The 56,211-nt window shown below is 67.6% G+C and carries 52 protein-coding genes, 1 tRNA gene, 5 pseudogenes and 1 riboswitch (2 of these 59 only partly in view); of the genes and pseudogenes, 45 read left to right on the forward strand and 13 right to left on the reverse strand.

The genetic code is table 11. The features are described from left to right. Positions 1-622, reverse strand: the 5' portion of a protein-coding gene (locus tag R0D99_RS07845) for a substrate-binding domain-containing protein (RefSeq protein WP_317750840.1). Its footprint begins 62 nt before the window's first position; 622 of the gene's 684 nt are visible here — the first part of the coding sequence; it begins with the start codon at positions 620-622; its stop codon lies beyond the left edge, outside the window. 246 nt (positions 623-868) lie between these two features. Here R0D99_RS07845 and R0D99_RS07850 point away from each other — a divergent pair, with 246 nt between their 5' ends. After that, positions 869-1,309, forward strand: a complete 441-nt coding sequence (locus R0D99_RS07850) for a CBS domain-containing protein (protein WP_317750841.1) — start codon at positions 869-871, stop codon at positions 1,307-1,309. A 39-nt stretch (positions 1,310-1,348) separates the two neighbouring features. Further along, the gene (gene tsaD, locus R0D99_RS07855) at positions 1,349-2,464 is read left to right on the forward strand and encodes a tRNA (adenosine(37)-N6)-threonylcarbamoyltransferase complex transferase subunit TsaD (protein ID WP_416365980.1); all 1,116 of its coding nucleotides are present in this window, start codon (positions 1,349-1,351) and stop codon (positions 2,462-2,464) included. Between the two features lie 106 nt (positions 2,465-2,570). Here the strand turns inward: tsaD and R0D99_RS07860 are convergent, their stop codons facing one another. Continuing rightward, a complete protein-coding gene (locus R0D99_RS07860; RefSeq protein ID WP_317750842.1) occupies positions 2,571-2,951 on the reverse strand; it encodes an Hsp20/alpha crystallin family protein in 381 nt (126 codons plus the stop codon). 216 nt (positions 2,952-3,167) lie between these two features. Between R0D99_RS07860 and R0D99_RS07865 the strand changes: the two genes are divergently transcribed. Together R0D99_RS07865 and R0D99_RS07870 are read left to right on the forward strand one after the other, a co-directional pair. Then, the gene (locus R0D99_RS07865; protein ID WP_317750844.1) at positions 3,168-3,746 is read left to right on the forward strand and encodes a DUF2242 domain-containing protein; all 579 of its coding nucleotides are present in this window, start codon (positions 3,168-3,170) and stop codon (positions 3,744-3,746) included. Between the two features lie 84 nt (positions 3,747-3,830). Next, entirely contained in the window at positions 3,831-5,108 is a 1,278-nt protein-coding gene (locus tag R0D99_RS07870) for a branched-chain amino acid ABC transporter substrate-binding protein (protein ID WP_416365981.1), read from the forward strand. Positions 5,109-5,174: 66 nt separating this feature from the next. On the opposite strand, the gene R0D99_RS07875 is transcribed toward R0D99_RS07870, so the two are convergent. From R0D99_RS07875 to R0D99_RS07900, 6 genes and pseudogenes are all read right to left on the reverse strand, one after another. Next, positions 5,175-5,552, reverse strand: coding sequence for a Na+/H+ antiporter subunit G (locus tag R0D99_RS07875; protein WP_317750845.1), 378 nt, complete (start codon positions 5,550-5,552; stop codon positions 5,175-5,177). 112 nt (positions 5,553-5,664) lie between these two features. Next, a complete protein-coding gene (locus tag R0D99_RS07880) occupies positions 5,665-5,943 on the reverse strand; it encodes a K+/H+ antiporter subunit F (RefSeq protein WP_317750846.1) in 279 nt (92 codons plus the stop codon). Further along, positions 5,940-6,434: a Na+/H+ antiporter subunit E gene (locus R0D99_RS07885; protein ID WP_317750848.1), complete on the reverse strand. Its 495-nt coding sequence runs from the start codon at positions 6,432-6,434 to the stop codon at positions 5,940-5,942. The genes R0D99_RS07880 and R0D99_RS07885 overlap by 4 nt, the downstream gene beginning before the upstream one ends. Beyond that, a complete protein-coding gene (locus R0D99_RS07890; protein ID WP_317750850.1) occupies positions 6,431-8,137 on the reverse strand; it encodes a monovalent cation/H+ antiporter subunit D in 1,707 nt (568 codons plus the stop codon). Before R0D99_RS07890 ends, R0D99_RS07885 begins: the two co-directional genes overlap by 4 nt. Positions 8,138-8,208: 71 nt before the next feature. Next, a pseudogene (locus R0D99_RS07895) lies at positions 8,209-8,550 on the reverse strand (Na+/H+ antiporter subunit C); the annotation flags it as partial. Then, positions 8,550-11,471 (reverse strand): monovalent cation/H+ antiporter subunit A, encoded by a 2,922-nt coding sequence (locus R0D99_RS07900; RefSeq protein WP_317750852.1) that lies wholly within the window; start codon positions 11,469-11,471, stop codon positions 8,550-8,552. The gene R0D99_RS07900 and the pseudogene R0D99_RS07895, both read right to left, overlap by 1 nt. 261 nt (positions 11,472-11,732) lie before the next feature. Here R0D99_RS07900 and R0D99_RS07905 point away from each other — a divergent pair, with 261 nt between their 5' ends. The 3 genes from R0D99_RS07905 (at position 11,733) to R0D99_RS07915 (ending at position 16,176) form a co-directional block, all read left to right on the forward strand. After that, a complete protein-coding gene (locus R0D99_RS07905) occupies positions 11,733-12,401 on the forward strand; it encodes a response regulator transcription factor (RefSeq protein WP_317750853.1) in 669 nt (222 codons plus the stop codon). A 356-nt stretch (positions 12,402-12,757) separates the two neighbouring features. After that, positions 12,758-14,125: an ATP-binding protein gene (locus R0D99_RS07910; protein WP_317750854.1), complete on the forward strand. Its 1,368-nt coding sequence runs from the start codon at positions 12,758-12,760 to the stop codon at positions 14,123-14,125. 515 nt (positions 14,126-14,640) lie between these two features. Continuing rightward, on the forward strand, positions 14,641-16,176 hold the full coding sequence (locus tag R0D99_RS07915; protein WP_317750855.1) for a Do family serine endopeptidase: 1,536 nt from the start codon (positions 14,641-14,643) through the stop codon (positions 16,174-16,176). A gap of 205 nt (positions 16,177-16,381) precedes the next feature. On the opposite strand, the gene R0D99_RS07920 is transcribed toward R0D99_RS07915, so the two are convergent. Then, entirely contained in the window at positions 16,382-16,657 is a 276-nt protein-coding gene (locus R0D99_RS07920; RefSeq protein WP_317750856.1) for a hypothetical protein, read from the reverse strand. Positions 16,658-16,702: 45 nt separating this feature from the next. Here R0D99_RS07920 and R0D99_RS07925 point away from each other — a divergent pair. From R0D99_RS07925 to R0D99_RS08040, 24 genes and pseudogenes are all read left to right on the forward strand, one after another. Continuing rightward, a pseudogene (locus R0D99_RS07925) lies at positions 16,703-17,864 on the forward strand (pyridoxal phosphate-dependent aminotransferase). A gap of 131 nt (positions 17,865-17,995) precedes the next feature. Further along, positions 17,996-18,263, forward strand: a pseudogene (rpsO, locus tag R0D99_RS07930) (30S ribosomal protein S15). A 218-nt stretch (positions 18,264-18,481) separates the two neighbouring features. Further along, entirely contained in the window at positions 18,482-20,794 is a 2,313-nt protein-coding gene (gene pnp / locus R0D99_RS07935; protein WP_317750857.1) for a polyribonucleotide nucleotidyltransferase, read from the forward strand. A 66-nt stretch (positions 20,795-20,860) separates the two neighbouring features. After that, a complete protein-coding gene (locus R0D99_RS07940) occupies positions 20,861-21,874 on the forward strand; it encodes an NAD(P)H-quinone oxidoreductase (protein ID WP_317750858.1) in 1,014 nt (337 codons plus the stop codon). A gap of 170 nt (positions 21,875-22,044) precedes the next feature. Further along, positions 22,045-22,794 carry a triose-phosphate isomerase gene (gene tpiA, locus R0D99_RS07945; RefSeq protein ID WP_317750859.1) on the forward strand — a complete coding sequence of 250 codons (750 nt, stop codon included), beginning with the start codon at positions 22,045-22,047 and terminating at the stop codon, positions 22,792-22,794. Positions 22,795-22,833: 39 nt separating this feature from the next. Then, complete coding sequence (secG, locus tag R0D99_RS07950; protein WP_317750860.1) at positions 22,834-23,283, forward strand: preprotein translocase subunit SecG; 450 nt, start codon at positions 22,834-22,836, stop codon at positions 23,281-23,283. Positions 23,284-23,411: 128 nt separating this feature from the next. Next, positions 23,412-23,496, forward strand: a tRNA-Leu gene (locus R0D99_RS07955). Positions 23,497-23,552: 56 nt separating this feature from the next. Beyond that, positions 23,553-23,912 carry an NADH-quinone oxidoreductase subunit A gene (locus R0D99_RS07960; RefSeq protein WP_317750861.1) on the forward strand — a complete coding sequence of 120 codons (360 nt, stop codon included), beginning with the start codon at positions 23,553-23,555 and terminating at the stop codon, positions 23,910-23,912. 39 nt (positions 23,913-23,951) lie between these two features. Beyond that, positions 23,952-24,431, forward strand: coding sequence for an NADH-quinone oxidoreductase subunit B family protein (locus tag R0D99_RS07965; protein WP_317750862.1), 480 nt, complete (start codon positions 23,952-23,954; stop codon positions 24,429-24,431). A 2-nt stretch (positions 24,432-24,433) separates the two neighbouring features. Then, positions 24,434-25,042, forward strand: a complete 609-nt coding sequence (locus R0D99_RS07970; RefSeq protein ID WP_317750863.1) for an NADH-quinone oxidoreductase subunit C — start codon at positions 24,434-24,436, stop codon at positions 25,040-25,042. 30 nt (positions 25,043-25,072) lie between these two features. Continuing rightward, the gene (locus R0D99_RS07975) at positions 25,073-26,326 is read left to right on the forward strand and encodes an NADH-quinone oxidoreductase subunit D (protein ID WP_317750864.1); all 1,254 of its coding nucleotides are present in this window, start codon (positions 25,073-25,075) and stop codon (positions 26,324-26,326) included. Then, a complete protein-coding gene (gene nuoE / locus R0D99_RS07980; RefSeq protein WP_317750865.1) occupies positions 26,323-26,841 on the forward strand; it encodes an NADH-quinone oxidoreductase subunit NuoE in 519 nt (172 codons plus the stop codon). The genes R0D99_RS07975 and nuoE overlap by 4 nt, the downstream gene beginning before the upstream one ends. A 4-nt stretch (positions 26,842-26,845) precedes the next feature. Further along, on the forward strand, positions 26,846-28,192 hold the full coding sequence (nuoF, locus tag R0D99_RS07985; RefSeq protein ID WP_317750866.1) for an NADH-quinone oxidoreductase subunit NuoF: 1,347 nt from the start codon (positions 26,846-26,848) through the stop codon (positions 28,190-28,192). Positions 28,193-28,219: 27 nt separating this feature from the next. Continuing rightward, entirely contained in the window at positions 28,220-30,334 is a 2,115-nt protein-coding gene (gene nuoG, locus R0D99_RS07990; protein ID WP_317750867.1) for an NADH-quinone oxidoreductase subunit NuoG, read from the forward strand. Beyond that, entirely contained in the window at positions 30,331-31,407 is a 1,077-nt protein-coding gene (gene nuoH / locus R0D99_RS07995) for an NADH-quinone oxidoreductase subunit NuoH (RefSeq protein ID WP_317750868.1), read from the forward strand. Before nuoG ends, nuoH begins: the two co-directional genes overlap by 4 nt. Positions 31,408-31,422: 15 nt before the next feature. Next, positions 31,423-31,932 carry an NADH-quinone oxidoreductase subunit NuoI gene (nuoI, locus tag R0D99_RS08000; RefSeq protein WP_317750870.1) on the forward strand — a complete coding sequence of 170 codons (510 nt, stop codon included), beginning with the start codon at positions 31,423-31,425 and terminating at the stop codon, positions 31,930-31,932. 34 nt (positions 31,933-31,966) lie between these two features. Further along, positions 31,967-32,638 (forward strand): NADH-quinone oxidoreductase subunit J, encoded by a 672-nt coding sequence (locus tag R0D99_RS08005; RefSeq protein ID WP_317750872.1) that lies wholly within the window; start codon positions 31,967-31,969, stop codon positions 32,636-32,638. After that, complete coding sequence (gene nuoK, locus R0D99_RS08010; RefSeq protein ID WP_317750873.1) at positions 32,635-32,943, forward strand: NADH-quinone oxidoreductase subunit NuoK; 309 nt, start codon at positions 32,635-32,637, stop codon at positions 32,941-32,943. Before R0D99_RS08005 ends, nuoK begins: the two co-directional genes overlap by 4 nt. Positions 32,944-32,950: 7 nt before the next feature. Beyond that, positions 32,951-34,969, forward strand: a complete 2,019-nt coding sequence (gene nuoL, locus R0D99_RS08015) for an NADH-quinone oxidoreductase subunit L (protein WP_317750874.1) — start codon at positions 32,951-32,953, stop codon at positions 34,967-34,969. An 18-nt stretch (positions 34,970-34,987) separates the two neighbouring features. Continuing rightward, a complete protein-coding gene (locus R0D99_RS08020) occupies positions 34,988-36,463 on the forward strand; it encodes an NADH-quinone oxidoreductase subunit M (protein WP_317750875.1) in 1,476 nt (491 codons plus the stop codon). A gap of 11 nt (positions 36,464-36,474) precedes the next feature. Further along, positions 36,475-37,962, forward strand: a complete 1,488-nt coding sequence (gene nuoN, locus R0D99_RS08025; RefSeq protein ID WP_317750876.1) for an NADH-quinone oxidoreductase subunit NuoN — start codon at positions 36,475-36,477, stop codon at positions 37,960-37,962. A 2-nt stretch (positions 37,963-37,964) separates the two neighbouring features. Next, complete coding sequence (locus tag R0D99_RS08030; protein ID WP_317750877.1) at positions 37,965-38,273, forward strand: DUF2818 family protein; 309 nt, start codon at positions 37,965-37,967, stop codon at positions 38,271-38,273. Next, positions 38,270-38,860 (forward strand): NUDIX hydrolase, encoded by a 591-nt coding sequence (locus R0D99_RS08035; RefSeq protein WP_317750878.1) that lies wholly within the window; start codon positions 38,270-38,272, stop codon positions 38,858-38,860. The genes R0D99_RS08030 and R0D99_RS08035 overlap by 4 nt, the downstream gene beginning before the upstream one ends. Positions 38,861-38,864: 4 nt before the next feature. After that, positions 38,865-39,338, forward strand: a complete 474-nt coding sequence (locus R0D99_RS08040) for a DUF1178 family protein (RefSeq protein WP_317750879.1) — start codon at positions 38,865-38,867, stop codon at positions 39,336-39,338. A gap of 54 nt (positions 39,339-39,392) precedes the next feature. Here R0D99_RS08040 and fnr read toward each other — a convergent pair whose 3' ends face one another. Further along, positions 39,393-40,112, reverse strand: coding sequence for a fumarate/nitrate reduction transcriptional regulator Fnr (gene fnr, locus R0D99_RS08045; RefSeq protein WP_317750880.1), 720 nt, complete (start codon positions 40,110-40,112; stop codon positions 39,393-39,395). Between the two features lie 190 nt (positions 40,113-40,302). Between fnr and hemN the strand changes: the two genes are divergently transcribed. After that, positions 40,303-41,685, forward strand: coding sequence for an oxygen-independent coproporphyrinogen III oxidase (hemN, locus tag R0D99_RS08050; protein ID WP_317750881.1), 1,383 nt, complete (start codon positions 40,303-40,305; stop codon positions 41,683-41,685). A 92-nt stretch (positions 41,686-41,777) separates the two neighbouring features. Next, a complete protein-coding gene (locus tag R0D99_RS08055) occupies positions 41,778-42,458 on the forward strand; it encodes a sulfite exporter TauE/SafE family protein (protein WP_317750882.1) in 681 nt (226 codons plus the stop codon). 40 nt (positions 42,459-42,498) lie between these two features. Here R0D99_RS08055 and R0D99_RS08060 read toward each other — a convergent pair. The 3 genes and pseudogenes from R0D99_RS08060 to R0D99_RS08070 all read right to left on the reverse strand — a co-directional run. Beyond that, positions 42,499-43,324: pseudogene (locus R0D99_RS08060) on the reverse strand (sulfite exporter TauE/SafE family protein). A 644-nt stretch (positions 43,325-43,968) separates the two neighbouring features. Continuing rightward, a complete protein-coding gene (locus R0D99_RS08065) occupies positions 43,969-44,295 on the reverse strand; it encodes a cell division protein ZapA (RefSeq protein ID WP_317751042.1) in 327 nt (108 codons plus the stop codon). 57 nt (positions 44,296-44,352) lie between these two features. After that, a pseudogene (locus R0D99_RS08070) lies at positions 44,353-44,559 on the reverse strand (DUF904 domain-containing protein); the annotation flags it as partial. A 56-nt stretch (positions 44,560-44,615) separates the two neighbouring features. Next, positions 44,616-44,882, forward strand: a riboswitch (cobalamin riboswitch). Between the two features lie 89 nt (positions 44,883-44,971). Here R0D99_RS08070 and R0D99_RS08075 point away from each other — a divergent pair. From R0D99_RS08075 to R0D99_RS08130, 12 genes are all read left to right on the forward strand, one after another. Next, entirely contained in the window at positions 44,972-47,023 is a 2,052-nt protein-coding gene (locus R0D99_RS08075; RefSeq protein ID WP_317750884.1) for a TonB-dependent receptor domain-containing protein, read from the forward strand. Further along, positions 47,020-47,865, forward strand: a complete 846-nt coding sequence (locus R0D99_RS08080) for an ABC transporter substrate-binding protein (protein ID WP_317750885.1) — start codon at positions 47,020-47,022, stop codon at positions 47,863-47,865. Before R0D99_RS08075 ends, R0D99_RS08080 begins: the two co-directional genes overlap by 4 nt. After that, entirely contained in the window at positions 47,858-48,451 is a 594-nt protein-coding gene (locus R0D99_RS08085) for a bifunctional adenosylcobinamide kinase/adenosylcobinamide-phosphate guanylyltransferase (protein WP_317750886.1), read from the forward strand. The genes R0D99_RS08080 and R0D99_RS08085 overlap by 8 nt, the downstream gene beginning before the upstream one ends. Then, complete coding sequence (locus R0D99_RS08090) at positions 48,448-49,395, forward strand: helical backbone metal receptor (protein WP_317750887.1); 948 nt, start codon at positions 48,448-48,450, stop codon at positions 49,393-49,395. The genes R0D99_RS08085 and R0D99_RS08090 overlap by 4 nt, the downstream gene beginning before the upstream one ends. Positions 49,396-49,479: 84 nt before the next feature. Then, positions 49,480-50,535, forward strand: a complete 1,056-nt coding sequence (locus R0D99_RS08095; RefSeq protein ID WP_317750889.1) for an iron ABC transporter permease — start codon at positions 49,480-49,482, stop codon at positions 50,533-50,535. Continuing rightward, positions 50,532-51,353, forward strand: a complete 822-nt coding sequence (locus R0D99_RS08100; RefSeq protein ID WP_317750890.1) for an ABC transporter ATP-binding protein — start codon at positions 50,532-50,534, stop codon at positions 51,351-51,353. The genes R0D99_RS08095 and R0D99_RS08100 overlap by 4 nt, the downstream gene beginning before the upstream one ends. Further along, positions 51,343-51,924: a cob(I)yrinic acid a,c-diamide adenosyltransferase gene (gene cobO / locus R0D99_RS08105; protein WP_317750891.1), complete on the forward strand. Its 582-nt coding sequence runs from the start codon at positions 51,343-51,345 to the stop codon at positions 51,922-51,924. The genes R0D99_RS08100 and cobO overlap by 11 nt, the downstream gene beginning before the upstream one ends. A 4-nt stretch (positions 51,925-51,928) precedes the next feature. Beyond that, positions 51,929-52,462, forward strand: a complete 534-nt coding sequence (locus R0D99_RS08110; RefSeq protein WP_317750892.1) for a methylated-DNA--[protein]-cysteine S-methyltransferase — start codon at positions 51,929-51,931, stop codon at positions 52,460-52,462. 24 nt (positions 52,463-52,486) lie between these two features. Then, positions 52,487-53,515: a biotin synthase BioB gene (gene bioB, locus R0D99_RS08115; RefSeq protein ID WP_317750893.1), complete on the forward strand. Its 1,029-nt coding sequence runs from the start codon at positions 52,487-52,489 to the stop codon at positions 53,513-53,515. After that, a complete protein-coding gene (gene cbiB / locus R0D99_RS08120; RefSeq protein ID WP_317750894.1) occupies positions 53,512-54,489 on the forward strand; it encodes an adenosylcobinamide-phosphate synthase CbiB in 978 nt (325 codons plus the stop codon). The genes bioB and cbiB overlap by 4 nt, the downstream gene beginning before the upstream one ends. Positions 54,490-54,545: 56 nt before the next feature. Continuing rightward, complete coding sequence (locus R0D99_RS08125) at positions 54,546-55,571, forward strand: aminotransferase class I/II-fold pyridoxal phosphate-dependent enzyme (RefSeq protein ID WP_317750895.1); 1,026 nt, start codon at positions 54,546-54,548, stop codon at positions 55,569-55,571. Next, positions 55,568-56,211: the start of a cobyric acid synthase gene (locus R0D99_RS08130; RefSeq protein WP_317750896.1), read on the forward strand. 895 nt of this gene lie beyond the right edge of the window; only the first 644 of its 1,539 coding nucleotides appear in the window; it begins with the start codon at positions 55,568-55,570; the stop codon falls past the right edge of the window. Before R0D99_RS08125 ends, R0D99_RS08130 begins: the two co-directional genes overlap by 4 nt.

Genomic DNA, 56,211 nt, shown 5'->3' on the forward strand with positions numbered 1-56,211 from the left:
CCAGCAGCGCCCGCACTGCGTCGGGTTGGTGGGACGTGGCCGCCACGCCGCCTGAAAAAATGGTGGTGATCTGGATCGCGTCCGGCAGCGGGCCGAGCACGTCGATGCCCGGCAGATGCATCAGCTCACTCAGCTGCTGAAAGCCCAGTTCCACCTCGCCCGTGGCAACCAGCGCGCCCACCGGCGTGCCAGGCGGCGGCGTCACCAACTTGGCGTTGACGGCGTCGGCAATCCCCCATCGCTCGAACAGGTGCGCCAGCGCCACGCCGCTCGGCCCGGTGGAATAGCCCAGCGTGCGCGCGGCCAGCACGGCAGCCTTGACGCCGTCTTCGCTGGCAATGTCGGGCCGGGCGGCGCCCGCGCGCACGGCCACCGCCACGCCGGAGCGCACCACGTCGACGCGGCTGCCCGCCAGCACGTGGCCGCCGGCAATCAGCTTGTCGATGGCGTCCGAGCCCAGCAACACGGCGTCGAACGCCTCGCCGGCCGCCACACGCTTCGCCGCGTCCACGCCGCCGACCGATTCGAGCGCCACCGTGGCGTCGGCGTAGCTGGCCAGCAGGTCTGACAGCAGCAGCCGGGTGGCCATGGACGAGATCAGGCGAAGCGTGGGTGGGGTCATGATGGTTTGGTGGTAAAAAAGGGCTGCAGCGCCTTCTGGTATTGCGCAGGAAGCTATCAAATAAAGAGTGAATCAGCAGGCGGGCAAGACCCCATTGTGCCCAGTCATGGCGCCGCTGCGAATGGGCTGCCGCGGGTGGGGTGGCCTTTGCGCCGCAGTTCTGGCACCATGCTTTCCGTCGGCAGGCCCCGCGTTGGGGGGGCCAGCCGCGCAAGCACCAAAAAACCATTTCTGGAGGTGATCACGATGCCCACCGTCGCCGATATCCTGTACGACCGCAAGGACGCACCGCTGGCTGCGCTGCCCCCCACCGCCACGGTGCGCGAGGCACTGCAGATGATGGCCGACCGCGACATCGGCTCGGTGCTCATCATCCAGGGCGATTCGCTGCTGGGCCTGTTCACCGAGCGCGACTACGCGCGCAAGATCGCGCTCAAGGGCCTGTCGTCCAACGACGCGCTGCTGATGAACGTGATGAGCGCCAAGCTCTACGTCGTCAGCCCGCGCCAGACCGCCGAAGAGTGCATGGGCATCATGACCCACGGGCGCACGCGGCACCTGCCGGTGGTCGATGGCGGCCAGCTGCTCGGCCTGGTGTCGATCGGCGACCTGGTCAACGCCATGATGAACAAGCAGCGCTTCCTCATCTCGCAGCTCGAAAGCTACATCGCCGGCGACCTGGCCTGACCGCGGCAGGGTGATGCGCCGGCGCCGATAATCCGGCGCATGGTTTCCGCGTCGCGCCACACCCCTGCAGCCGCTGCCGCCAGCGCACCCGACGCGGGCGGGGTGCTGGTGCTCGGTATCGAATCGTCGTGCGACGAAACCGGCGTGGCGCTGGTGCGCACGCGCGCCAGCGGCGTGCCCGAATTGCTGGCCCATGCGCTGCACACGCAGGTGGCGATGCACGCCGACTACGGTGGCGTGGTGCCCGAACTGGCCAGCCGCGACCACATCCGCCGCGTCATTCCATTGGCAAATTCGGTGCTGGCGCAGGCAGGGCAATCGCTGTCAGCTATTGATATGGTAGCGTTCACGCGCGGGCCCGGCCTGGCCGGCGCGCTGCTGGTGGGCGCGGGCGTGGCCTGCGCGCTGGCGGCGGCGCTGGGCAAGCCTGTGCTGGGCGTGCACCACCTCGAAGGGCATCTGCTGTCGCCCTTTCTCAGCGCCGACCCGCCCGAATTTCCGTTCATCGCGCTGCTGGTCAGCGGCGGGCATACGCAGCTGATGCGCGTCGACGGCGTGGGCCGCTACGCCTTGCTGGGCGAAACCATCGACGACGCCGCGGGCGAAGCCTTCGACAAGTCCGCCAAGCTGCTGGGCCTGGGCTACCCCGGCGGCCCGGCGCTGGCGCGGCTGGCCGAATTTGGCGACGACAGCGCGTACAAGCTGCCGCGCCCGCTGCTGCACAGCGGCAACCTGGACTTTTCGTTTGCCGGGCTGAAGACCGCGGTGTTGACGCAGGCGCGCAAGTTCGAGGGCTCGCCCTGCGAGCAGCAGCGCGCCGACCTGGCGGCCAGCACGCAGGCGGCCATCGTCGAGGTGCTGGTGAAGAAGTCGCTGACCGCGCTGCGGGCCACGGGGCTGAAACGCATGGTGGTGGCCGGCGGTGTGGGCGCCAACCAGCGCCTGCGCGCGGCGTTGAACGCCGCCTGCGCCCAGTTGGGCGTGCGCGTGCACTACCCCGAGTTGTCGCTGTGCACCGACAACGGCGCCATGATTGCCATGGCCGCGGCGATGCGGGTGCAGGCCGGCGTCGAGGCGCCGCAGCGGCAGTACGCCTTCGACGTCAAGCCGCGCTGGCCGCTGGATCAACTGGCGAGCGCAGCGCAGGGCACGTGATTCAGACGGCCGCGGAGCAGGCCACGCGCGAACGCTGGCGGCCGGGGTCCCCCCGGCCGCCAGCGTTGTCCCCTGGGGGGAAGGCGCGTCAGCGCCTCAGGGGGGATCAATTGATTTCCAGCGTGGTCGCCTTGCTTTCCGGCAAGCGCTTGACCAGCGTCAGCGTCAGCACGCCGTTTTCCAGCCTGGCGCTGCTGGCGGCGGCGTCGATGTCCTGGTTGAACTCGTAGGCCTTGGCGTACTTGCGCGGTGCGCCTTCGACGGTGTCGATCTTCACTTGCTGCCCTTCGATGGCGATGGTCAGCTGCTCGCGGCTGACGCCGGGCAGGTCGACGCTGAGCGACCAGTGCTTGTCCTCGTCCTTGAACTGCGTGCCGGCGCTGCGCGCCGCGCTGAGTGCGTCGTTCAGAAAGCGGTCCAGCGACCGCAGCGCCGGTGCATAGACCGAGCGGCTGACGACGGGGGCAGAAGCGGTGGTGATGAACATGGGCAATTTCCTTTCAAGGGTGGTGGGCCGGTGCGGCCCTTCTGCCACCCAAGCTGCGACCACCGCGCGCCATTTCAAGCACCCGGCAAGCACAAAAATGTGAGCGCCGGGCCCTTGAAAAACGCGGGTGCGGGCCTCAGGGGGCGGCCGCACCTGTCATGGCGGTGTCGCCGTCAGGCGTTACCATTCGCCCTTGTCTGAAGTTTGTTGTACCGGATGTCTCTTTCTGCCACGCCGCGCCGCCTGCTGATGGCGCTGGGGCCGCTGGGGCTGGTGGCCTGCACGGGCCTGTCGCCGCAGCCCACGGCCCTGCTGGACTATCAACCCGAAACCTTTGACGGCAGTGCCTACGTGCACCACTTTGCCGCGGCGCCGTCGCGCACCTGCGAGGCCGCGCGCCGCGCGCTGCTGAGCCAGGGCTACGTCGTCCACCCCGCGCAGGCCGACCAGGTGTCCGGCCGCAAGTACTTCCAGCCCAGCGCGGCGCACCATGTGCAGCTCGAATTTCGCGTCGTGTGCGCCGCCGAAGCGGGTGCAGCCACCGGCACGGTTGCCTTCGTCAGCGGCCTGCAGGATCAGTACGTGGTGCGCAAGGTCAAGGAGTCGGCGTCGCTGGGCGTGGGCGGCATCGGGTCGCTGTCGCTGCCGGTCGAAGGCAGCATGGATTCGATGGTCAAGATCGCCAGCGAAACCGTGACCGACAAGGTGCTGTACCAGCGCTTCTTCGACCTGGTCGACGACTACCTGGCGCGCGCGTCGGTGCCCGAGTCGGCCGCTTCATCACCCACCACCTGACGGCCGTCGCGCTGCTTGCGCGTGCAGCGACCTTATTCATAGCGTCCTGGGCGCTGTTCCTGCTTTTTACTTTCCCACCTGACCATGCCACACCTGAACCGTCGCCACGCCGTGCTGGGCGCATCATTCGCCCTGATGGGCGCAGGCCTACCCCTCGCCGCGCACGCGCAGGCCGGCCAGCCCATCAAGCTGGCGCTGATCGAATCGTTGAGCGGCCCGTTTGCCAACACGGGCGAGGCGGTGTGGCGCAACATCGCGTGGGCCATCGAGCGCGTCAACGCGCGCGGCGGCGTGCCCACGCGGCAGGGGCGCCGGCCGCTGCAGTTGCAGCGCTTCGACAACAAGGGCCAGGCCGAGGAATCGCTGGCCATGCTGCGGGCGGCCATCGACGGTGGCGCGCAGTTCGTGCTGCAGGGCAACTCGTCCGCCGTGGCGGCGGCGCTGATCGACGCCATCCACAAGCACAACGAGCGCGATCCCAACCGGCGCGTGCTGTTCCTCAACTATTCGGCGGTCGATCCGATCCTGACCAACGAACTCTGCAGCTTCTGGCACTTCCGCTTCGACGCGCACGCCGACATGCGCATGACGGCGTTGATGCAGGTGATCCGCGACGACGCGCAGCTCAAGGGCATCTACCTGATCGGCCAGGACTACAGCTTTGGCCAGGCGGTGCTGCGCGAGGCGCGGCGCCAGATCACGGCGCAGCGGCCCGACGTGGCCATCGTGGGCGAAGAACTGCACCCGATTGGCCGCGTGAAGGACTTCCTGCCTTACGCCAGCAAGATCAAGTCATCAGGCGCGCAGGCGGTGCTGACCGGCAACTGGGGCAACGACCTGACGCTGCTGGTCAAGGCCGCGCGCGAGGCCGGCTTTGAAGGGCGCTTCTACACCTTCTACGGCAACGCCCTGGGCGCGCCGGCGGCCATCGGCGAGGCCGGCATCGGCAAGGTGGTGGCGGTGGCCGACTGGCTGCCCAACGCGCCCACGGCCGAAGGCGCGGCGTTCTACAAGGCGTTCCGCGAGCGCTTTCCGAAGGCGCCGGAAGACTACGTGCACGTGCGCATGCAGCTCATGGTCGAGGCGCTGGCGCAGGCCGTCGAGCGTGCCGGCGGCACCGACCCGCTGGCCGTGGCGCGCGCGCTGGAGTCGGCCGACGTCTCGCTGGCTGGCCAGCGCGGGCGCATGCGGGCGGCCGACCACCAGTTTCAGCAAGGGCTGATGGTGGGCATCATGGACCGCCAGGGCGCGCCCGGCGTGCCGTTCGACGTGGAAGGCTCGGGCTACGGCTTTCGCGTGGTGCGCCAGCTGGACGCCGAGCGCGCCGCGATGCCGCACACGTGCAGGATGGCGCGGCCCTGAATCCGTTGGTGCTCTTGAATCGATAGCTGCGCGCCCTGGATAGATCAGCGCCAGCAGGTTGTTTGACTACGAATCGCGAGCCGGCGGCGGCGCCGACTTGGGCTGCAGCGCGGGTGGCAGGTCCGGGTCGCCCGCCTGGCGACCGCGGAAAAGCGCGGCGCGGGCCAGCAGCACGGTGGTGATCGGCACCGTGATCGACAGCAGGATGATGATCAGCCACACGTGCAGTTCGGGCCCCTGCGCCAGCGCCGAGAAGTAGACGATGGAGGCCAGCGTGACGCACCACGACGCCCCCACGAACACCAGCGCCGGCGGGTGCAGGCGCTGGAAGAACGACTTCAGCCGCACCATGCCCCAGGCCGCGGCCAGCACGAACACGGCGCTGCCCAGCAGCAGCACGGCGACGAGGGCTTCGATCCAGAGGGGCAAGGATTCGGACGTCATCACTTGCTCCGCGGCCTCCGCAAGGCCTTGGCAGGGTTAATGGCTTGGGTGGTCGGCCGCTCGATCGAATTCGCGGCCCGATCCCCGCTGCGCGGGGCCCCTCGTGCTTCGCTCATTCGATCACCTCCCCGCGCAACAAAAACTTCGCCATCGCCGCCGAGCTGACGAAGCCGAACAGGGCGATCAGCAGCGCGGCTTCAAAGTACATGCTGCTGGTGTAGCGGATGCCGACCACCAGCGCGATCAGCATGCCGACGACGTAGATGACGTCGAGCGCCATCACCCGGTCCTGCGCCGAGGGGCCGCGCAGCAGGCGCCACGTCATCATCAGGATGGCCAGGCCGTACACCGTGAGGGTGACGGTGATGGCGCCGGACAGCAGCGGGCTCATGACTGAAAGATCTCCATCAGCGGCCTTTCGTAGGTGCGCTTGTAATGGTCGATGAAGGCGGCCTCGTCGGGTGCGTGCCACACATGCAGCAGCAGCGCGCTGTGGTCGCGCGCCAGTTCGCACCACACGGTGCCCGGCACCACGGTGGTGATCATGGCAAGCGACGCCAGCGCGCTCGGGTCGCGCAGATCGAGCGGAATGTGGACGAAGCGGCTGTGCACCGGCTCGCTGCGGTTGCGCAGCAGGGTCCAGAACACTTCCATGCTGGACTTGATCACGTCGCGCCCGACCACCCCGATCAGCCGCAGCAGCACCCACGGCCGGCGGATGCGCGGGCGCGCCGGCCGCAGCGGCGCCAGCAGCGCTGGCGCGGCCACGCCAAACAGCACGGCCAGGATGATCTGGCCGGCGCTGACCGAGCGGTTCAGCACCAGCCACATCACGATGAGCGCGGCCGTCAGCAGCGGCGCGGGCAGCAGGCGTCTTCTCATCGGCGCAATCCTCCTTCGCCGGTGGCGTGGGGCGAGGGCAGCGGCCGGGTGGACACCACCGTGCCGATGTATTCCTTGGGGTCGTGCAGCGCGCGCGCGGTGGCATTGGCGTAGCGCAGCACGGCGTCGGCCTGCCACACCAGTACGCCGACCAGCCCCAGCAGTAGGGCGATGGGCAGCGTCTCGATGATGCGCAGGCGCGGGGTGGGGCGGTCGTGCGTGGCCCAGAAATAGCGCACGCCGGCGCGCGACATGGCGATGGTGGTCAGCAGCCCGCCCACCACCAGCAGCGCCAGCAGCACCCACGCCGCCATCGACACCGGCGCCTGCTCGCCAAAGCCGGCCGGGTTGAGCAGCGCCGACAGCACCACCACCTTGCCGACAAAGCCGGCCATGGGCGGCAGCCCGGCAATGGTCAGCGCGCAGACGATGAAGGCCAGGCCCAGAAAGGCCATGGCGGCGGGAATGGCACGGCCGAACAGCGCCTGCTCGTCGTCGTCCAGGTTGACGTCGCGCGTGGGCACCAGGTCGACCGGATAGGCGAAGGCGTCCTCGGGCTCGACTTCGCTGACGTACAGCGGGTGTTCTTCGACCTCGCGCGTGCGGTCGATCAGCTCGACCAGCAGGAAGAAGGCGGCGACTGCCAGCGTGGAGCCCAGCGTGTAGTACAGCGCGCCGCCCGTCACCGCCGGCTGGCCGAAACCCAGCGCCGCCAGCAGCGTGCCCGACGACACGATGGCGCAGAACGCCGCCATGCGCCCCAGGTGTTGCGTGGCGATGACGCCGACGACGCCAAACGCCAGCGTGACCAGCCCCAGCCCCACCAGCACCGGCCCGCCGAACAGCGCCGACACGCCCGCGTCGGCTGGAAACAGCAGCGTCCACAGCCGCAGCACGGCGTACACGCCCAGCTTGGTCATGATGGCGAACAGCGCCGCCACCGGCGCCGACGCGCTCGAATACGCCATCGGCAACCAGAAGTTGAGCGGCCATGCAGCGGCCTTGACCAGGAACGCGATGGCCAGGATGGCCGCGCCCGCGTGCAGCAGGCCGCGGTCGTTTTCGGCGATGGCGGGCACCATGATGGCCATGTCGGCAAAGTTGAGCGTGCCGGTTACGCCGTACAGGATGGCCACGCCAATCAGGAACATGCACGACGCCATCAGGTTCATGGCGATGTAGTGCAGGCCCGAACGCACGCGCGCCCAGCCCGAGCCATGCAGCAGCAGCCCGTACGACGCCGTCAGCATGATCTCGAACGAGACGAACAGGTTGAACAGATCGGCCGTGAGAAAGGCGCCGTACAGCCCCATCAGCTGCAGCTGGAACAGCGGGTGAAAGTGCACCCCCGCCTTGTGCCAGCGCGCCGACGCGTACAGCACCCCGGCCAGTCCCAGCACGCTGGACAGCAGCACCATCATGGCCGACAGCCGGTCGACCACCAGCACGATGCCGTAGGGCACCGGCCAGTTGCCCGGCAGGTACACGCCCACGGCCTGCGGGCCGCCCAGCTGCTGCACCCAGTACACCAGCGCGATGGCGATGCCCACGCCCAGCACGCACGACATCACATTGATGACCGCCTTCAGCGGCCGGCGCGCATCGCCCAGCAGCAGCATGACGGCCGCGGTGACCATCGGCAGCAGGATGGGCGCCACGATCAGGTGCGGCATGGCAGCGTCGAGCAGGTGGGCCAGCGTCATGAGCGTCGGCCCTCGTCTGCTTCGCCCGGCGGCGAGGCCGCGGCGCTGGCAATCGACACATGCGCCGTGCCGTCGTCCGGCTCTTCACCGTCCACATGGTCGGTGTCCGACAGGCCCCGCGAGGCCAGCAGCACCACCAGGAACATGGCCGAGGTGGCAAAGCCGATCACGATGGCCGTCAGCACCAGCGCCTGCGGCAGCGGGTCGGTGTAATTTTCCAGGTTGGGCACCAGGCCGGTCTGCACGATGGGCTCGCGGTCGTGGAACAGGCTGCCCATGGCAAAGATGAACAGGTTGACCGCGTAGGCCAGCAGCGACAGCCCCATCAGCACCTGGAACGTGCGCGGCCGCAGCACCAGCCACACGCCGGAGCCGCCCAGCACGCCGATGGCGATGGCGATGATGACCTCCATCAGTCGATCTCCCTCGGCCCGGTGGTGGCGGTCACGGTTTTCTCGGGCAGCCGGCGGTGGCCGCGCACCGACTGGTGGGCCAGCGCCGTCAGGATCAGCAGCGTGGAGCCGACCACCACCGCGAACACGCCCAGGTCGAAGAACATGGCGCTGGCCAGGTGGATCTCGCCCAGCACCGGCAGCGTGAGGTGCGCCGTGTGCGAGGTCAGGAATGGGTAGCCAAACCACAGCGAACCCAGCCCGGTGGCCACGGCGATCAGCAGCCCCCACGCAATCCAGCGCACCACCTTGAGCTGCAGGTGTGCCTCGACCCAGTGCGTGCCGGCCACGATGTACTGCGTGAGGAAGGCGATGGACACGCACAGCCCCGCCACGAAGCCGCCGCCCGGCAGGTTGTGCCCGCGCATGAAGAAGTACATGGCGATGACCGCCGCCACCGGCAGCAGCACGCGCACCAGCACCGCCGGCACCATGGCGTAGCCCAGCGCGGTGTCCTGCGCGGTGCGCGGGTTGATCAGGTCGCTCACCAGGTCGGGCGGCACGGCGCGTTGTTGCGGCGGCAGCTTGGCCATTTCGCGCGGCGGGCGGAAGCGCCGCAGCAGCGCGTACACCGTCAGGCCAACGATGCCCAGCACGGTGATCTCGCCCATGGTGTCGAAGGCGCGGAAGTCGACCAGCATGACGTTGACCACGTTGGTGCCGCCGCCTTCGGGCACCGCGCGGTCCAGGAAGAAGGGCGAAATGCTTTGCGGCGCCGGCCGCGTCATCATGGCGTAGGCCAGCACGGCCATGCCGCCGCCCGCCACCACCGACACCAGCAGGTCGCGCCCGCGGCGCAGCCGCACGCGCGCGGCCAGCCGTGCGGATTCGGACGGCAGGCGCTTGGGCAGCCAGCGCAGGCCCAGCAGGAACAGCACCGTGGTCACCACCTCCACTGTCAGCTGCGTCAGCGCCAGGTCGGGCGCCGAGAACCACAGGAAGGTCAGGCTCACCACCAGCCCCACCGCGCCCAGCAGAATGAGCGCCACCAGCCGGTGGAACTTGGCCTGGTTGGCCAGCGCCAGGGCGCAGATGCAGCCAAACACCCACAGCAGGGCGAATTCCAGATTGGCGGGTACGCGTTCGCGAGGGCCCCAGCTGACGCCGCCCGGCCACAGCGCCGCCGTGGCCACGGCAATGGCCGCCACCACCATCAGCAGCATCTGCGGCTGCAGCCGGTGGGTCGACAGCGCGCCCAGCGCCCAGCGGCTGGCGCGGTCCAGGCCGTACAGCGCGCTCTGGAACATGCGCTGCCCGTCCAGCCGGTACAGCAGCGGCACGCGGCGGATGCGCCCGCTTTCCAGCCCGCCGCGCAGCAGCATGAACAGCGCAATGCCGCCGACCAGCGCGATCGTGCTCATGATCAGCGGCTTGTTGAAGCCATGCCAGATCGCCAGGCTGAACCGCGGCATCGGCCCGCCCACCACGGGGCGCGCCGCCAGATCGAGCGCCGGGCCGATGGACCATTGGGGAAAGATGCCGACGATCAGGCACAGCAGCACCAGCACCTCGATCGGCACGCGCATCCAGCGCACCGGCTCGTGCGGCTCGATCGGCAGGTCGCGCGCCGGTGGCCCCAAAAACACGTCGACCGCAAAGCGCAGCGAATACACCACCGCAAAGATGCCCGCCACCGTGGCCGCCACCGGCAGGCCAAAGTCCAGCCAAGGCATGGCGCTCAGGTCCACGGTTTCGGCGAAGAACATCTCCTTCGACAGAAAGCCGTTGAGCAGCGGCACGCCGGCCATGGCCGCGCTGGCGACGAAGGCCAGCGTGCCGGTGATCGGCATGGCGCGCCACAGGCCCGACAGCCGCCGCAGATCGCGCGTGCCGGTTTCGTGGTCGATGATGCCGGCGGCCATGAACAGCGACGCCTTGAAGGTCGCGTGGTTCATGATGTGGAACACCGCCGCCACCGCCGCCAGGTCGCGGTTCAGCCCCAGCAGCAGCGTGATCAGGCCCAGGTGGCTGATGGTCGAATACGCCAGCAGCCCCTTCAGGTCGGTCTGGAACATGGCGATGTACGCCCCCAGCACCAGGGTGATGACGCCCGCGCCACCGACCAGCCAGAACCACTGTTCAGTGCCCGACAGCGCCGGCCACAGCCGCGCCAGCAGAAACACGCCGGCCTTCACCATGGTGGCCGAATGCAGGTAGGCCGACACCGGCGTGGGCGCCGCCATGGCGCGCGGCAGCCAGAACTGGAAGGGGAATTGCGCGCTCTTGGTCAGCGCCCCCAGCAGCACCAGCACCAGCATGGGCGTGTACAGCGGGTGGGCGCGGATGCGGTCGCCCGCGCCCAGGATCACATCCAGCTGGTAGCTGCCGGCTATGTGCCCCAGCATCAGCATGCCCGCCAGCATGGCCAGGCCGCCGGCGCCGGTCACCGCCAGCGCCATGCGGGCGCCGCGCCGGGCGTCCTTGCGGTGGTGCCAGTAACCGATGAGCAGAAAGCTGAACAGGCTGGTCAGCTCCCAGAAGAAGGCCAGCTGCACCACGTTGCCCGACAGCACCACGCCCAGCATGGCGCCCATGAAGGCCAGGAAGAACGAGAAAAAGCGCGGCACCGGGTCGTTCTTGCTCATGTAGTAGCGCGCGTACAGCGCCACCAGGGTGCCGATGCCCGTCACCAGCATGGCAAACATCCAGGCAAAGCCGTCCATGCGCACGGCAAAGTTGATGCCGGCCGACGGAATCCAGCGGTATTCCTCGCGCAGCACCTCGCCCGCCTGCAGGGTGGGGAACAGCAGCGCCACCCACACCAGCGCCACCCCGCTGACCAGTGCTGCCCAGGCCGCCGCGGCCGTGCGCGCGTGCGTCGGCATCAGGGCGGCGACCAGGCTGCCGGCAAACGGCAGCAGGAGCAGGTAGACAAGATCCATCAAAAAGGGTGAACGGTGGGGCGGCGGCACCCACGCGGCAGCCGGCGGGTGGTCGTCAAGGCGGAATCAGCAAACGGGGGTTGAAAGGCGACGCGGGCAGCCTGTGAAGGCGCCGCTGACCGCCCGAATATACCAATACCGTCAAAAGCGCGCCGGGCCCGCGCCCATGAAGCGCCTGAAGCTATCTAATCGATAGCAAAAGACGTCGGAATGGAGGCGCCTGACGGCGCATGGGGCCGCCTGCGCGGCACAATGGGGCGCATGCGCATCCTGCTGGTGGAAGACGACACGATGATCGGCGAAGTGGTGCTGGACGCCCTGCGCGCCGAGCATTACGCCGTCGACTGGGTCAAGGACGGCGCCATGGCCCAGACCGCGCTGGCCACCACGCCCTACGACCTGATGCTGCTCGACCTGGGCCTGCCGCGGCAGGACGGCCTGTCGGTGCTGCGCTGGCTGCGGGCGCAAAAACAGCGCCTGCCGGTGCTGGTCGCTACCGCGCGCGACGCCGTGGCCGACCGCGTGGCGGGGCTGGACGCGGGGGCCGACGACTACATCGTCAAGCCCTACGACCTGGATGAGCTGCTGGCGCGCATCCGCGCGCTGCTGCGGCGCGCCGACGGCCGCGCCGAGCCGGCGTATGAGTGGGGCGACGTGCGCATCGTGCTCGCCACACGAGAAGTCACCCTGAAAGGCGAGCCGGTGCCCTTGTCGGCGCGCGAATGGGCCGTGCTGGAGCCGCTGCTGGCGCGCCCCGGCCGCGTGCTGTCGCGCCAGCAGCTGGAAGAAAAGCTGTATTCGTGGCGCGACGACGTCAGCAGCAACGCGGTGGAGGTGTACATCCATGGCGTGCGCAAAAAGCTGGGCGCGGGGCTGATCGAGAACCAGCGTGGTCTGGGTTATCGGGTGCCGAACCATGCGCCCCCCTGAGTCGCCTGCGGCGCCTTCCCCCCAGGGGGACAACGCTGGCGCTCGGGGAGACCCCGAGCGCGGCGTTCCCGTGCGGCCTGCTCCGCGGCCATTTGACGACGAGCGGGTCGTGCGGGATGTTGCGCTTGCGTTGGCGTGGCCTGCTTCGCGGCCACGGGATAGCATGCATGATGGGCTGTTTTTTGCTCATGAAATGATAGCTGATTGCGCTTATCTGGCAAGCGGTGGAGGGCGAAAACACTTGAAAAATCCATTCATGGGTACAGCCATGCCTGGCTTTCGGACCAAGCCACGCCATTTCAACGAAACCGCCTCTCCCTCTGGCAGAGGGCAGGGGTGAGGGCCGACGGCGCACCATGAACACCGAGCGGCTGCCATCCCCCGCGCCCTCGCTGCGCCGCCAGCTCACCGGCGCGCTGCTGGCTGCCGTGCTGGCCTTTGCCGCGCTGCAGGCCGCCGTCACCTACCGCACCGCGCGCGCCGAGACCGAAGCGCTGTTCGACGCCCAGATGCAGCGCATCGCCCTCACGCTGTCGGGCCGGCTGGGCGAGGGCGGTCTGGGCGACGACGACACGCCGGCCGTAGACGAGCCGGCCGCGCGCGAGATGATCATCCAGGTCTGGCGCGCCGACGGCCTGATGCTGTACCGCAGCCCGCACGGCCGGCTGCTGCAGCCGCAGGCCGTCATCGGCTTCTCTGACGTCAATGCCGGCGGCGAGCGCTACCGCGTCTACGCCCTGCGCACCGCTACCCAGGTGGTGCAGGTGGCGCAGCAGGCCGCCGCGCGCGGCCGCATGGCGGGCCAGCTGGCGTTGCGCGCCGTGCTGCCCGTGGCGCTGCTGGCGCCGGTGCTGATGCTGATCGTGTGGTGGGTTATCGGCCGCGCGCTCGGCCCCATTGAGCGCGCCCGCCGCCAGGTGGCCACGCGCCGGCCCGACGACCTGTCGCCCCTGCCCACCGCCGGCCTTCCGGCCGAGGTGCGGCCGTTGGTCGACGAGATGAACGGCCTGCTGACGCGCCTGTCCGCCGCGTGGGACGCACTGACCCACTTCACCGCCGACGCCGCGCACGAGTTGCGCTCACCCCTGGCCGCGCTGCGCCTGCAAGTGCAAGGTCTGCAGCGCGCCGACACGCCCGCCGCGCGCCAGACCGCCGAAAGCCGCCTGCTGGCCGGCATCGACCGCGCCACCCGGCTGGTCGAACAACTGCTGGCCCTGGCCCGCCAGGAAGGCGCCGCGCGCGACGCGCCCCTGATGGACGTCAACCTGGCCGCGCTGGCCCACGTCGCCGTGGCCGAAGCTGCCTCCGAAGCCGCGCGCCGCGGCATCGACCTGACCGTGGACGCCCCCGCCGCCGCGCGGGTGCCCGGCCAACCCGAGGCCCTGGCCGTGCTGCTGCGCAACCTGCTCGACAACGCCCTGCGCCACACGCCCAAAGGTGGCCACGTGCGCGTTAACGTCGAACCCGCGCAGGCGGGGCAGGGCGCGCGCCTATCGGTCGAAGACAGCGGCCCCGGCATCGCCCCCGAAGACCGCGCCCGCGTGCTGGACCGCTTCTACCGCGCTCCGGGGGCGCCGGGGCACGGCAGCGGGCTGGGGTTGGCCATTGCGCGCGCGGTGGCGGAGAGGCATGGGGCGGTGATTGAAGTGGGGGAGTCGGCGGAGTTGGGTGGGGCGCGGGTGGCAGTAATGTTTCAAGTCACCCCCCGTCGACAAAAAATGTGATCTGACCCCATTTTTAATCTGACGCCGTTTTATATTATTAAGTAGTTGAAATGAATATTAAGTCTCTCGTCAAGGGTCTATTGCTGAGGGCGATAGTCAACGAGAAAGGGAATGTCAGGGCCCGGCCGGCAATGATCGTTGCGGTCGTTGGGTTAGCGATAACAATTTTAAGTATTAATTATATGTTGCCTCATTGGTAGGGGTGGCTTGGGTTTTTATGCGGTCTGACGCTCATGTATTTTTCAGGGTTTGCTCTTCGATCAGCGTTGCTGGATTTGCGGGTATTTAATAAGGACCCTTTGGGTTGGAGAGCCGCCAAGAAAACGTATGGCGATCCAGCAGAGGAAAATGAGCAGCGGCAGAATAGCCTGTGGTCAACAATTCGATGCCGCATATACGGGAGCATGGGCTTTCAACGTCAGTCCACGGTCTGGTCCTAAGCCCCGCCTAACTCTCGCCCCCCACATTCTTCCCATACCGCCCCGTTGGGCGGACCAATGGAAAGGATGCGAGAGATGAACACCCCTGTGCAATGGACTTCGAGGAAGCTGGTGGCGGCGTTGGTGGCCGCTGGCGTGTTGGGCGGCGTGGGTGCGACGGCGGTGCGGCAGGTGCCGTTGACGCATGCGCTGGCGCAGCCGCCTGCGGTGGTGGCCGCTGCCGCGCCATCGGTGGCGCCTGCGGCGCCCGCGCTGGTCGCGGCGCCGGACTTCAGCGCCATCACCGCCCAGTACGGGCCGGCGGTGGTCAACATCAGCGTCAGCGGCACGCGCAAGGTGGCGCTGGGGGATGACGATGAGGACGGCGCGTCGGCCGCGCAGCAGGGCGGGGTGCCCGATGCGCAGATGCAGGATTTTCTGCGCCGCTTTGGCATGCCGCCCGGGATGTTCGGGCCGGGGCCGGGCCAGCGCGGCGGCGGTGCGCCGCAGATCACGCGCGGGCAGGGGTCGGGCTTCATCGTCAGCCCCGACGGGTTGATTTTGACCAACGCCCACGTGGTGCGCGGCGCCGATGAGGTGGACGTGCGGCTGACCGACCGGCGCGAGTTCCGCGCCAAGGTGCTGGGCCGCGACGACAAGACCGACATCGCCGTGCTGAAGATCGCCGCCACCGGCCTGCCCACGCTGCCGCTGGGCAGCAGCCAGGCGCTGAAGGCGGGTGAATGGGTGCTGGCCATCGGCTCGCCGTTCGGCTTCGAGAACACGGTGACGGCGGGCGTGGTCAGCGCCAAGGGCCGCTCGCTGCCCGACGACAGCGCCGTGCCCTTCATCCAGACGGACGTGGCGGTGAACCCCGGCAACTCGGGCGGGCCGCTGTTGAACGCGCGCGGCGAGGTGGTGGGCATCAACGCGCAGATCTACAGCCGCTCGGGCGGTTACCAGGGCGTGTCGTTCGCTATCCCGATCGAGCTGGCCACGCACATCAAGAACCAGATCGTGGCGCACGGCAAGGTCGAGCACGCGCGCCTGGGCGTGACGGTGCAGGAGGTGAACCAGGCGTTTGCCGATTCGTTCAAGCTGCCGCGGCCCGCGGGCGCGCTGGTGTCGAACGTCGAAGACGGCGGTCCCGCCGCGCGCGCCGGCCTGAAGGCGGGCGACGTGGTCACCGCCGTCGACGGCCAGCCCGTGGTGGCCTCGGGCGACCTGCCGGCCCGACTGGCGCTGGCGCGGCCGGGCGACAGCGTCAAGCTGGAAGTGTGGCGCAGCGGCAAGCCCGAAACCCTGACCGCCCAGCTGGGCGGCACGCCAGCCAAGGGCGCCCCGGTGGCGGCTGCCGCCGGCGAGCAGGGCAAGCTGGGCCTGGCGCTGCGCCCGCTGCAGCCCGACGAGCGGGCCGATGCCAAGGTCGACGGCGGGCTGCTGGTGCAGCAGGCCAGCGGCGCCGCGGCGCGCGCAGGCGTGCAGCCGGGCGACGTGATCGTGTCGGTCAACGGCCAGCCGGTGCGCGACGTGGCGCAGGTGCGCGGGCTGGTGGCCCAGGCCGACAAGTCGGTGGCGCTGCTGATCCAGCGCCAGGGGCAGCAGCTGTTTGTGCCGGTGCGGGTGGGCTGACGAACATCAGGGCAAAAGATGCTTCCAGCGCAGACGGGTACTGCGTTAAAAGCTATTAAAACGGAAGCAAATCGGCCTTATTCCAACTGGCGATCAAAGCCTTGACCGCCATTGCCGCGTAGTCGGTAATCCAGTGCCGACGTCCCTCGGTGCTCGATTCCCGCCTGCGCGGGAATGACGACGTTTCTTGTGTTTTGAAATCGATTCAGTTGGCGTAACCCAGGCAGGCGCCTGAATTCGGCCGGCCGCGGCATTCGCGGCGCAGGCGGGCGTCCTCGCTTTTCTGGCGCTGGGCGCCCGTCTGGCCGTCGGCATAGGTCGACTGCGGGGCCGGTTTCAGGCGCGTGCCGCGCTTGGGCTTGGCGTCGGCGGGCAGGGCGGCGACTGCCAGGCACACCGCGCAGGCGGACGCAATAAACCAGCGGGGAAGGGCGGACGGCATGACGAAGCTCCAGTGCGTGTAGGGGGCGCGGCTCGTCACGGGTTGTGCGATGCTCGCGGCTGCTATTAGATGAGCCGACATGCCATGCGTCAAGCCGTTCTAGACCTGGAGGAATCCAAAATCCGCGAAGTGGCCAACGCCGGCCTGGGCGTGGCCGATGTGCTGCCGTTCTGGTTTGGCGAAAGCGACGAAGTCACGCCCGAGGCCATTCGCGCCGCCGGCGTGGCGTCGCTGCAGGCGGGCGAGACCTTTTATTCGCACAACCTGGGTCTGCCGGAATTGCGCCAGGCCGTGTCGGCCTACGCCAGCCGGCTGCACGCCGACGTGGCGGTGGACCGCATTGCCATCACCTCGGGCGGCGTCAACGCGCTGATGGTGGCGATGCAGGCGCTGATTGACGCCGGTGACGACGTGGTGGCCGTCACGCCCGTGTGGCCCAACCTGACGGCGCAGCCGCGTATTCTGGGGGCGCGCCTGCGCACCGTGGCCTTGTCGGCCGACGCGCAGGGCGCCTGGCAGCTCGACCTGCCGGCGCTGCTGGCGGCCATCACGCCCGCCACGCGGCTGCTGGTGGTCAATTCGCCCAACAACCCCACCGGCTGGACGCTGTCGCGCGCCGAGCAGCAGGCCATTCTGGATCGCTGCCGCGCCACCGGCACCTGGATCCTGTCGGACGAGGTGTACGAGCGCCTGTATTACCGCGGCGACACCGCCAGCGGCGCGGCGCCCAGCTTTCTGGACATTGCGCGCCCCGACGACCGGCTGGTGGTGGTGCAGAGCTTTTCCAAGGCCTTTCTGATGACCGGCTGGCGCCTGGGTTACCTGGTGATGCCGCCCGACATGACGCCGCAGGTCGGCAAGCTGCTCGAATTCAACACCTCGTGCGCGCCAGTCTTTGTGCAGCGCGCCGCGCTGGTGGCGCTGGCCGAGACCGAGGCGATCACCCCGCGCATCGTGGCGCACCTGAAGGGCTGCCGCGACACGCTGGTGCCGCTGCTGCAGGCCGTGCCCGGCGTGCAGGCGGGCAGCGCGCCGGGCGGTATGTACGTTTTTCTGCGCGTGGCGGGGCAGGGCGATTCGCTGGCGCTGGCCAAGCGGCTGGTGGCCGAGGCCCGCATCGGCCTGGCGCCGGGCATCGCCTTCGCCCCCCGAGGCCGAAGGCTGGCTGCGCTGGTGCTTTGCGTCGAAGGACGTGAACCGGCTGGCGCAAGGCGTGGAGCGGCTGGCGGCCTGGCTGCGGCGGTAAGGACGTCGCGCGGTGCCCAAAACGGGTGGCCGCCTGATACAATCCACAGGTTTTGCATTTCGCAGAACGCACGTGGCATGCAGTTCCGGCGCGCCTCGCAAGTCAAATCATATGGAACAAGGAAAATCGAGATGATCTCCAAAGAGAACAAGGCCGCCGTGGTCAAGGACAACGCACGCGGCGCCGCCGACACCGGCAGCCCCGAAGTGCAGGTCGCCATCCTGACGGCTCGCATCAACGAGCTGACCCCCCCACTTCAAGCAACACGCCAAGGACCACCACGGTCGCCGCGGCCTGTTGCGCATGGTCAGCCGCCGCCGCAAGCTGCTGGACTACCTGAAGTCCAAGGACGCCGACCGCTACGTGGCCCTGATCCAGAAGCTGGGTCTGCGCAAGTAAGCCCATGCCGACGAAAAACGCCTGAAGCCCTGTGGCGGCTCAGGCGTTTTTGTCTTTTTCAACCCCGGAGAAACGCGCGTTCAGAAGCTGAAGCTGTGTCATTCCACAACCTCGTGCGGCCCCCGCGGCCGGGTTCTGGAATGGCATCGTGTTCTGAATGAAAAGCGGCTCCAGCGCAATCCAGTATTGCGCAAGCAGCTATCCAAAAAGGAGCAAACATGAGCATGTTCAACAAGGTCACCAAGTCCTTCCAGTGGGGCGACAAGACGGTCGTCATGGAAACGGGTGAAATCGCCCGCCAGGCCACCGGCGCCGTGCTGGTCGACATCGACGGCACCGTCATCCTGGCCACCGTGGCCGCCAGCAAGTCGGCCAAGCCGGGGCAGGATTTCTTCCCGCTGACGGTCGACTACATCGAGAAGACGTACGCCGCCGGCAAGATTCCCGGCAGCTTCTTCAAGCGCGAAGCCAAGCCGAGCGAACTGGAAACGCTGACCAGCCGCCTGATCGACCGCCCGATCCGCCCGCTGTTCCCCGATGGCTTCTTCAACGAAGTGCACGTGGTCATCCACACCCTGTCGCTCAACCCCGAGGTCGACGCCGACATCGCCGCCATGCTGGGCGTGAGCGCGGCGCTGTCGATCAGCGGCATTCCGTTCAACGGCCCCATCGGCGCAGCGCGCGTGGGCTATGTCAACGGCGAATACGTGCTGAACCCCGGCCCGTCGGCGCGCAAGAACAGCGCGCTTGACCTGGTCGTCGCCGGCACCGAGTCTGCCGTGCTGATGGTCGAATCCGAAGCCCACCAACTGACCGAAGACGTGATGCTGGGCGCCGTGGTGTTCGGCCACGACCAGGGCAAGATCGCCATCAACGCCATTCATGAGCTGGTGCGCGAAGCCGGCAAGCCGCTGTGGGCCGACAACGGTACCTGGGCGCCCGAAGTCAAGGACGAAAGCTTCATTGGCAAGGTCGGCGCGCTGGCCGAACCCAAGCTGCGCGCGGCCTATCAAATCCGCAGCAAGCAGGCCCGCACGCAGGCGCTGCGCGAGGCCACCGCCGCCGTCAAGCAGTCGCTGACCGAAGAGGCCGTCGCGTTCGACCCGGTCAAGCTCGACAACCTGCTGTTCGAGATCGAAGCCCGCATCGTGCGCGGCCAGATCCTGGCCGGCGAGCCGCGCATCGACGGCCGCGACACGCGCACCGTGCGCCCCATCGAGATCCGCAACAGCGTGCTGCCGCGCACCCACGGCTCGGCGCTGTTCACGCGCGGCGAGACGCAGGCGCTGGTGGTCACCACGCTGGGCACCGACCGCGACGCGCAGCGCATCGACGCGCTGGCCGGCGAGTTCGAGGACCACTTCCTGTTCCACTACAACATGCCGCCCTTTGCCACCGGCGAAGTGGGCCGCATGGGCAGCACCAAGCGCCGCGAAGTCGGCCACGGCCGCCTGGCCAAGCGCGCGCTGATCCCGCTGCTGCCGGGGCGCGACGAGTTCCCGTACACCATCCGCGTGGTGTCTGAAATCACCGAATCCAACGGCTCCAGCTCGATGGCCTCGGTCTGCGGCGGCTGCCTGTCGATGATGGACGCCGGCGTGCCGATGAAGGCGCACGTGGCGGGCATCGCCATGGGCCTGATCAAGGAAGGCAACCGCTTTGCCGTGCTGACCGACATCCTGGGCGACGAAGATCACCTGGGCGACATGGACTTCAAGGTGGCCGGCACGACCAACGGCATCACCGCGCTGCAGATGGACATCAAGATCCAGGGCATCACCAAGGAAATCATGCAGGTCGCCCTGGCGCAGGCCAAGGAAGCGCGCCTGCACATCCTGGGCAAGATGCAGGAGGCGATGGGTGAAGCCAAGGCCGAGATCTCGTCGTGGGCGCCCAAGCTCTACACGATGAAGATCAACCCCGAGAAGATCCGCGACGTGATCGGCAAGGGCGGCGCCACCATCCGTATGCTGACGGAAGAAACCGGCACCACCATCGACATCGGTGAAGACGGCACCATCACCATCGCCAGCAACGACGCCGCCAAGGCCGACGACGCCAAGCGCCGCATCGAGGCCATCACGGCCGAAGCCGAGATCGGCAAGGTCTACGAAGGCCCGATCACCAAGCTGCTCGAATTTGGCGCGCTGGTCAACATCCTGCCCGGCAAGGACGGGCTGCTGCACATCAGCCAGATCGCGCACGAGCGCGTCGAAAAAGTCAGCGACTACCTGCAGGAAGGCCAGGTGGTCAAGGTCAAGGTGCTCGAGACCGACGACAAGGGCCGCATCAAGCTGTCGATGAAGGCGCTGCTGGACCGCCCCGAGGGCATGGAAGACCGCCCGCCGCGTGAATACCGCGAGCGTGGCGACCGTCCGCCGCGCGGCGACCGGGGTGATCGCGGCCCGCGTGAAGACCGCGGCGACCGCGGTCCACGCGAGGACCGTGGCGACCGCCCGCCGCGCGCCGAGCGCGAAGAGCGCCCCGTGCCGGCCGAAGGCGCCCACGGTGGCGACCAGCAACAGCAGTAAGGGCAGATTGCTTTTATTTTGATAGCTGAATGCGCTTGTCCTGCAAGCGCAAGAGCCTGATTCGACATGAAGTGCATCGAGATCCGTGAATACGGCGCGCCCGAAGTGCTGGTGCCCGCCGAGCGTCCGATTCCCGTGGCCGGCGCGGGCGAAGTGCTCATCCGCGTCAGCGCGTCGGGTGTCAACCGCCCCGACGTGCTGCAGCGCACCGGCAACTATCCCGTGCCGCCCGGCGCGTCGGACCTGCCGGGGCTGGAAGTCGCGGGCGTCATCGAATCGGGTGACGCTGCAGCGCTGGCCGCGGCTTCGTTGAAAGTCGGCGACCGTGTGTGTGCGCTGGTGGCGGGCGGCGGCTATGCCGAATACTGCGTGGCCCCGGTCGCGCAGTGCCTGCCGGTGCCGCGCGGACTGAGCGATGTCGAGGCGGCGTCGCTGCCCGAGACGTTCTTCACCGTGTGGAGCAACGTGTTCGACCGTGGCCGCCTGCAGCCGGGCGAGACCCTGCTGGTGCAGGGCGGCACCAGCGGCATCGGCGTGACGGCGATCCAGATGGCGCGCGCCGCCGGCGCCACCGTCATCGTCACCGCGGGGTCTGACGAAAAATGTGCCGCAGCGCTGGCGCTGGGCGCACATCATGCTATCAATTACAAAGCAACCGACTTTGCCGACGAAGCGCGCAGGCTGACCGACGGCAAGGGCGTCGACGTCATCCTGGACATGGTGGCGGGCGACTACGTCAAGCGCGAGGTCGAGTGCCTGGCAGAGGACGGCCGCCTGGTCATCATCGCCGTGCAGGGCGGTGTGCAGTCGGGCTTCAACGCCGGGCTGGTGCTGCGCCGGCGCCTGACCATCACCGGCAGCACGCTGCGGCCGCGTCCGGTGGCGTTCAAGGGTGCCATCGCGCAGGCGCTGCAGGCGCGGGTGTGGCCGTGGCTCGAGGACGGCACCGTCCGTCCGGTGATCCACAGCGTTTTCGCGGCTACCGAAGCGGGCGATGGCCTGCCGAGCGGTGCCGCGCGCGCCCATGCGCTGATGCAGAGCAACCAGCACATCGGCAAGATCGTGCTGACGTGGGGTTGAAGAAGTGAAACACCCGCTGAGTCGCTTCGCGCCTTCCTCCGCAAGGGGGCAACGCCCGTGCCCGGTACAAGCCCGGCCACGGCGTTCGCTGGGCTGGCCTGCTTTGCGGCCATTCGACTCCGTGGGTCTGATGCACTGCGGGCCTTGCGTGGCCCGATGGAGCCATTGAAATGAGCAAGAGAAAACAACTCATCGCCGGCAACTGGAAGATGAACGGCTCGCTGGCCGCCAACGAGGCGCTGGTGGGCGAATTGCTGGCCGGCGTTGGCCAGCCGGCGTGCGACGTGGTGGTGTGCCCGCCCGGCGTCTACCTGGGGCAGTTGCAGCGGCTGCTGGCCGGTTCGCCCATCGAGCTGGGCGCGCAAAACGTGTCGACGCACGAGAACGGCGCCTTCACCGGCGACGTGTCGGCCGACATGCTGAAGGATTTTGGCGTGCGCTACGCCATCGTCGGGCACAGCGAGCGGCGCCAGCACCAGGCCGAAAGCGACGTGCACGTGGCCATCAAGGCCAAGCGCGCGCTGGCGGCTGGCATCACGCCCATCGTGTGCGTGGGCGAAACGCTGCGCGAGCGCGAGGAGGGCATGACGGACTTCATCGTCAAGCGCCAGCTGGCGGCGGTGATCCACCTCAACGGCCATTGCGTGAGCGAGATCGTGGTCGCTTACGAGCCCGTGTGGGCCATCGGCACCGGCAAGACGGCGACGCCGGATCAGGCGCAGGCGGTGCATGCTGTGCTGCGCGCGCAGCTCAAGGCCGCCACCGAACACGCCGACCGCGTGCGCATCCTCTACGGCGGCAGCATGAACGCCGCCAATGCGGCCGAGCTGCTGGCGCAGCCCGACATCGACGGCGGCCTGATCGGCGGCGCCGCGCTCAAGTCGGCGGATTTTCTGAAGATTGTGTCCGCAGCGCAGTGATGGCGCGCGGATGATGCTATTGAATCTGGAGTAAAAAGAATGAATGTCGTCCTGAACCTGGTGCTGGTGGTGCAGATCCTGTCCGCGCTGGCGATGATTGGCCTGATCCTGGTGCAACACGGCAAGGGCGCCGACATGGGCACCGCGTTCGGCAGCGGCGCGTCGGGCAGCCTGTTCGGTGCGTCGGGCAGCGCCAACTTCCTGTCGCGCAGCACGGCTGGGCTCGCCACGGTATTTTTCGTCTGCACGCTGGCGCTGGCGTACTTCGGCTTCAGCGTGCGCAGCGCGCCGGCCTCCGGCGGCAGCGTGCTGGAGCGGGCCGCGGTCACGGCGCCGGCTTCGGCCGCGTCGGCCGCCGTGCCGGCCTCCACGGGTGCTGCTGGCGCCATCCCGGCCGGGCCTTCGGGCGTGCCTGCGCCGGCGGCTTCGGCTGTGCCGGCGGCGCCTGCGGTGCCGGCTTCTGGTGCGGGCCAGATTCCGACCAAGTAAGCGCCTCGTCAGGCCATCCTGAAAACGGTCTTTCCCTCTGTAACGGGCCGTTTTTCAGGGTAAACTCCTAGTTGTTTCGCGCGCCTGCGCCGGGTGAGTTCAGCGCCCGGGCAAACGCTCAATTCAAAGCCGTCGTGGTGAAATTGGTAGACACGCTATCTTGAGGGGGTAGTGGCGAAAGCTGTGCGAGTTCGAGTCTCGCCGACGGCACCACAAATACAAGCGCCGGGTGGCCTCTGCCACCACCGGCCACAAGACAAAGACGTTCGATGAACCTTGCTCAGTACCTTCCCGTTCTGCTCTTCATCCTGGTCGGTCTGGCGGTCGGCGCGGTCTGCCTGGGCATGGGGCAACTGCTCATGCCCCATAAGGCCGACGCGGCCAAGAACTCGCCGTATGAATGCGGCTTCGAGGCCTTCGAAGACGCGCGCATGAAGTTCGACGTGCGCTATTACCTCGTGGCGATCCTGTTCATCCTGTTCGACCTCGAGATCGCTTTTCTCTTTCCGTGGGCCGTCGCGCTCAAGGACGTGGGCGTGGCCGGCTTTGTCGCGGTGCTCATCTTCCTCACCATCCTGGTGGTGGGTTTCATCTACGAATGGAAGAAGGGTGCGCTGGACTGGGAGTGATCCCGTCGGCCCCAGCGCCACGCGACAGGAATTTCGCACATGAACGATCAACTTCAGCAAAAGGGCTTTCTGCTCACCGGGGTCGACGCCGCGGTGAACTGGGCCAAGACCGGCTCGCTGTGGCCGGTGACTTTCGGGCTGGCCTGCTGTGCCGTCGAGATGATGCACGCCGCCGCCGCGCGCTACGACATCGGGCGCTTCGGCGCCGAGGTGTTCCGCGCCAGTCCGCGCCAGTCCGACCTGATGATCGTGGCCGGCACGCTGTGCAACAAGATGGCCCCGGCCCTGCGCAAGGTGTATGACCAGATGGCTGAGCCGCGCTGGGTCATTTCGATGGGCTCGTGCGCCAACGGCGGCGGTTATTACCACTACAGCTATTCGGTGGTGCGCGGCTGCGACCGCATCGTGCCGGTCGACGTCTACGTGCCCGGCTGCCCGCCCACGGCAGAAGCGCTGCTGTACGGCATCATCCAGCTGCAGCAGAAGGTGCGGCGCACCAACACCTTTGCGCGGGCTTGAATATGGGCGACATTGCAATTTCCGTCGACGTCCTGAAGGACACCCTGGCCGCCGCGCTGGGCGACAAGGCGCAGCACATTTCCGTCGCGCTGGGCGAAGTCACCGTGACCGTGTCGCCAGACCAGTACACGGCCGCCATGCAACTGCTGCGCGACGCACCGGGCTGCCGCTTCGAGCAACTGATCGACCTGTGCGGCGTCGACTATTCCACCTATGGCGATGGCCGCTGGGAAGGCGCGCGCTATGCGGTGGTGTCGCACCTGCTGTCGGTCAGCCTCAACCAGCGCGTGCGGGTGCGCGTGTTCTGCGCCGACGACGATTTCCCGGTGGTGGCTTCGGTCAACCCGATCTGGAATGCCGCCAACTGGTACGAGCGCGAGGCGTTCGACCTGTACGGCATCATGTTCGAAGGCCACGCCGACCTGCGCCGCATCCTGACCGACTACGGCTTCATCGGCCACCCGTTCCGCAAGGACTTCCCGCTGTCGGGCCATGTCGAAATGCGCTACGACGCCGAGCGCGCGCGCGTGGTGTACGAGCCCGTGTCGATCGAGCCGCGCGAAGTCACGCCCCGCGTGATCCGTGAAGACAACTACGGGGGGCTGCACTGAGCGCGCGTGTGCGTCGTTCATCTTTGACCCATGGCTGAGATCAAGAACTACACCCTGAACTTCGGGCCCCAGCACCCCGCCGCCCACGGCGTGCTGCGTCTGGTGCTCGAACTCGACGGCGAGGTCGTGCAGCGCGCCGACCCGCACATCGGGCTGCTGCACCGCGCCACCGAGAAGCTGGCCGAGCACAAGACCTTCATCCAGTCGCTGCCCTACATGGACCGTCTCGACTACGTGTCCATGATGTGCAACGAGCACGCCTACTGCCTGGCCATCGAAAAGCTGCTGGGCATCGAGGTGCCGATCCGTGCGCAGTACATCCGCGTGATGTTCTCCGAAATCACGCGGGTGATGAACCACCTGATGTGGCTGGGCTCGCACGGCAACGACTGCGGTTCGTCCACCATCCTGATCTACACCTTCCGCGAGCGCGAGGACCTGTTCGACATCTACGAAGCGGTGTCGGGCGCGCGCATGCACGCGGCGTACTTCCGTCCGGGCGGCGTCTACCGCGACTTGCCGGACAGCATGCCCAAGTACACGGTCAGCAAGATCCGCAACGCCAAGGCGATGGAGCAGCTGAACCAGAACCGGCAGGGCTCGCTGCTCGACTTCATCGAGGACTTCACGCGGCGCTTCCCCAAGTGCATCGACGAATACGAGACGCTGCTCACCGACAACCGTATCTGGAAGCAGCGCACCGTGGGCATCGGCGTCATCACGCCCGAACGTGCGCTGAATCTGGGCCTGACGGGCCCCATGCTGCGCGGCTCCGGCATCGCCTGGGACCTGCGCAAGAAGCAGCCCTACGACGTCTACGACCAGATGGATTTCGATATCCCCATCGGCAAGACGGGCGACACCTACGACCGTTACCTGGTGCGGGTGCAGGAGATGCGCGAATCCAACCGCATCATCCAGCAATGCGTGCAGTGGCTGCGCGCCAACCCCGGCCCGGTCATCACCGACAACCACAAGGTCGCGCCGCCTTCCCGCGAGGCGATGAAGACCAACATGGAAGAGCTGATCCACCACTTCAAGCTCTTCACCGAAGGCATGCACGTGCCCGAGGGCGAGGCCTATGCGGCCGTTGAACACCCCAAGGGCGAGTTCGGCATCTACCTTATCAGCGACGGCGCCAACAAGCCGTATCGCCTGAAGATCCGCGCGCCCGGTTTTGCCCATCTGGCGGCGCTGGACGAAGTGGCCCGGGGCCACATGCTGGCCGACGCCGTGGCCATCATCGGCACGCTGGATATCGTGTTTGGAGAGATTGATCGATGAACGCAGCCGTTGCATCCGCTGCCGCAGCGCCACTGTCCGACGCGACGCGCGCGCGTTTTGCCCGCGAAGTGGCCAAGTACCCGGCCGACCAGAAGCAGTCGGCCGTCATGGCATGCCTGTCGATCGTGCAGCAGGAGCAGGGCTGGGTCAGCCCCGACAGCGAACTGGCGGTGGCCGAGTACCTGGGCATGCCCGCCATGGCCGTGCACGAGGTCACGACCTTCTACAACATGTACAACCAGAAGCCGGTGGGTCGCTTCAAGTTGAACGTGTGCACCAACGCGCCGTGCATGTTTGCGGGTGGCCCGCAGGCGCTGGACCATTTGTGCAGCAAGCTGGGGGTCGAGCCTTACGGCACCACCACCGATGGCCAGTTCACCGTGCAGCCGTCCGAATGCCTTGGCGCATGCGGCGACGCGCCGGTGATGCTGGTGAATGACCGCCACATGTGCAGCTTCATGTCGAACGACAAGCTCGATCAGCTCGTCGACGGCCTGCGCCACGCGGAGGACTGAAGCCATGGCACGTGTGCAAGACATCCTCGCGCAGTTCCAGGCCAAGGGCGTGGAAACCTGTTTCCACGGCCGTCACATCGACGCGCAGATCTACGCCGGCCTGGACGGCGCCAATTGGGGCCTGAAGGACTACGAGGCCCGGGGCGGCTACCAGGCCCTGCGCAAGATCGTGGGTGGCAACGGCGCGCCCGGCATGACGCAGGACGAGGTCATCGCCGAACTCAAGGCGTCCAGCCTGCGCGGGCGCGGCGGCGCGGGTTTCCCCACCGGCCTGAAGTGGAGCTTCATGCCGCGCAATTTCCCGGGTCAGAAGTACCTGGTCTGCAACTCGGACGAAGGCGAGCCGGGCACCTTCAAGGACCGTGACATCCTGATGTACAACCCGCACTCGGTGATCGAGGGCATGGCCATCGCGGCCTATGCCATGGGCGCCAGCGTGGGCTACAACTACATCCACGGCGAGATCTTCCAGGTGTATGAACGCTTCGAAGCCGCGCTGGAGCAGGCGCGCGAGGCGGGCTACCTGGGCGACAGCGTGATGGGCAGCGCGTTCAAGTTCCAGCTGCACGCGCACCATGGCTTCGGCGCCTACATCTGCGGCGAAGAAACGGCACTGCTCGAATCGCTGGAAGGCAAGAAGGGCCAGCCGCGCTTCAAGCCGCCTTTCCCGGCCAGCTTCGGCCTCTACGGCAAGCCGACGACGATCAACAACACCGAAACGTTCGCGGCCACGCCGTGGATCATCCGGCACGGCGGCCAGGCGTACCTGGAATGCGGCAAGCCCAACAACGGCGGCACCAAGATCTTCTCAATTCAGGGTGACGTGGAGCGCCCGGGCAACTACGAAATCCCCATGGGCACGCCCTTCGCCAAGCTGCTTGAGCTGGCCGGCGGCGTGCGTGGCGGCCGGCCGCTGAAGGCGGTGATTCCGGGCGGATCGTCTTCGCCCGTCCTGCCGGCCGACATCATCATGCAATGCACGATGGATTACGACTCCATCGCCAAGGCTGGCTCCATGCTGGGTTCGGGCGCGGTCATGGTGATGGACGATTCACGCGACATGGTCGAGGTGCTGCTGCGCCTGTCCTATTTCTACATGCACGAATCGTGCGGCCAGTGCACGCCGTGCCGCGAAGGCACCGGCTGGCTGTGGCGCATGGTGGACCGCATCGAACACGGCAAGGGCCGTCCTGAAGATCTGGCGCAACTTGACAACGTGGCTGAGAACATCATGGGGCGCACCATCTGCGCGCTGGGCGATGCCGCAGCGATGCCGGTGCGCGCGATGCTCAAGCATTTCCGTCATGAGTTCGCAGCCAAGATCGAGGCCGCTCAGAAGCAGGCGGCCTGATGGCGCACGAATGGAACGAGTTAGCCCATGGTTGAACTAGAAATCGACGGCAAGAAGGTGGAGGTGCCCGAGGGCAGCATGGTGATGCATGCGGCCGAAAAGGCGGGCACCTACATTCCGCACTTCTGCTATCACAAGAAGCTGTCCATTGCCGCCAACTGCCGCATGTGCCTGGTGGACGTGGAGAAGGCACCCAAGGCGGTGCCGGCCTGCGCCACCCCCGTGACGCAGGGCATGATCGTGCGCACCAAGAGCGACAAGGCGATCAAGGCCCAGCAGTCGGTGATGGAGTTCCTGCTCATCAACCACCCGCTGGACTGCCCGATCTGCGATCAGGGCGGCGAGTGCCAGCTGCAGGATCTGGCCGTCGGCTACGGCGCTTCGGGCTCTCGCTACGAAGAAGAAAAGCGCGTGGTGTTCCACAAGGACGTCGGCCCGCTGATCTCGATGGAGGAGATGAGCCGCTGCATCCATTGCACGCGCTGCGTCCGCTTCGGCCAGGAAATCGCCGGCGCGATGGAACTGGGGATGTCCCATCGCGGCGAGCATGCCGAAATCGAGACTTTCGTTGGCCAGTCGGTCGATTCCGAGCTGTCGGGCAACATGATCGACGTGTGCCCGGTCGGTGCGCTGACCAGCAAGCCTTTCCGCTACAGCGCCCGCACGTGGGAGCTGTCGCGCCGCAAGAGCGTCAGCCCGCACGATTCGACAGGTGCGAACCTCATCGTCCAGGTCAAGAACAACCGCGTCATGCGCGTGGTGCCCTTCGAAAACGAGGCGGTCAACGAATGCTGGCTGGCCGACCGGGACCGCTTCTCGTACGAAGCGCTCAACAGTGACCAGCGCCTGACCCAGCCCATGCTGAAGCAGGGCGGTCAGTGGCAGTCGGTCGATTGGGCGACCGCGCTGGAATACGTGGCGAACGGCTTGAACCAGGCCAAGTCGCAGCATGGCGCAGCTTCCATCGGTGCCCTGGTCAGCCCACACAGCACGCTTGAAGAGCTGTACCTGGCCGGTACGCTGGTGCGCGGCCTGGGCAGCGAAAACATCGACCACCGCCTGCGCCACACCGACTTCACGGCCGCCGAAGGCGCGCGCTGGCTCGGCACTTCGATCGCATCGCTCTCTGATCTGCAGTCGGTGCTGATCGTCGGCTCCAACGTGCGCAAGGACCATCCGCTGTTTGCACAGCGCATTCGCCAGGCAGCCCGCCGTGGCTGCGCGGTGGGTGCTATCACTTCTGAAGCGTTGCTGAAGAACGCGGACGCTTGGGCCATGCCGCTGCGCGCCAGCGACGTGGTCGACGCAGGCCAGTGGGGCAAGAGCCTGGCTAACCTCGCCGCGGCGGTGGCGGCCGAAAAGGGCGTGTCTGCCCCCGTGGCAGGCGAGGCCACCGATGCAGCCAAGGCGCTGGTGCAGGCACTGCTGTCCGGTGAGCGCAAGGCCATCCTGCTGGGCAACGCGGCCGCTCATCATCCCGATGCCACAGGCCTGCTGGCCCTGTGCCAGTGGATTGGCGGCCAGACGGGCGCCAGCGTGGGCTTCCTGACGGAAGCGGCCAACACGGTTGGTGCGCAGGTCGTCAAGGCGCAGCCCGGTGCCAACGGCATGCATGCGGGCCAGATGCTGCAGGGCGGCCTGGGCGCGATGCTGCTGCTCAATTGCGAGCCGGGCCTCGATTCCGGCCCATCGCAATTGCAGGGTTGCGACATGGTCGTGACGCTCAGCCCGTTCAAGGCCAACATGGACGTCAGCGACGTGCTGCTGCCCATCGCACCCTTCACCGAGACATCGGGCACCTTCATCAACGCCGAGGGCAGGGTGCAGAGCTTCCACGCCGTGGTCAAGCCGCAGGGCGATGCCCGTCCGGGCTGGAAGGTGCTGCGCGTGCTGGCCGACATGCTGGGCGTGGTGCAGCCACCCTACGAGAGTTCGCAGGAAGTGCTGGCGCAGGCGCTCGGCGGCGCGGGCGTGGGTCAGGTGCCCCCGTCCAGGCTGTCCAATGGCACGTCGGCGGCACCGCGCGTGCAAACCCAGTCGGTCGACCTGCCGATGGTGGGGATCTACCAACTCGACGGCATTGTCCGGCGCGCCCCGTCGCTGCAGCAGACCGCCGACGCGCGTGAAGGAGCGGTCGCATGATCGACGCTTTGTACAACGGTGGGTTGCACCTGTTCGCGGGCACGTGGTGGACAGGCGCCACCTGGCCCGTCGTCTGGATCCTCATCAAGATTGTCGTGCTGCTGCTGCCCCTGATGGGTGCCGTGGCCTACCTGACACTGTGGGAACGCAAGCTGCTCGGCTTCATGCAGGTGCGGCACGGGCCGAACCGCACCGGGCCGTGGGGTCTGCTGCAACCCATCGCCGACGCGGTCAAACTGCTGACCAAGGAAATCATCCGCCCGACCGCCGCCAACAAGCCGCTGTTCTTCCTGGGTCCGTTGATGGCGATCATGCCGGCGCTGGCGGCCTGGGTTGTCATTCCCTTCGGGCCGGAAACCGCCTTGTCCAACGTCAACGCGGGGCTGCTGCTGGTCATGGCCATCACCTCGATCGAGGTCTATGGCGTGATCATCGCGGGCTGGGCTTCCAACTCCAAGTACGCGTTTCTGGGTGCCCTGCGCGCGTCGGCGCAGATGGTCAGCTACGAGATCGCGATGGGCTTCTGCTTCCTGGTCGTGCTGATGGTGTCCGCCAGCATGAACATGACGGACATCGTGCTGGGCCAGGCCAAGGGCATGTTCGCCGACAAGGGCTTGAACTTCCTGTCGTGGAACTGGTTGCCGCTGCTGCCGATCTTCGTGGTCTACCTCATCTCGGGCGTCGCCGAAACCAACCGCCACCCGTTCGACGTGGTCGAGGGCGAGGCCGAAATCGTTGCCGGCCACATGGTCGAATATTCGGGCATGGGTTTTGCCACCTTCTTCCTGGCCGAATATGCCAGCATGTGGCTGGTGTCCATCCTGGGCGTCACCATGTTCCTGGGCGGCTGGCTGCCGCCGTTCGCTGCGCTGGATTTCATTCCTGGCTGGATATGGCTCGGCATCAAGACCTTCGTGGTGGTGTCGATGTTCATCTGGATCCGCGCCACGTTCCCGCGCTTCCGTTATGACCAGATCATGCGTCTGGGCTGGAAGATTTTCATTCCGGTGACTCTGGTCTGGCTGATTCTGGTGGGGTTCTGGCTCATCAGCCCCTGGAACATCTGGCACTGATCGGCAGGGTTTGTCATGGCTTCCGTCGCTGCATCACCTTTTTCCATTCGAGATTTCTTCAAGAGCTTCATGCTCGTGGAGTTGTTCAAGGGCATGGCTCTCACGGGCCGGTATGCCTTCGCCCGCAAGGTTACGGTTCAATTCCCCGAAGAAAAGACGCCCTTGTCGCCGCGCTTCCGCGGCCTGCACGCGCTGCGCCGCTATGAAAACGGTGAAGAACGCTGCATCGCCTGCAAGCTGTGCGAAGCCGTGTGCCCGGCCGTGGCTATCACCATCGAAGCCGGCGAGCGCGAAGACGGCTCGCGCCGCACGACGCGCTATGACATCGATCTGACCAAGTGCATCTTCTGCGGCTTCTGCGAAGAGAGCTGCCCGGTCGACTCGATCGTCGAGACGCACATCTTCGAATACCACGGCGAAAAGCGCGGTGACCTGTACTTCACCAAGGACATGCTGTTGGCCGTCGGTGACCGCTACGAACCCGAAATCGCGGCGGCGAAGGCGGCCGACGCCAAGTACCGCTGAAACCGGCTGGCAGATTCACCAACAGAACAAACCCATGGACGCCAAGACCGGCTTTTTCTACCTGTTTGCCCTGGTGATGCTGTTTTCAGCATTCCGGGTCATCACCGCACGCAACCCGGTGCATGCGGTGCTGTTTCTCATGCTCGCGTTCTCGCAGGCCGCCGGTGTCTGGCTGCTGCTCAAGGCCGAGTTCCTGGCCATCGTGCTGGTGCTCGTGTACTTGGGTGCGGTGATGGTGCTGTTCCTGTTCGTCGTGATGATGCTCGACATCCATATCGACAGCCTGCGACAGGGTTTCTGGCGGCACTTTCCGCTGGCGTTGCTGATCGGCGGCGTGGTCACACTGGAGATGGCGATGGTGTTGTTCGGTGGCTTCCGCACCAGCGACGCGCCGGTGGTGCCCGAAACGGTGACCAATGCGGCCGGGCAGGTGGTTCAATATTCCAACGCCAAGGCGCTCGGTACGCTGCTCTATACCAAGTACCTGTATCCGGTTGAGATCGCCGCGGTGCTGCTGCTGATCGCCATGGTCACCGCGATCGCGCTGACCCTGCGTGAGCGCAAGGACAACAAGAAGGTGGCTGAATCCCGCCAGGTTCGCGTGCGCGCGGCAGACCGCGTCGAGATCGTGAAGATCGCGCCGACCCGGGCGCCATTGCCTGTCGAACCGGCGCCCGAGGCGCCTGCGCAGGAGGCCAAGAAATGACCCTGACCCTGGCACATTACCTGACCCTGGGCGCAATACTTTTTGCGATCTCGGTGGTCGGCATCTTTCTCAACCGCAAGAACATCATCGTGCTGTTGATGGCCATTGAGCTGATGTTACTGGCCGTCAACATGAATTTCGTGGCGTTCTCGCATTATCTGGGTGACATGCACGGGCAGGTGTTCGTGTTCTTCATCCTGACGGTGGCGGCAGCCGAATCTGCGATCGGTCTGGCTATCCTGGTGCTGCTGTTCCGCACGCGCGACAGCATCAACGTGGACGAACTGCATTCGCTGAAGGGTTAACAAGCGCATGAGTCAAGTCCTTTCTGCATCAACGCTGCTGGCGGTGCCTCTCGCGCCGCTGGCAGGCTCGCTGTTCGCGGGCATCCTGGGCACGGCATTCGGTGGCAACCGGGTTGGCCGCGCCGCGTCGCACACTGCCACCATTCTGGGTGTGCTGATTGCCTTCGTGCTCTCGGCGCTCACCTTGAACAGCGTCATCGTCGACGGCGCCCGCTTTGACCAGACGCTTTATCAGTGGATGGTCATCGGTGGCCTGAAGATGGAAGTCGGGTTTCTCATCGACAGCCTCACCGCGACGATGATGTGCGTCGTGACCTTCGTGTCGCTGATGGTGCACATCTACACCATCGGCTACATGGCAGAAGACGACGGCTACAACCGGTTCTTCTCCTACATTTCGCTGTTCACGTTCTCGATGTTGATGCTCGTGATGAGCAACAACTTCCTGCAACTGTTCTTTGGCTGGGAAGCCGTGGGCCTGGTGTCCTACCTGCTGATCGGGTTCTGGTTCAACCGACCGACGGCCGTGTTCGCCAACATGAAGGCTTTTCTGGTCAACCGCGTGGGTGACTTCGGCTTCATCCTGGGCATCGGCCTGATCGCCGCGTACGCCGGCACGCTGAACTATGGCGAGGTATTTGCCAAGTCCGGCGAACTGGCCAAGCTGGGCTTTCCCGGCACCGACTGGTTGCTCATCACCGTCATCTGCATCGGCCTGTTCATCGGCGCCATGGGCAAGTCGGCGCAATTCCCGCTGCATGTCTGGCTGCCGGATTCGATGGAAGGCCCCACGCCCATCTCTGCGCTGATTCACGCAGCCACGATGGTGACGGCGGGCATCTTCATGGTGGCGCGCATGTCGCCGTTGTTCGAGCTGTCCGACACCGCGCTCAACTTCATCCTGATCATCGGCGCCATCACGGCCCTGTTCATGGGCTTCCTGGGCATCATCCAGAACGACATCAAGCGCGTCGTCGCCTATTCGACCCTGTCGCAGCTGGGCTACATGACGGTGGCGCTCGGTGCGTCGGCCTATTCGGTGGCGGTGTTCCACCTGATGACGCACGCGTTCTTCAAGGCACTGCTGTTCCTGGCCGCGGGTTCGGTCATCATCGGCATGCACCACAACCAGGACATCCGCTGGATGGGCGGCCTGCGCAAGTACATGCCCATCACCTGGCTGACTTTCCTCATCGGTTCGCTGGCCCTGATCGGAACGCCGTTCTTCTCGGGCTTCTATTCCAAGGACGCCATCATCGAGGCGGTGCATGCCAGCCATCTGCCGGCCGCGGGCTTTGCGCACTTTGCCGTGCTGGCGGGCGTCTTCGTCACGGCGTTCTACTCGTTCCGTCTCTACTTCCTGGTGTTCCACGGGAAGGAGCGCTACGACCTCAACCCCGACGCGCACCACGACGACCACGGCCACGGCCATGGGCATGACGAGAAGCCCCATGAAACGCCGTGGGTGGTGTGGCTGCCGCTGGTGCTGCTCGCCATTCCGTCCGTCGTCATTGGCGCCATGACGCTCATGCCCATGCTGTTTGGCAGCTTCTTCAAGGGCGTTATCCATGTCGACGCCGCGCGCCATCCGGCCATGGCAGAACTGGCGCATGAGATCCATGGCTGGATTCCGATGGCCCTGCACGGGTTCTCCACCGCGCCTTTCTGGCTCGCGCTGGCCGGGGTGGTCGCGGCCTACTACATGTACCTGATCAATCCCGCCTTGCCGGCAGCGATCAAGCGGATGTTCCAGCCGATCTATACGCTGCTCGACAACAAGTACTACCTCGACTGGATCAACGAGAACATCCTTGCCCGCGGCGCACGCATGCTGGGTACGGGTCTGTGGAAGGGCGGCGACCGCGGCCTGATCGATGGCCTGCTGGTCAATGGCTCATGGAAGGTGGTGGGCTGGGTGTCGGGCGTCGTGCGTCGCCTGCAGTCCGGTTATCTCTACCACTATGCGCTGGTGATGATCCTGGGCATCTTCGTGCTGATGACGTACTTCGTCTGGCTCAACAAGTAAGGAAGAGCGAGAATAAAAATGGGTTGGTTGAGCCTCGCCATCTGGACGCCGATCGCATTCGGCGCCGTGTTGCTGTTGCTGGGTCGAGAGAGACAGGCACAGCTCGTGCGCTGGATCGCGCTGATCGGGTCGCTGGTCAGTGTGCTGGTCACGCTGCCCCTCTACAGCGGCTTCCGTCTGGGCACCGCTGCAATGCAGTTCGTTGAAAAGTCGGTCTGGATTCCGCGCTTCAACGTCAACTATCACCTCGGCGTGGACGGCATCTCGCTGTGGTTCGTGCTGCTGACGGCCTTCATCACCGTCATCGTGGTGATTGCCGGCTGGGAAGTGATCCAGCAGAAGGTCAACCAGTACATGGCGGCCTTCCTGATCCTGTCGGGGCTGATGATCGGCGTGTTCTCCGCGCTCGATGGCGTGCTGTTCTATGTGTTTTTCGAGGCGACCCTGATTCCGATGTACCTGATCATCGGTATCTGGGGCGGGCCGAACAAGATCTACGCGGCGTTCAAGTTCTTCCTCTACACCTTGCTGGGGTCGTTGCTCACGCTGGTGGCGTTCATCTACCTGTACACCCGCTCGGGCGGCAGCTTCGACATTCTCACGTGGCAAACCCTGCCGCTGTCCGGCACGGCGCAGACGCTGCTGTTCTTCGCGCTGTTCGCTGCATTCGCCGTCAAGGTGCCGATGTGGCCGGTGCATACCTGGTTGCCCGACGTCCACGTCGAGGCGCCGACCGGTGGTTCCGCCGTGCTGGCCGCCATCATGCTGAAGCTGGGCGCCTACGGTTTCCTGCGTTTCTCGCTGCCGATATTGCCCGATGCATCGCGCGAATGGGCGTGGTTGATGATTGCACTGTCGCTGATTGCCGTGATCTACGTGGGTCTGGTGGCGCTGGTGCAGCAGGACATGAAGAAGCTGGTGGCGTACTCGTCGGTGGCCCACATGGGCTTCGTCACGCTGGGCTTCTTCATCTTCAACGACATGGGCATTACCGGCGGTCTGATTCAGATGATCGCCCACGGCTTCGTGTCGGGCGCCATGTTCCTTTGCATCGGCGTGCTGTACGACCGCGTGCACTCGCGGGAGATTGCCAGCTACGGCGGGGTAGTGAACACCATGCCGCGCTTCACGGCCTTCGCGCTGCTGTTTGCCATGGCCAACTGCGGGTTGCCGGGCACCGCGGGCTTCGTGGGCGAATGGATGGTGATTCTGGGCGCCGTCAAGGCCAACTTCTGGATCGGTGTCGCGGCCGCCACGGCCTTGATTTCGGGCGCCGCCTACACGCTGTGGATGTTCAAGCGCGTGTACCTGGGCCCGATGGTCAATGACGACGTGCGCAAGCTCACCGACATCAATGGGCGCGAATTCCTGATGCTGGCGCTGCTGGCGATTGCCGTGCTGTGGATGGGCCTGTATCCCAAGCCCATCACCGACGTGATGGACGCCTCGGTGGCCAACCTGATTAAGCAGGTGGCGGTATCCAAGCTGAATTGAGGACTTTGGAGATGATTGACAGATTCAGTTGGGTGGCCATCTATCCGGAAATCGTGTTGCTGGTCATGGCGTGCGTGATCGCGCTCATTGACCTCCTTGACCACAGTCCGAGGCGCACCTCGGCCTATGTGCTGGCGCTTCTCACGCTGCTGGGCGTGGCCGGCCTGACGGGCATGTATGCGGCGGGTGGGCAGACCATCTACGGGTTCGACGGCCTGGTGGTGAGCGACCCCATGGCCAACTGGCTTAAATGCTTCTCGGCCTTGGCGATGCTGGTCACGTTCATCTATGGACGTAGATATGTGACCGAGCGCGGCATGCTGCGCGGCGGCGAATGGTATGTGCTGGGCCTGCTGTCCTTGCTGGGCGCGTTCGTGATGATCGCGGCCAACAACCTGCTCCTGCTGTATCTCGGCCTCGAATGCCTGACGCTGGCCAGCTACGCGATGGTCGCACTGCGCCGTGACCATGCCGTGTCGGTCGAGGCCGCCATGAAGTACTTCGTGCTGGGAGCCATGGCGTCGGGCTTCCTGCTGTACGGCCTGTCCATGCTCTACGGCGCCACCGGCACGCTGGACATTGGCGGACTGTTCAAGGCCGTATCTTCCGGGCAGATCCGGCACACCGTGCTGGTGTTCGGACTGGTGTTCGTCGTAGCTGGCGTGGCGTTCAAGTTCGGTGCCGTGCCTTTCCACATGTGGATTCCCGACGTGTATCAAGGCGCACCCACGGCGGTCACGCTGATGATCGGCGCGGCGCCCAAACTGGCGGCGTTTGCCATGGCGATCCGCCTGCTGGTCGAAGGCCTGTTGCCGCTCGCCTTCGACTGGCAGCAGATGCTGGGCCTGCTGGCCATCGCGTCGCTGCTCATCGGTAACCTGGCGGCCATTGCGCAAACCAACATCAAGCGCATGCTGGCGTATTCGACAATCTCCCACATGGGCTTCGTGCTGCTGGGTCTGATGGCGGGTGTGGTCAATGGCAACGCGCTGGCTGCGGCCAATGCGTACAGCTCGGCCATGTTCTACGTCGTGACCTACGTACTGACCACGCTGGCGGGTTTCGGCGTCATCCTGCTGCTGTCGCGCGAGGGGCATGAGAGCGAGGAGATCGCTGACTTCGCCGGACTCAACAGCCGCAGCCCGCTGTACGCCGGCATCATGGCGATTTGCCTGTTCTCGATGGCAGGGCTGCCGCCCTTGGTGGGTTTCCAGGCCAAGCTGTCGGTGCTGCAGGCACTGGTCAGCACGGGGCAGGGCGCCTACATCGGGCTGGCCGTGTTCGCCGTCATGATGTCCTTGATCGGCGCGTTCTACTACCTGCGCGTCATCAAGGTCATGTACTTTGACGATCCGGTGTCCGACGCCGCCCTCGATGCGCCGATGGACATGCGTGCCGTGCTCACGGCCAACGGCGCGTTGCTGCTGATTCTGGGCATCCTGCCTGGCGGATTGATGGCGCTGTGCGCCAAGGCCATCGTGCAGATGCTGGCCACCTGAGAATGAGTCAATCGGTTTCGATCTGGCTGCTCATTCTGCTGGCATTCGTTGCCGCCAACCTGCCGTTCGTCAACCAACGCCTGTTGACCGTGGTGCCGCTCAAGGCACCGGTCAAGAACCTGGCCTGGCGGCTCGCTGAATTGCTGTTCTGGTATGCGGTCGTCATCGGTATCGGCATGGCGATGGAGCGCGCGGTGGGGCAGAACCAGTCGCAAGGCTGGGAGTTCTACGCCGTCACCGGCGCCATGTTCCTGACGCTGGCGTTTCCGGGCTTCGTCTATCGCTATCTGGTGCGCCGGGGCGGCCGATGAGCGACCATCTGGCCGAGGTTCGCGTCGACGGGCGCGAAGTCCTCAAAGGGCACTTTCTCCACGCCTTCTGCGATCAAGTCAGACTGCCCGATGGCACAACGGCACAGCGCGAATACGTTGTTCACCCCGGCGCGGTGATGATCGTGCCGTTGCTGCAGACGGCCACGGGTTCGACCGAATTGGTGCTGGAGCGGCAGTATCGCTACCCTGTGCAGCAGGTGATGGTGGAGTTTCCCGCCGGCAAGCTCGATGCCGGCGAAACCACGCTCCGCTGCGCCCAGCGCGAGCTGCGTGAAGAAACCGGGTACACCGCCCGTGAATGGGCGCGTGCCGGCGTGCTGCATCCCGTAGTGTCCTACTCGACCGAATTCATCGAGATCTGGTTTGCCCGCGACTTGCAAGCGGGCGAACGCCGTCTGGACGAGGGCGAGTTTCTCGATGTGTTCACCTTGCCCGTCCACGAATTGATTGCCTGGTGTCGCGATGGCCAGGTCACCGACGCCAAGACGCTTATTGGGGCGCTCTGGCTGCAGAACGTGCAAAGCGGCGCCTGGAAGCTGGATTGGCAGGCAGCGGTGCCCGACTGACGCCATGAAAGTGCTCGACCTTCAATGCACGCACGGCCATGCTTTCGAGGGCTGGTTTTCGTCCGAGGACGACTTTCAGGACCAGCTCACGCGGCAGTTGCTGGCGTGCCCGATGTGCGGCGACAGCCAGGTCGTGAAGCTGCCCAGCGCGCCCCGGCTTAACCTGGGCTCGACGACCGCGCCGGCCACACCGTCGGCTCCCCCGTCCGCAGTACCGACCGAACGTTCCACGGCAGCGGTCATGCCAGCTGCGGCGATGCAGGCCGCCTGGCTGCAAATGGTGCGTCGCGTGGTGGCGTCTACCGAGGACGTGGGCGAACGCTTTGCCGAAGAGGCGCGCCGCATGCACTACGGCGAAGCGGCGGAGCGGGGGATTCGGGGCCAGGCCTCCATCGAGCAGACGGAAGAATTGCTGGACGAAGGCATTGTCGTGCTGCCGCTGCCTTTGCCGCCCGGCTTCAAGGACACGCTTCAGTAACTCTTGGTCTTGGTCGCCCTGCGAGGACGGCAGGGGCGGTGTGATGGCAGTCGCTCAGGCGCACGCCGGCGCGTTGACGATGGCGCGCAGCGCTTCCGTATCCACAATGCGCACGTGGCGCTGCTTCACTTCGACGATGCCTTCCTCGGCAAACTTCGAGAACGTGCGGCTCACGGTTTCGAGCTTCAGCCCCAGGTAGCTGCCGATTTCTTCGCGGGTCATCCGCAGCACCAGTTCGCTCTGGGAAAACCCGCGCGCATGCAGCCGCTGAACCAGGTTCAGCAGGAAGGCGGCCAGGCGCTCTTCGGCGCGCATGCTGCCCAGCAGCAGCATCACCCCGTGCTCACGCACGATCTCGCGGCTCATGATCTTGTGTACATGCGTCTGCAGGGCCGGCACCTGGCGCGACAACTCCTCGATGCGGTCGTACGGCATGACGCAGACTTCGGCGTCTTCCAGCGCCACGGCATCGCACGTATGTCGGTCGCCCACGATGCCGTCGAGGCCGATGATTTCTCCGGCCATCTGGAAGCCTGTCACCTGATCGCGGCCGTCCTCGGTGGCGATGCAGGTCTTGAAGAAGCCCGTGCGAATGGCATACAGCGCATTGAAAGTATCGCCGTTGGAGAACAGCGGCGATCCCCGCTTGATCTTGCGCCGCGTGGCGACCAGGTCGTCCAGCTTGCCCAGGTCGTCGCCCGACAGACCCATCGGCATGCATAGCTCGCGCAGGTTGCAGTTGGAGCAGGCGACTTTGATGGTTTGCGGCGTCATGCGGGCACGTGGGCAAGGTGGATCTTGAGCATCGTCAAGCAAGCCCATTTTAGGCCATGCGGTCGTTGCACCCCAAAGCCTTGATTCAACGCAAAAACCCGACGAATCCGCTCGGATACCTTGATCATTGTCAAGGCGCCAGCCGCTCGACACGGCGAAAGTTCGGGGTCAGGTTCAAAGGAAAAAAGCGATGACCGCCATCACCACCGGACTGCTGACCAAGTTCGACGTTCCCGGCCCGCGCTACACCTCGTATCCGACGGCAGACCGGTTCGTCGAGGCTTTTGGCGAGGCAGACTATGTGCAGGCGCTGGACCAGCGCCGCGCCGGCCCCGCGGCGCTGGCGTTGCCGTTGTCGCTGTACGTGCACATCCCGTTTTGTGAATCGCTGTGCTACTACTGCGCGTGCAACAAGATCATCACCAAGCACCATGAGCGCAGCGCACCTTATCTGCGCTATCTGAGCAAGGAGGTGGACCTGCACGTGCAACACCTGGGTGCGGGCCTGCCCGTCAGCCAGTTGCACCTGGGCGGCGGCACGCCCACCTTTTTCAGCGACGATGAACTGCGCGAGCTGATGTCCATGCTGCGCCGCAACTTCAGCCTGGTGCCGGGCGGTGAATACTCCATCGAGGTGGACCCGCGCACCGTGGACGAGGCACGCCTTGAAACGCTGGCGCGACTGGGTTTCAACCGCCTTAGCCTGGGTGTGCAGGATTTTGACCCGCTGGTCCAGAAGGCCGTGCACCGCATCCAGCCGGCCGACAAGGTGTTCGCGCTGGTCGATGCGGCGCGCCGCATCGGCTTTGAATCGATCAACGCCGACCTGATCTACGGGCTGCCCAAGCAGACGCCGGAGTCGTTCGAGCGCACGCTGGCGCAGGTGAGCGAACTGCGGCCGGACCGCATCGCGCTCTACGCCTATGCACACCTGCCGGAGCGCTTCAAGCCGCAGCGCCGCATCATCGCCATCGACCTGCCGGGTGCGGCCAACAAGGTCGCCATGCTGGCGCGCGCGCTGGCCGCCTTTGAAGCGGCCGGCTACGACTACATCGGCATGGACCACTTCGCCCTGCCCAACGACGCGCTGGCGGTCGCCAAGCGGCAGGGGCGGCTGCACCGCAACTTCCAGGGCTACAGCACGCAGCCGGATTGCGACCTGATCGGCCTGGGCGTGTCCGCCATCGGCAAGGTGGGGGCCACCTACAGCCAGAACGCCAAGTCGCTGGAGGAATACCAGGACCTGCTCGACCACGGGCATCTGCCGGTGGTGCGTGGCTTGGCGGTGTCGCGCGACGACCTGCTTCGCCGCGCCGTCATCATGGCGTTGATGTGCCAGGGCGAGGTGTTGTTCGAGTCGATCGAGCTGGCGCACCTCATCGACTTCCGCGATTACTTCGCTGCTGAGCTGGAAGCCTTGCGCGCCATGGAGGACCAGGGCCTGGTCAAGCTGAGCGATACCGGCATCCAGGTCACGGCCCTGGGCTGGTTCTTCGTGCGCGGCGTGGCCATGATGTTCGACAAGTACCTGCAGGCCGACCGCACGCGCGCCCGCTTCTCCAAGATCATCTGATGTCGCGCCGCGCCACAGGGGCAAGGCTTCGATGACAGAATGACGGCGAGCCTTTGTCGGCTCGCCTCTGGTTTTGCGTATCCACTGACTGCATGCAAGCTTCTCTTGCCGTGACCGCCCTTGTCATGGGCCTGGCGGGCGGCCCCCACTGTATTGCCATGTGTGGCGCGGCCTGCGCCGGCATCGGGCAGGCGGCGGCGCCGCGCGGCACGCAGGCCATCGGGATGTTCCAGGTGGGGCGCGTGGCGGGTTACGCCGCGCTGGGCGCGGTGGCCTCGGCCACCATGCAGGGGCTGGGCTGGCTGACGGTGCAGTCCGCCGCGCTGCGGCCGCTGTGGACCATGGTCCATGTCGCGGCCATCATGCTCGGCTTGTTGCTGCTGATCCAGGCGCGTCAGCCCGCGTGGCTGGAAACCGGCGCGCGCCGCGTGTGGGCCAGGGTGCGCTCGGCAACGCAGTCCATGGGCCTGGTGGCGCCGCTTGGCCTGGGCGTGGCTTGGGCCTTGTTGCCGTGCGGGCTGCTGTATTCGGCCGTGATGGTTGCGGCGCTGGCGGGCAGCGTGCCCGGCGGCGCGGCCGTCATGGCGCTGTTCGCGCTGGGGTCGGGCGTATCGCTGTGGGCCGGTCCGTGGCTGCTACTGAAGCTGGGCAACCGCACAGACAGGCCATGGGGCATGCGCCTGGCGGGTCTGGCGCTGCTGCTGACCGCCGGCTGGGGCTTGTGGATGGGCCTGGTGCACGATCAGGCGCCCTGGTGTGTCGTGCCGCGCTGACTGAGCGCGCTGGCGCACGTCCTGCCCACGGCTGCGGCCATCAACCCGCCAGCGCCGACAGCCCCTTGTTCAGCATGTAGACCGACAGCACAGCCAGCACGACCGCGAAGGCGCGCTTGAGCTTCTTGACCGGCAGCGTGTGCGCGGCCTTGGCGCCCACCGGCGCCATCAGCACGCTGCAGCACGCGATGACCACCAGCGCAGGCAGCCACAGATAACCGAACGAATAGGGCGGCGTGTCGGTCAGCCCTTGCCCCGCGACGACGTAGCCCGCCACGTTGGCCAGCGCAATCGGAAAGCCCAGCGCAGCGCTGGTGGCCACCGCGTTGTGGATGGCGACGTTGCACCAGGTCATGAAGGGCACGCTGACGAAGCCACCCCCGGCACCCACCAGCCCCGAAAGAAAGCCGATGACGCCGCCCGCGCCCAGCAACCCCGGCGTGCCCGGCAGTTGGCGCGTGGGCGCGGGCTTCTTGTCCAGGTACATCTGGACGGCCGAAAACGCGACGAAGCCGCCGAACACGAAGTAGAGCAGGGCGCCCTTGAGCAGCGCGAACACCCCCACGCTGGCCAGCATCGCGCCCAGCACGATGCCCGGCGCCAGCTTCTTGACGATGTCCCAGCGCACCGCGCCCTTCTTGTGGTGGGCCCGCACGCTGCTGATCGACGTGAAGATGATGGTGGCCATCGACGTCGCAATCGCCATCTTCACCGCCAGCCCCGGCGCCACGCCGCGCGCACCCAGCATGGTCGAGATGAACGGCACCATGATCATGCCCCCCCCCAATGCCCAGCAAGCCCGCCAGAAAGCCGGTGGCCAGACCCAGCAGGGCGAGTTCGATGATCAGCACAGGTTCGATGGGCATGAGCGGGACTGCAGCGCGTAGGAAGTCGATGAATCAGAAGGCCGCGGAGCAGGCCACGCAAGTGGCGCCGTGGCCGGGCTTGCACCGGCCACTGGCGTCGTCCCCCCGTACGACAGGGGGGAAGGCGCGCCAGCGCCTCAGGGGGGAACGCCGAATAAGTTGTCTGCGAATGCCACCGGACCGTCATCCTGAACGCAGGGGTTCAGGTGGGCGAGGTCAGACTGGTCTTGGGATCATCTGACGCGAGACGTTCACGCCGACCAGACAATGTTCCAAGCCCTTGCTCATACGAGCATTGGTTCAAGGAAATATAAAGCCCGGCATGCATCGCAGACGGGTGGATTTTACCCCCCTGAGCCGCTGACGCGGCTTCCCCCCTTGCTGCGCGGGGGGACGCAGCCAGCGGACTGGCTAAGCCAGCTCCGCGGCTACCCACAACACTCCTTCGCCGGTGGCGAAGTCGAAAGGGGGGAGGCGGCTGCGCTGTGACTCTGTGGCCGTTGGGGAGCCAGCGGTCTGGCAATCCCAGTTCAGATCCCGCCGTGAACAATTCTTCGCTCGCGGCGAAGTCAATGGGGCTAAGGAGTTTGGCGATTTCCCCTCCCGCTGGGAGACGGTTGGTGGTGAGGGCCCGCCCCGCCCGACTACAGCAGTTGCCCGTCGTCGCCCAGCGCCTGGTCGAGCCGGCCCAGCAGCGCGCCCAGGGTGGCCTGTTCGGCCACGCTCAGGGCGGGGGCGTCGGTCGCCTCCTGCGCGGGGGTGGCGGCCTGGGCGGGTTCGCCCAGTTCGAAGGCCAGGTTCAGCGCGGCCAGCACGGCGATGCGGTCGCGTGCCTTGATCTTGCCGGCGTCGCGGATGCGGCACATGGCAGCGTCCACGCGTTGCACGGCAGCGTGCAGGCGGTCCTCGCCGCCTTCGGGCGCGCCCAGCAGATAGGCCTGGCCCATGATCTTGACTTCGACCTGCTTCATGGCGCTGCACGCTCCTGATCGTCGGCGGGGGGTGTCGAGGGGGGGCTCGGCCGCTGTCGCCGCGGAGGCGCCGGGCAGGCGGTCGATCAGCGAATCGATGCGCGCGCGCGCCGCCATCAGCCGCGACCGGAGGTTGTCGCGGTCGTGGGTCAGCGCCTGCAACTGCTGCGCCAGCAACTCGTTGGTGCGGCGCAGTTCGTCGTGTCGCACGAGCAGGCGCTCGACGCGTTCGGCAATCTGTTCGATCAAGGGAGCTTGGGTCATGGCACGGCAAAGGCAGGCAGGCTGACCGATTGTAGGTCGCTGGCGCAAGCCCGCGCCGTACAATGCCGGCTGTTGGTGCTCGCGCGCTGCGAATCACGCGGCCGCAGTTCAACGGGAAGCAGGGGGATGGCCCGGCCCACGGCCATGCCATCTAACCTGCGCTGCCCCCGCAACGGTAAGCGGACGGTGTCACGGCTCCAGCAGTCGCGGCCCGGCTCTCCCTCTCACCGCCACTGGCAACGCGCCTCGTTTCGAGGCTCGGCGCCGGGAAGGCAAGGGAACTTCCGCCAGCCCGGATACCGGCCAACGAGGAGGACCGCGTCCTGCGCCTTGAAGAAGGTGCCGCGCGGGCCGTGATCGCCCCAGACGCTGGCGGGGAAGCCGGCAGGGGTACGTACCACTGTTTCCCGTCATGTCCCTTCGTTCGCCATCTTGCCGGCCCACCGTGCTGCCGTTGGCAGGCGCCTGCCTGCTTCTCGTGGGCCAGGCCGCCCTGGCCCAGGCCGCCCCTTCCGACCACGCGCTGCAACTGGCCCAGGCCGCCGCGCCCGACCTGCCCACCGTCGTCGTCACCGCCAACCGCGTGGCGCAGCCGCTGACCGACGTGCTGGCCGACGTCACCTTGATCGACGAGGCGCAGATCCAGCGCAGCGGCGCCGTCAACATCGCCGACTTGCTGCAGCGCCAGCCGGGGCTGGAGCTGTCGCGCAACGGCGGCCCCGGCACCACCACCAGCCTGTTCATGCGCGGCGCCGAAAACCGCTTCACCGCTGTCTACGTCGACGGCGTGCGCGTCGACACCCAGTCCACCGGCGGCGCGCCGTGGGAAGCCATCTCGCTCGGCCAGGTCGAGCGCATCGAGATCGTGCGCGGCCCCGCCGCGGCGGTGTACGGCTCTGACGCCATCGCAGGTGTGGTGCAGATCTTCACCCGCAAGGGCGACGGGCCGTTTTCTCCCTACGTGGGCGCCGGCATCGGCAGTCACGGCACGCGCAAGCCCGAAGCGGGCTTCAGCGGTAAGAACGGCGCGGTCGACTACGCCCTGGGCGCGGCGCGCGACATCAGCCGCGGCTACGACAGCCGCCCCGGCACCAACCCCGACCGCGACGGCTATGGCAACAGCAGCTTCAGCGGCCGCGTGGGCGTGCAACTGAACAGCGCGCACCGGCTGGAAGCCAGCGGCACCTATGCCGACATGAAGTCGCAATACGACGGCTTTACCCCCAACCAGGACGACCGCGGCCACCACCGCCTGGGCACGCTGGGCGTGGCCTGGGCCGCGCAATGGACGCCGCAGTACAGCACGCGCCTGTCGGTCAATGAATCGCGCCAGCGCTACGAGACCGCGCCCGACGCCTACCGCACCGAAACCACGCTGCGCAACTACCTGCTGCAGAACGAATGGCGCAGCGGCGGTCATCTGGTGACGGCGGCGCTGGAGCGGCGCGAGGACCACCTGGGCAACCCCGCGCTCAACCCGTGGGACCAGGCCATCGACCGCGGCCGCCACCAGGACGCCATCGCGCTGGGCTATGGCTACACCGCGGGTGCGCACACGCTGCAGATCAATGCGCGGCACGACCGCGACAGCGAATTCGGCGGCCAGGGCACCGGCAGCGTGGCCTACGGCTACAGCTTCGCGTCCGGCTGGCGCGTGACCGCGGCCGCGGGCACGGCCTTCCGCGTGCCCACGCTGTACCAGCGCTTCTCTGAATACGGCCAGCCGGCGCTGCAGCCCGAAAAGGCGCGCAACGTCGAACTGGGCCTGCACTGGTCGCAAGGCGCCAGCCGCTTCGGCGTGACGGCCTACCGCAACAAGGTGCGCGACCTCATCACCTTCGGCGCTGCCGGCCCGTGCGGCTCGGCCTTCGGCTGCTACGAAAACACCGGGCGCGCGCTGCTGCAGGGCGTCACGCTCTCGGGGGCGCACCGGCTGGCGGGCGTCAACCTGGGCGCGTCGCTCGACCTGCAGAACCCCCGCGACGACGTCACCGGCACGCTGCTGGCGCGGCGCGCCAAGCGCGTGCTCAAGCTGAACGCCGACACCCGCGTGGGCGACTGGACGCTGGGCGCCGAATGGCTGGCGTCGAGCCAGCGCTATGACAACGCCGCCAACACGCGCGTGCTGGCCGGCTACGGCCTGGTCAACCTGTACGCCAGCACCACCATCGCCCGCGAATGGGCGGTGCTGGCGCGCATCGACAACCTGGGCGACCGCGACTACCAGGTGGCGCGCGGCTACGCCACGGGGGGGACGCACGCTTTACGTGGGTGTGCGCTGGACGCCGAAAAATTGACACACCCCCTGAGTCGCTTCGCGCCTTCCCCCTGGAGGGGGACAACGCCAGCGACCGGCGCAGGTCCGGTCGCGGCGTTTCTGAGGTGGCCTGCTCCGCGGCCGGCCGGCGGGCTGGCTGCGCAGCCCGGCGCAGCGCTCGGGCAGATTTTTCCGATCGCGCCATGAATGCTGCCGTGAACCCGCTCGTGCCCGGTCGCTTCGGCGGCCCGCGCCGCATCGTCTGCATGACAGAAGAGACGACCGAGTGGCTGTACCTGCTGGGCGAAGAGGCGCGCATCGTCGGCATCAGCGGCTACACGGTGCGGCCACGGCGCGCGCGCGAAGAAAAGCCCAAGGTCAGCGCCTTCACGAGCGCCAGGATCGACAAGATTCTGGCGCTGCAGCCGGACTGCGTGTTCGGCTTTTCGGACCTGCAGGCCGACATTGCGGCCGAGCTGATTCGCGCCGGCGTACAGGTCACCATCTTCAACCAGCGCAGCGTGGCGCAGATCTTCGACATGCTGGCGCAGGTGGCGGCCATGGTCGGCGCGGGGGACAGGGGCCAGGCGCTGCTGCTGCAATATCAGGAGCGCCTGACGCAGATGGATCAAGCGGTGCAGGCCAGAATCGCCCAAGGACAGCGCCGCCCGCGCGTCTACTTCGAGGAATGGGACGAGCCCGCCATCAGCGGCATCCGCTGGGTGTCCGAGCTGGTGCAGATCGCCGGCGGCGACGACGTGTTTCCCGAACTGGCGGCGCAGCCGCTGGGCAAGCACCGCATCATTGCCGACCCGTTGGAAATCGTCCGGCGCGCGCCCGACATCGTCATCGGCTCGTGGTGCGGCAAGAAATTCCGCCCCGAAAAGGTGGCGCTGCGCCCCGGCTGGCAGGACGTGCCCGCGGTGCGCCACGGGCAGCTGTTCGAGATCAAGTCCGCCGACATCCTGCAGCCGGGGCCGGCGGCGCTGACCGACGGCGCGGCGCAGTTGCACCGCATCGTCATGCAATGGATGGACGCGCATGGCTGAGCCGCTCGCCATCGCCCGCAGCGAACTCATCCTGGGCGGCCAGAAGAGCGGCAAGTCGCGCCGCGCCGAACAGCTGGCGGCCGCATGGCTGGCGCAGTCGCCCGGCCACCGCGCCGTACTCATCGCCACCGCCACCGCGCACGACGACGAAATGCGCGCGCGCATCGCCCGCCACCAGCACGACCGCGCCCAGCGCGTGCCGGGCATGGCGACCCGTGAAGCGCTGCGCGATCTGCCACGCGCGCTGGCCGACGCCGGCGGCGCCGAGACGCTGCGCGTGGTCGACTGCCTGACCCTGTGGCTGACCGCGCAGCTCATGCCGATGTCCGCAGATTTCAAGGAAAAAACGCCGCCAGCGCCCGACTGGCAAGCGCAGTCAGCTATGCTTTCAAGAGCAATCGAGGCGTGCCCCGGCCCCGTCGTGCTGGTCGGCAACGAGATCGGCCTCGGCGTGATTCCGCTCGGGCGCGAGGTGCGCGCCTTTGTCGATGCGCTTGGCTTGCTCAACCAGTCCGTCGCCGCCACCTGCCAGCGCGTCACGCTGATGGCGGCGGGCCTGCCGCTGTACCTGAAGGGGGCGCCATGAAGCGCTGGCTGTGCTCCGTGCTGATCGCAGTGGGCCTGGGTGTCCACGCCTACGAAGTCGTCGACGACCGGGGCGTTGCGGTGCGCTTCGACACGCCGCCGCAGCGCGTGGTCAGCGTGCTGCCGTCGCTGACCGAGACCACCTGCGCCATCGGCGCCTGCGCGCGGCTGGTGGGCGTCGACCGCTATTCCAACTGGCCGCCCGAGGTGCAGAAGCTGCCACAGGTCGGCGGCGGGCTGGACCCGGCCATCGAGGCCATCGTGGCGCTCAAGCCCGACGTGGTGCTGATGGCCACGTCGTCGCGCGGCGCCGACCGGCTGCGCGCGCTGGGCGTGAAGGTGGTGGCGCTGGAGCCCAAGACCGGCGCCGATGTGAAGCGCGTCATCGGCAAGCTGGGCCAGCTGCTGGCCGTGCCCGACGCCGGTCGCGTGGCGCGCGACATTGAAGCCGGCGTGGCCGCCGCCGCGCAGTCGCTGCCGCCGGCGCTGCGCGGCCAGCGCGTGTACTTCGAGGCCAGCGCCGGCCCGCACGCCGCCGGGCCGCAGTCCTTTATCGGCGAGATGCTGCACGCGCTGGGGCTGGTCAACGTGGTGGGGCCGGAGCTGGGGCCTTTTCCCAAGATCAACCCCGAATGGGTGGTGCGCGCCGACCCCGACCTGATCATGGCCGGCGAACGCAGCGGCGGCGAGATCGCGCGCCGCCCCGGCTGGCGCAACTTGCGTGCGGTGCGCAGCCAGCGTGTGTGCGTGTTCAACGCGCAGGAGGTCGACATCCTGGTGCGCCCCGGCCCGCGCATGCCCGAGGCGGCGCGGCTGATGGCGGCGTGTATCAAGCGCCCCCCTGAGTCGCCTGCGGCGCCTTCCCCCCGGAGGGGGGACAACGCTGGTGGCCGGGGGGGACCCCGGCCACGGCGTTCTGGCATGGCCTGCTCCGCGGCCATTTGAGCACGAGCGGGCCTGCTGCGCGGCCCTGAGCGTTTTTGCTCCCCCCTCCCTCTGGGAGAGGGCAGGGTTGAGGGCGACCCACGCATGACCACCGCCGACCGAACCATCGCGCACCACACGCCCGGCCCAACGCCCGCCGCGCCGCGCTCGCGCGCCGCGGTGCTGGTGACGGGTCTGCTGGCGCTGTCACTGCTGGCGGCCGTCGTCGGCGCCAGCGTCGGCAGCACCGGCTTCGAAAGCCTGCTGCGCGCCGCGCGCGACCCGGTGGCGTGGCAGATCGTGACCGACATTCGCCTGCCGCGCACGCTGGGCGCCTGGCTGGCGGGTGCGTTGCTGGGGCTGGCGGGCGCGGTGGCGCAGGGGCTGTTTCGCAACCCGCTGGCCGACCCGTTCCTGCTGGGCAGCGCATCCGGCGCCATGCTCGCCGTGGCCGTGGCCTTGGCGCTGTGGGGCGCCCCGGTGGCGGCCGCATCGTGGGTGGCCAAGCTGGGGCTGACCGGCGCGGCCTTTGTCGGCGCGCTGGGCGGCGTGCTGCTGACGCTGCTGCTGGCGCAGGGCGTGCAGCACACGCTGCGTCTGCTGCTGGCCGGCGTGGTGGTGGGCTATGTGCTGGGCGCGGTGAAGGACCTGGTCACGCTGGCCGCGCCCGACGTGCTGACCGGCATGCTGTCCTTCATGCTGGGCAACACCGGCCTCATTGGGTGGGATGCCTGCGGCGTGATGGCGGCGGTGCTGGTGCCGCTGGCGCTGCTGGCCTGGGCGTCGGCGCGCGTGCTGGACGGCCTGAGCCTGGGCGAAGCCACCGCGCACAGCCTGGGCCTGCCGCTGGCGCCGCTGCGCGCCACGCTGATCGGCGTGCTGGCGCTGGCCACCGGCACCGCGGTGGCGCAGGCCGGGCTGATCGGCTTCGTCGGCCTGGCCGCGCCGCACCTGGTGCGCGGGCTGGCGCGCGTCACGCACGGGCCGCTGGTGCTGCTGTCGGCGCTGGCCGGCGGGCTGCTGCTGGCCAGCGCCGACATTCTGTCGCGCGTGCTCATCGCGCCGCAGGAGCTGCCGGTGGGCGTGTTGACGGCGGTGCTGGGCGGCAGCTACTTGCTGTGGCTGATGTACGTCCGCACCCGGCGCGGAGGGCAGCGATGACCCAAGCGCGCACCCCCACCGACGTCGCGCACCCGTCCGCGCTGGGTCTGCAGTCCGCAGCCACCCGCATTGGCAAGGCGCGCATCCTGGGCGACATCGACCTGCGCCTGCCCGCGGGCCGCTGGACGGCCATCGTCGGCCCCAACGGCGCGGGCAAGTCCACGCTGCTGCGCGTGCTGGCCGGGCTGCTGCCGACCGACGGGGCGGTGCAGCTGCACGGCCGGCCGCTGCCCGACTGGCCGCCGCGCGCGCGCGCGCGCCAGCTGGCCTGGCTGGGGCAGGGCGAAGCGGGCGCCGAAGACCTGATCGCCTACGACGTGGTGCTGCTGGGCCGCCTGCCGCACCGCGCCTGGCTGGCGCCGCCGTCGGCCGCCGACCATGCCGCCGTGCAGCGCGCGCTGGCCGACATGCAGGTGGCGCATTTGCAGGCGCGCCGGCTGGGCGACCTGTCGGGCGGCGAGCGCCAGCGCGTGCTGCTGGCGCGCGCGCTGGCGGTGCAGGCGCCGGTGCTGCTGATGGACGAGCCGCTGGCCCACCTCGACCCGCCGCACCAGGCCGACTGGCTGGCCAGCGTGCGCGCGCTGGTGGCCGCGGGCGGTACCGTGGTCAGCGTGCTGCATGAACTGGGCATGGCCCTGCAGGCCGACGACCTGCTGATCGTGCGCGCGGGCCGCATCGCCCACCACGGGCCCTGCGGCAGCGCCGCGACGCACGCTGCGCTGCAGGCCGCCTTCGACGGGCGCATTGGCGTGCACCAGGTGCACGACCACTGGGTGGCGCTGCCCCGCACGCCTGAGGAGCGCATCCATGCAGATTGAACAGCCGCCCACCGAAAAGCGCTACGACCGCCCCGAGGGCGAGCGCCGCGGCCTCGTCATCGTCAACACCGGCGACGGCAAGGGCAAGAGCACGGCCGCCTTCGGGCTGGCGCTGCGCGCCTTCGGCCGCCAGCACGTGCATGGCAAGCAGGTGAAGATTTTCCAGTTCATGAAGGTGCCCACGGCGCGCTTTGGCGAACACCGCATGTTCGAACAGATCGGCTTAGCCGTAGAAGGGCTGGGCGACGGCTTCAGCTGGAAGAGCAAGGACCTGGCCCATTCCGGCCAGCTGGCGCGCGACGGCTGGCAGAAGGCCCGCGCGGCCATCCTGGACGGCCAGCACTTCCTGGTTGTGCTGGACGAGATCACCTATCCGCTCATCTACGGCTGGCTGCCGCTGGATGACGTGCTGCAGACCCTGCAGCAGCGCCCGAAGGACGTGCACGTGTGCCTGACCGGCCGCCGTTGCCCGCAAGAGATCATCGACATCGCGGACACCGTGACCGAGATGACCCTGGTCAAGCACGCCTTCAAGGCCGGCATCCCGGCGCAGCGCGGCATCGAGGACTGAACCCATGGCACCCCTGATCGAACACCACTACGACACGCCGCTGGGCCACATGGTGGCGCTGTTCACCCCCAAGGGCCTGGCCCTGCTCGAATTTGCCCACGACACCCGCCGGCTCGACCGCGAATGGCGCGATGTCGAGCGCCACGCCGGTGCGCCGGCCCAGCCCGGCGACGACGCGCGAACGCGTGCGCTGGGCGACGAGATCGCCGCGTATTTCAGCGGCCGGCTGAAGCACTTCAAGACACCGCTCGACTGGGTTGGTACGCCGTTTCAGCAGCGTGTGTGGCAGGCGCTGCTCGACATCCCCTACGGCCAAACGCGCAGCTACGGCGAACAGGCGCGGCAGATCGGCCAGCCCACCGCCACGCGCGCCGTGGCGGCCGCCAACGGCCAGAACAAGATCAGCGTCATCGTGCCCTGTCACCGCGTCATCGGCAGCGACGGCCGCCTGACCGGCTATGGCGGCGGCCTGCCGCGCAAGCAATGGTTGCTGGCACTCGAGCGCACCGGCGCCGTGCCCGCCGACCTGTTCAACTGAAAATCACCGAAAGGACCTGCCCGCATGTCGACCGCCGCCGTCGCCGAACAACCCATCACCCTGCACCAGCGCGCCGCGCCAACCGCGGCCACCGAGCGCTGGACGGTGGCGCAGATCGAGGCGCTGCTGAACCTGCCCTTCAACGACCTGCTGTGGCGCGCCCAGCAGGTGCACCGCGCGCACCACGACGCCAACCAGGTCGAGCTGGCCACGCTGCTGTCCGTCAAGACCGGCGGCTGCCCTGAGGACTGCGGCTACTGCCCGCAGTCGGTGCATTACGACACCGGCGTGAAGGCTGAGAAGCTGATGGAAAGCGGCGCCGTCAGGCAGGCCGCCCAAGCCGCCAAGGCCGCCGGCGCCACGCGCTTCTGCATGGGCGCCGCCTGGCGCGCCCCCAAGGACCGCGACATCGACGCCGTGGCCGAATTGGTGCGCACGGTGAAGGATGTGGGACTGGAAGCCTGCGTCACCCTCGGCATGCTGGCCGACGGCCAGGCCGAGCGGTTGAAGCACGCGGGCCTCGACTACTACAACCACAACCTCGACTGCGCGCCCGACTTCTACGGCGACATCATCAGCACGCGCGACTACCAGGACCGGCTGGACACGCTGGACCGCGTGCGCGGCGCGGGCGTCAAGGTCTGCTCGGGCGGCATCGTCGGCATGGGCGAATCGCGCCGCCAGCGCGCGGCGTTGATCGCGCAACTGGCCAACCTGCCCGAAGTGCCCGAAAGCGTGCCCATCAACCACCTGGTCAAGGTCGAAGGCACGCCGCTGGCCGACCAGCCCGATCTGGACCCGTTCGAATTCGTCCGCATGATTGCCGCCGCCCGCATCACCATGCCCGCTGCGCGCGTGCGCCTGTCGGCCGGCCGCCAGCAGATGGGTGAAGCGGTGCAGGCGCTGTGCTTTCTGGCCGGCGCCAACAGCATCTTCTATGGCGAAAAGCTGCTGACCACCGGCAACCCCGATGTCGGCGCGGACCGCGTGCTGTTCGAGCGCCTGGGCATTCACGGGCGCGCCAGCGTGCCGGGCATGGACGAGAGGCTTTGACACCTGGGTTCGCATCGTTCGGCGACGCCGACGCGTTGCTGCTGGCCTGCGTCCCGGCGCTCGCCATCGCCATCGACCGGCTGCTGGGCGAGCCGGCGCTGCGCTGGCATCCGGTGGCGTGGATGGGGCGCTGGCTGGCCTGGGCGGGCGAGCGGCTGGCACCGCGCGCGGGGACGCCGCGGGTGCTGTCGGATTCAAGGGTGTTCTGGTTCGCGACGCTGTCCTGGTGCGGCGTGGCTGCTGCCATTTTTGCAGCGGCGTGGCTGCTGCAGGCCTGGGTGCTGACGCAGCCGGCGTGGCTGGCGGCGCTGGCGCTGGGCCTGTTTCTGAAGCCGTTGCTGTCCTGGGCCATGCTGCACGACGAGGTGCTGGGCGTGGAGCGGGCGCTGGGTGAATCGCTGGACGCCGGGCGCGCGCAGCTGGCGCGGCTGGTGAGCCGCGACGTGCGCGACCTGTCCCCGCACCAGGTGCGCGAAAGCGCCATCGAATCGCTGGCCGAGAACCTGAACGATTCGGTGGTCGCGCCGCTGTTCTGGTTTGTGCTGCTGGGGTTGCCGGGGGCGGCGCTGTTCCGCTTTGCCAACACGGCCGATGCCATGTGGGGTTATCGCGGCGAGCGCGCGGGGCGCGACTGGACCTGGGCCGGCAAGTGGGCGGCGCGCGCCGACGACGTGCTTGCCTGGGTGCCGGCGCGCATCACGGCGGCGCTGATCGCGCTGCTGGGCGGCGCGCAGGGGCCGGGGCGGCTGGCGGTGGAGGCCACGCGCACGCCGTCGCCCAACGGCGGCTGGCCGATGGCGGCCATGGCCATTGCGCTGGGCGTGCACCTGCGCAAGCCCGATGTCTACACGCTCAACCCCGAGGGCCGCACCCCCGCCGCCGCCGACACGGTGCGAGCCTGCGCCATCGCCAGCCGCGCGGTGCTGGCGGCCACGCTGCTGGCGTGCGGGGTGTGGCTGGGGGTGCTGCTGTGAACCCGCTGCTAGAACCGAATGGGCCGCTGGCGCTTGCCCCGTCTGCGCATGTAGCTATGAATATGGAAGCGATTCACGGCGGCCCCGACGCGTTGGGCGTGCCGCTGCACGACTTGTCGAGCAACGCCAACGCCTGCGGCCCGCACGCGCCCACGGTGCAGGCGCTGCGCGCGGTCGACGCGCGGCATTACCCCGACCCGGCCAGCACCGCGCTGACCGTGCAACTGGCGGCATGGCACGGCGTGGCGCCGGGGCGCATCGTGGTGGTGGCCAGCGGCAGCGAATTCATCCAGCGCATCAGCGTGGCCGTGGCCTTGCAGGCGGGGCAGGGCGCGTGCGTGTGGCTGCCGCGGCATGCCTATGGCGACTACGCCCGCGCCGCGCACGCGGCGGGCCTGCGGCGCGTGGCCGACCCGGCGCAGGCCGCGCTGCTGTGGGCGTGCGAGCCGTCCAGCCCGCTCGGGCAGGCGCAGCCGGGCCTGGTCGCGCAGGTGGCCGCGTTGCGCGCCGGGCAGGTGCTGGTGCTGGACCAGGCCTACGAGCCGCTGCGGCTGGACGGCGCGCCGTCGCTGCAGGGCGACGCATTGCAGCGCGTGTGGCAGCTGGTCACGCCCAACAAGGCGCTGGGGCTGACTGGCGTGCGCGCCGCCTACGCCATCGCCCCGCGTGACGCCGACCCAGCGCTGCTGGCCCGCGTGCGCGCGCTGGCGCCGTCGTGGCCGCTGGGCGCGCACGGCGTGGCGCTGCTGCAGTGCTGGGCCAGCGTGGACGCGCACGACTGGCTGGCCGACTGCCGCGCCACGCTGCGGCCCTGGAAGGCGCGGCAGATGCGGTTGCTGGCCGCCGGAGGCTGGCAGGTGCTGCCGTCGGACGCTAACTTTTTTGTAGCTGTACCCGCAGACCGGGTCAGCGCTGGAGGGCGAAATAGCATGAATCCATGGCTCGACGGCCTGCGCCGCCAGGGCTTCAAGCTGCGCGATTGCGCCAGCTTTGGCCTGCCCGGCCACGTGCGCCTGTCCGTGGCAGCGCCCGCCACGCAGGACGCCCTGCAGCGCGCCCTGCGCTGCGAGGTGCCGGCATGACGGCGCGCTGCGTGATGGTGCTGGGCACCAGCAGCGGCGCCGGCAAGAGCTGGGTGGCCACCGCGCTGTGCCGCCACTACGCCCAGCTGGGCCTGCGCGTGGCGCCGTTCAAGGCGCAGAACATGAGCAACAACGCCCGCGTGGTGCCCGCCGCCGAAGGGCGCATGGGCGAAATCGGCAGCGCGCAGTACTTCCAGGCGTTGGCCGCGCGCGCCGTGCCCGACGTGCGCATGAACCCGCTGCTGCTCAAGCCCGAGGCCGACACCCACAGCCAGGTGGTGCTGATGGGGCAGGTCAGCCGCGAACTGACGGCGCTGCCGTGGCGCGGGCGCAGCGCCCATGTGTGGCCGCAGATCGCCGCCGCGCTGGATGCCTTGCGCGCCGAGCACGACGTGGTGGTGATCGAAGGCGCCGGTTCGCCGGCCGAGATCAACCTGATGGACAGCGACGTGGTCAACCTGCGCGTGGCGCGCCACGCCGATGCGCGCTGCCTGCTGGTGGCCGACATCGACCGCGGCGGCGCCTTCGCGCACCTGTACGGCACCTGGGCGCTGCTGCCCGAGGGCGACCGCGCGCGCATCGCCGGCTTCGTGCTCAACAAGTTCCGCGGCGACGCGAGCCTGCTGGCCCCTGCGCCCGA

The sequence above is a fragment of the Ottowia sp. SB7-C50 genome (genome assembly GCF_033110285.1).
Taxonomy (GTDB): Bacteria; Pseudomonadota; Gammaproteobacteria; order Burkholderiales; family Burkholderiaceae_C; genus Ottowia.

Coding starts and splice junctions, on each gene's coding strand:
- R0D99_RS07850 (WP_317750841.1), top strand. CDS start 869: ATGCCCACCGTCGCCGATATCCTGTACGACCGCAAGGACGCACCGCTG.
- tsaD (WP_416365980.1), top strand. CDS start 1,349: ATGGTTTCCGCGTCGCGCCACACCCCTGCAGCCGCTGCCGCCAGCGCA.
- R0D99_RS07860 (WP_317750842.1), bottom strand. CDS start 2,951: ATGTTCATCACCACCGCTTCTGCCCCCGTCGTCAGCCGCTCGGTCTAT.
- R0D99_RS07865 (WP_317750844.1), top strand. CDS start 3,168: ATGTCTCTTTCTGCCACGCCGCGCCGCCTGCTGATGGCGCTGGGGCCG.
- R0D99_RS07870 (WP_416365981.1), top strand. CDS start 3,831: ATGCCACACCTGAACCGTCGCCACGCCGTGCTGGGCGCATCATTCGCC.
- R0D99_RS07875 (WP_317750845.1), bottom strand. CDS start 5,552: ATGACGTCCGAATCCTTGCCCCTCTGGATCGAAGCCCTCGTCGCCGTG.
- R0D99_RS07880 (WP_317750846.1), bottom strand. CDS start 5,943: ATGAGCCCGCTGCTGTCCGGCGCCATCACCGTCACCCTCACGGTGTAC.
- R0D99_RS07885 (WP_317750848.1), bottom strand. CDS start 6,434: ATGAGAAGACGCCTGCTGCCCGCGCCGCTGCTGACGGCCGCGCTCATC.
- R0D99_RS07890 (WP_317750850.1), bottom strand. CDS start 8,137: ATGACGCTGGCCCACCTGCTCGACGCTGCCATGCCGCACCTGATCGTG.
- R0D99_RS07900 (WP_317750852.1), bottom strand. CDS start 11,471: ATGGATCTTGTCTACCTGCTCCTGCTGCCGTTTGCCGGCAGCCTGGTC.
- R0D99_RS07905 (WP_317750853.1), top strand. CDS start 11,733: ATGCGCATCCTGCTGGTGGAAGACGACACGATGATCGGCGAAGTGGTG.
- R0D99_RS07910 (WP_317750854.1), top strand. CDS start 12,758: ATGAACACCGAGCGGCTGCCATCCCCCGCGCCCTCGCTGCGCCGCCAG.
- R0D99_RS07915 (WP_317750855.1), top strand. CDS start 14,641: ATGAACACCCCTGTGCAATGGACTTCGAGGAAGCTGGTGGCGGCGTTG.
- pnp (WP_317750857.1), top strand. CDS start 18,482: ATGAGCATGTTCAACAAGGTCACCAAGTCCTTCCAGTGGGGCGACAAG.
- R0D99_RS07940 (WP_317750858.1), top strand. CDS start 20,861: ATGAAGTGCATCGAGATCCGTGAATACGGCGCGCCCGAAGTGCTGGTG.
- tpiA (WP_317750859.1), top strand. CDS start 22,045: ATGAGCAAGAGAAAACAACTCATCGCCGGCAACTGGAAGATGAACGGC.
- secG (WP_317750860.1), top strand. CDS start 22,834: ATGAATGTCGTCCTGAACCTGGTGCTGGTGGTGCAGATCCTGTCCGCG.
- R0D99_RS07960 (WP_317750861.1), top strand. CDS start 23,553: ATGAACCTTGCTCAGTACCTTCCCGTTCTGCTCTTCATCCTGGTCGGT.
- R0D99_RS07965 (WP_317750862.1), top strand. CDS start 23,952: ATGAACGATCAACTTCAGCAAAAGGGCTTTCTGCTCACCGGGGTCGAC.
- R0D99_RS07970 (WP_317750863.1), top strand. CDS start 24,434: ATGGGCGACATTGCAATTTCCGTCGACGTCCTGAAGGACACCCTGGCC.
- R0D99_RS07975 (WP_317750864.1), top strand. CDS start 25,073: ATGGCTGAGATCAAGAACTACACCCTGAACTTCGGGCCCCAGCACCCC.
- nuoE (WP_317750865.1), top strand. CDS start 26,323: ATGAACGCAGCCGTTGCATCCGCTGCCGCAGCGCCACTGTCCGACGCG.
- nuoF (WP_317750866.1), top strand. CDS start 26,846: ATGGCACGTGTGCAAGACATCCTCGCGCAGTTCCAGGCCAAGGGCGTG.
- nuoG (WP_317750867.1), top strand. CDS start 28,220: ATGGTTGAACTAGAAATCGACGGCAAGAAGGTGGAGGTGCCCGAGGGC.
- nuoH (WP_317750868.1), top strand. CDS start 30,331: ATGATCGACGCTTTGTACAACGGTGGGTTGCACCTGTTCGCGGGCACG.
- nuoI (WP_317750870.1), top strand. CDS start 31,423: ATGGCTTCCGTCGCTGCATCACCTTTTTCCATTCGAGATTTCTTCAAG.
- R0D99_RS08005 (WP_317750872.1), top strand. CDS start 31,967: ATGGACGCCAAGACCGGCTTTTTCTACCTGTTTGCCCTGGTGATGCTG.
- nuoK (WP_317750873.1), top strand. CDS start 32,635: ATGACCCTGACCCTGGCACATTACCTGACCCTGGGCGCAATACTTTTT.
- nuoL (WP_317750874.1), top strand. CDS start 32,951: ATGAGTCAAGTCCTTTCTGCATCAACGCTGCTGGCGGTGCCTCTCGCG.
- R0D99_RS08020 (WP_317750875.1), top strand. CDS start 34,988: ATGGGTTGGTTGAGCCTCGCCATCTGGACGCCGATCGCATTCGGCGCC.
- nuoN (WP_317750876.1), top strand. CDS start 36,475: ATGATTGACAGATTCAGTTGGGTGGCCATCTATCCGGAAATCGTGTTG.
- R0D99_RS08030 (WP_317750877.1), top strand. CDS start 37,965: ATGAGTCAATCGGTTTCGATCTGGCTGCTCATTCTGCTGGCATTCGTT.
- R0D99_RS08035 (WP_317750878.1), top strand. CDS start 38,270: ATGAGCGACCATCTGGCCGAGGTTCGCGTCGACGGGCGCGAAGTCCTC.
- R0D99_RS08040 (WP_317750879.1), top strand. CDS start 38,865: ATGAAAGTGCTCGACCTTCAATGCACGCACGGCCATGCTTTCGAGGGC.
- fnr (WP_317750880.1), bottom strand. CDS start 40,112: ATGACGCCGCAAACCATCAAAGTCGCCTGCTCCAACTGCAACCTGCGC.
- hemN (WP_317750881.1), top strand. CDS start 40,303: ATGACCGCCATCACCACCGGACTGCTGACCAAGTTCGACGTTCCCGGC.
- R0D99_RS08055 (WP_317750882.1), top strand. CDS start 41,778: ATGCAAGCTTCTCTTGCCGTGACCGCCCTTGTCATGGGCCTGGCGGGC.
- R0D99_RS08065 (WP_317751042.1), bottom strand. CDS start 44,295: ATGAAGCAGGTCGAAGTCAAGATCATGGGCCAGGCCTATCTGCTGGGC.
- R0D99_RS08075 (WP_317750884.1), top strand. CDS start 44,972: ATGTCCCTTCGTTCGCCATCTTGCCGGCCCACCGTGCTGCCGTTGGCA.
- R0D99_RS08080 (WP_317750885.1), top strand. CDS start 47,020: ATGAATGCTGCCGTGAACCCGCTCGTGCCCGGTCGCTTCGGCGGCCCG.
- R0D99_RS08085 (WP_317750886.1), top strand. CDS start 47,858: ATGGCTGAGCCGCTCGCCATCGCCCGCAGCGAACTCATCCTGGGCGGC.
- R0D99_RS08090 (WP_317750887.1), top strand. CDS start 48,448: ATGAAGCGCTGGCTGTGCTCCGTGCTGATCGCAGTGGGCCTGGGTGTC.
- R0D99_RS08095 (WP_317750889.1), top strand. CDS start 49,480: ATGACCACCGCCGACCGAACCATCGCGCACCACACGCCCGGCCCAACG.
- R0D99_RS08100 (WP_317750890.1), top strand. CDS start 50,532: ATGACCCAAGCGCGCACCCCCACCGACGTCGCGCACCCGTCCGCGCTG.
- cobO (WP_317750891.1), top strand. CDS start 51,343: ATGCAGATTGAACAGCCGCCCACCGAAAAGCGCTACGACCGCCCCGAG.
- R0D99_RS08110 (WP_317750892.1), top strand. CDS start 51,929: ATGGCACCCCTGATCGAACACCACTACGACACGCCGCTGGGCCACATG.
- bioB (WP_317750893.1), top strand. CDS start 52,487: ATGTCGACCGCCGCCGTCGCCGAACAACCCATCACCCTGCACCAGCGC.
- R0D99_RS08125 (WP_317750895.1), top strand. CDS start 54,546: ATGAATATGGAAGCGATTCACGGCGGCCCCGACGCGTTGGGCGTGCCG.